Annotated in this window: 52 protein-coding genes (1 of these 52 only partly in view); 34 read left to right on the top strand and 18 right to left on the bottom strand. The window is 67.4% G+C overall.

What is annotated here, in order from left to right; genetic code table 11:
- The 8 genes from DBV35_RS28200 to DBV35_RS28165 form a co-directional block, all read left to right on the top strand.
- Window positions 1-750 carry the 3' portion of an alpha-ketoacid dehydrogenase subunit beta gene (locus DBV35_RS28200; protein WP_205648921.1) on the top strand. It extends 234 nt beyond the left edge of the window, so only the last 750 of its 984 coding nucleotides appear in the window; the start codon falls outside the window, past its left edge; it ends in the stop codon at window positions 748-750.
- 18 nt (window positions 751-768) lie between these two features.
- The gene (locus DBV35_RS28195) at window positions 769-2,493 is read left to right on the top strand and encodes a thiamine pyrophosphate-binding protein (protein WP_108663763.1); all 1,725 of its coding nucleotides are present in this window, start codon (window positions 769-771) and stop codon (window positions 2,491-2,493) included.
- A gap of 45 nt (window positions 2,494-2,538) precedes the next feature.
- Window positions 2,539-3,516 (top strand): TRAP transporter substrate-binding protein, encoded by a 978-nt coding sequence (locus DBV35_RS28190; protein ID WP_108663762.1) that lies wholly within the window; start codon window positions 2,539-2,541, stop codon window positions 3,514-3,516.
- Between the two features lie 152 nt (window positions 3,517-3,668).
- Window positions 3,669-4,148, top strand: coding sequence for a TRAP transporter small permease (locus DBV35_RS28185; RefSeq protein ID WP_108663761.1), 480 nt, complete (start codon window positions 3,669-3,671; stop codon window positions 4,146-4,148).
- Window positions 4,145-5,419 (top strand): TRAP transporter large permease, encoded by a 1,275-nt coding sequence (locus DBV35_RS28180; protein WP_108663760.1) that lies wholly within the window; start codon window positions 4,145-4,147, stop codon window positions 5,417-5,419. The genes DBV35_RS28185 and DBV35_RS28180 overlap by 4 nt, the downstream gene beginning before the upstream one ends.
- Window positions 5,420-5,438: 19 nt before the next feature.
- The gene (locus DBV35_RS28175; protein ID WP_108663759.1) at window positions 5,439-6,239 is read left to right on the top strand and encodes an SDR family NAD(P)-dependent oxidoreductase; all 801 of its coding nucleotides are present in this window, start codon (window positions 5,439-5,441) and stop codon (window positions 6,237-6,239) included.
- Between the two features lie 19 nt (window positions 6,240-6,258).
- A complete protein-coding gene (locus DBV35_RS28170; RefSeq protein WP_108663758.1) occupies window positions 6,259-7,080 on the top strand; it encodes a hypothetical protein in 822 nt (273 codons plus the stop codon).
- A gap of 66 nt (window positions 7,081-7,146) precedes the next feature.
- Complete coding sequence (locus DBV35_RS28165; protein ID WP_108663757.1) at window positions 7,147-7,947, top strand: IclR family transcriptional regulator; 801 nt, start codon at window positions 7,147-7,149, stop codon at window positions 7,945-7,947.
- 130 nt (window positions 7,948-8,077) lie between these two features.
- On the opposite strand, the gene DBV35_RS28160 is transcribed toward DBV35_RS28165, so the two are convergent.
- From DBV35_RS28160 to DBV35_RS28150, 3 genes are all read right to left on the bottom strand, one after another.
- Window positions 8,078-8,824 (bottom strand): SDR family NAD(P)-dependent oxidoreductase, encoded by a 747-nt coding sequence (locus DBV35_RS28160; RefSeq protein WP_245944135.1) that lies wholly within the window; start codon window positions 8,822-8,824, stop codon window positions 8,078-8,080.
- Window positions 8,821-9,303 carry a cupin domain-containing protein gene (locus DBV35_RS28155; protein ID WP_108663755.1) on the bottom strand — a complete coding sequence of 161 codons (483 nt, stop codon included), beginning with the start codon at window positions 9,301-9,303 and terminating at the stop codon, window positions 8,821-8,823. Before DBV35_RS28155 ends, DBV35_RS28160 begins: the two co-directional genes overlap by 4 nt.
- Before the next feature lie 269 nt (window positions 9,304-9,572).
- Window positions 9,573-10,211, bottom strand: coding sequence for a nucleoside/nucleotide kinase family protein (locus DBV35_RS28150; protein WP_108663754.1), 639 nt, complete (start codon window positions 10,209-10,211; stop codon window positions 9,573-9,575).
- Window positions 10,212-10,609: 398 nt separating this feature from the next.
- Here DBV35_RS28150 and glgX point away from each other — a divergent pair, with 398 nt between their 5' ends.
- A complete protein-coding gene (gene glgX / locus DBV35_RS28145) occupies window positions 10,610-12,898 on the top strand; it encodes a glycogen debranching protein GlgX (protein ID WP_108663753.1) in 2,289 nt (762 codons plus the stop codon).
- A gap of 450 nt (window positions 12,899-13,348) precedes the next feature.
- The gene (arfB, locus tag DBV35_RS28140) at window positions 13,349-13,771 is read left to right on the top strand and encodes an alternative ribosome rescue aminoacyl-tRNA hydrolase ArfB (RefSeq protein WP_108663752.1); all 423 of its coding nucleotides are present in this window, start codon (window positions 13,349-13,351) and stop codon (window positions 13,769-13,771) included.
- Between the two features lie 223 nt (window positions 13,772-13,994).
- On the opposite strand, the gene DBV35_RS28135 is transcribed toward arfB, so the two are convergent.
- The 6 genes from DBV35_RS28135 to DBV35_RS28110 form a co-directional block, all read right to left on the bottom strand.
- Entirely contained in the window at window positions 13,995-15,140 is a 1,146-nt protein-coding gene (locus DBV35_RS28135; RefSeq protein ID WP_108663751.1) for a DSD1 family PLP-dependent enzyme, read from the bottom strand.
- A 197-nt stretch (window positions 15,141-15,337) separates the two neighbouring features.
- On the bottom strand, window positions 15,338-16,450 hold the full coding sequence (locus tag DBV35_RS28130; RefSeq protein ID WP_157962038.1) for a C4-dicarboxylate TRAP transporter substrate-binding protein: 1,113 nt from the start codon (window positions 16,448-16,450) through the stop codon (window positions 15,338-15,340).
- A gap of 46 nt (window positions 16,451-16,496) precedes the next feature.
- Window positions 16,497-17,807 carry a TRAP transporter large permease gene (locus DBV35_RS28125; RefSeq protein WP_108663749.1) on the bottom strand — a complete coding sequence of 437 codons (1,311 nt, stop codon included), beginning with the start codon at window positions 17,805-17,807 and terminating at the stop codon, window positions 16,497-16,499.
- Window positions 17,804-18,313, bottom strand: a complete 510-nt coding sequence (locus tag DBV35_RS28120; RefSeq protein WP_108663748.1) for a TRAP transporter small permease — start codon at window positions 18,311-18,313, stop codon at window positions 17,804-17,806. The genes DBV35_RS28125 and DBV35_RS28120 overlap by 4 nt, the downstream gene beginning before the upstream one ends.
- A gap of 37 nt (window positions 18,314-18,350) precedes the next feature.
- Entirely contained in the window at window positions 18,351-19,823 is a 1,473-nt protein-coding gene (locus DBV35_RS28115; RefSeq protein WP_108663747.1) for an NAD-dependent succinate-semialdehyde dehydrogenase, read from the bottom strand.
- Window positions 19,816-21,576: a GMC family oxidoreductase gene (locus DBV35_RS28110; protein ID WP_108663746.1), complete on the bottom strand. Its 1,761-nt coding sequence runs from the start codon at window positions 21,574-21,576 to the stop codon at window positions 19,816-19,818. Before DBV35_RS28110 ends, DBV35_RS28115 begins: the two co-directional genes overlap by 8 nt.
- A gap of 211 nt (window positions 21,577-21,787) precedes the next feature.
- Between DBV35_RS28110 and DBV35_RS28105 the strand changes: the two genes are divergently transcribed.
- Window positions 21,788-22,600 carry an IclR family transcriptional regulator domain-containing protein gene (locus DBV35_RS28105; RefSeq protein ID WP_108663745.1) on the top strand — a complete coding sequence of 271 codons (813 nt, stop codon included), beginning with the start codon at window positions 21,788-21,790 and terminating at the stop codon, window positions 22,598-22,600.
- A 402-nt stretch (window positions 22,601-23,002) separates the two neighbouring features.
- Here DBV35_RS28105 and DBV35_RS28100 read toward each other — a convergent pair whose 3' ends face one another.
- The 4 genes from DBV35_RS28100 to DBV35_RS28085 are packed head-to-tail and all read right to left on the bottom strand — an operon-like array spanning window position 23,003 to window position 28,154.
- Window positions 23,003-24,076, bottom strand: coding sequence for a tartrate dehydrogenase (locus tag DBV35_RS28100; protein WP_108663865.1), 1,074 nt, complete (start codon window positions 24,074-24,076; stop codon window positions 23,003-23,005).
- 8 nt (window positions 24,077-24,084) lie between these two features.
- Complete coding sequence (locus DBV35_RS28095) at window positions 24,085-25,167, bottom strand: tartrate dehydrogenase (RefSeq protein WP_108663744.1); 1,083 nt, start codon at window positions 25,165-25,167, stop codon at window positions 24,085-24,087.
- Window positions 25,168-25,180: 13 nt separating this feature from the next.
- Window positions 25,181-27,187, bottom strand: a complete 2,007-nt coding sequence (locus DBV35_RS28090; RefSeq protein WP_108663743.1) for a tripartite tricarboxylate transporter permease — start codon at window positions 27,185-27,187, stop codon at window positions 25,181-25,183.
- Between the two features lie 13 nt (window positions 27,188-27,200).
- A complete protein-coding gene (locus DBV35_RS28085; protein WP_108663742.1) occupies window positions 27,201-28,154 on the bottom strand; it encodes a Bug family tripartite tricarboxylate transporter substrate binding protein in 954 nt (317 codons plus the stop codon).
- Between the two features lie 221 nt (window positions 28,155-28,375).
- Here DBV35_RS28085 and DBV35_RS28080 point away from each other — a divergent pair, with 221 nt between their 5' ends.
- On the top strand, window positions 28,376-29,308 hold the full coding sequence (locus DBV35_RS28080) for a LysR family transcriptional regulator (protein ID WP_108663741.1): 933 nt from the start codon (window positions 28,376-28,378) through the stop codon (window positions 29,306-29,308).
- A gap of 166 nt (window positions 29,309-29,474) precedes the next feature.
- Here DBV35_RS28080 and DBV35_RS28075 read toward each other — a convergent pair whose 3' ends face one another.
- Window positions 29,475-30,359 (bottom strand): LysR family transcriptional regulator, encoded by an 885-nt coding sequence (locus tag DBV35_RS28075; protein ID WP_245944139.1) that lies wholly within the window; start codon window positions 30,357-30,359, stop codon window positions 29,475-29,477.
- A gap of 149 nt (window positions 30,360-30,508) precedes the next feature.
- Here DBV35_RS28075 and DBV35_RS28070 point away from each other — a divergent pair, with 149 nt between their 5' ends.
- The 10 genes from DBV35_RS28070 to DBV35_RS28025 all read left to right on the top strand — a co-directional run bounded on the left by DBV35_RS28070 (window position 30,509) and on the right by DBV35_RS28025 (window position 37,668).
- Window positions 30,509-30,922, top strand: a complete 414-nt coding sequence (locus tag DBV35_RS28070; protein WP_205648920.1) for a cupin domain-containing protein — start codon at window positions 30,509-30,511, stop codon at window positions 30,920-30,922.
- Between the two features lie 399 nt (window positions 30,923-31,321).
- Entirely contained in the window at window positions 31,322-32,767 is a 1,446-nt protein-coding gene (gene atpD, locus DBV35_RS28065) for a F0F1 ATP synthase subunit beta (RefSeq protein ID WP_108663739.1), read from the top strand.
- A complete protein-coding gene (locus tag DBV35_RS28060) occupies window positions 32,764-33,180 on the top strand; it encodes a F0F1 ATP synthase subunit epsilon (protein ID WP_108663738.1) in 417 nt (138 codons plus the stop codon). The genes atpD and DBV35_RS28060 overlap by 4 nt, the downstream gene beginning before the upstream one ends.
- On the top strand, window positions 33,177-33,449 hold the full coding sequence (locus tag DBV35_RS28055; protein ID WP_108663737.1) for an AtpZ/AtpI family protein: 273 nt from the start codon (window positions 33,177-33,179) through the stop codon (window positions 33,447-33,449). Before DBV35_RS28060 ends, DBV35_RS28055 begins: the two co-directional genes overlap by 4 nt.
- Window positions 33,446-33,715 (top strand): N-ATPase subunit AtpR, encoded by a 270-nt coding sequence (locus tag DBV35_RS28050; protein ID WP_157962037.1) that lies wholly within the window; start codon window positions 33,446-33,448, stop codon window positions 33,713-33,715. The genes DBV35_RS28055 and DBV35_RS28050 overlap by 4 nt, the downstream gene beginning before the upstream one ends.
- Entirely contained in the window at window positions 33,708-34,397 is a 690-nt protein-coding gene (locus tag DBV35_RS28045; protein ID WP_108663735.1) for a F0F1 ATP synthase subunit A, read from the top strand. The genes DBV35_RS28050 and DBV35_RS28045 overlap by 8 nt, the downstream gene beginning before the upstream one ends.
- Entirely contained in the window at window positions 34,394-34,639 is a 246-nt protein-coding gene (locus DBV35_RS28040) for a F0F1 ATP synthase subunit C (protein ID WP_108663734.1), read from the top strand. The genes DBV35_RS28045 and DBV35_RS28040 overlap by 4 nt, the downstream gene beginning before the upstream one ends.
- Window positions 34,636-35,346 carry a F0F1 ATP synthase subunit B gene (atpF, locus tag DBV35_RS28035; RefSeq protein ID WP_157962036.1) on the top strand — a complete coding sequence of 237 codons (711 nt, stop codon included), beginning with the start codon at window positions 34,636-34,638 and terminating at the stop codon, window positions 35,344-35,346. Before DBV35_RS28040 ends, atpF begins: the two co-directional genes overlap by 4 nt.
- A complete protein-coding gene (locus DBV35_RS28030) occupies window positions 35,343-36,866 on the top strand; it encodes a F0F1 ATP synthase subunit alpha (RefSeq protein WP_108663733.1) in 1,524 nt (507 codons plus the stop codon). Before atpF ends, DBV35_RS28030 begins: the two co-directional genes overlap by 4 nt.
- Entirely contained in the window at window positions 36,859-37,668 is an 810-nt protein-coding gene (locus DBV35_RS28025) for a F0F1 ATP synthase subunit gamma (protein WP_108663732.1), read from the top strand. The genes DBV35_RS28030 and DBV35_RS28025 overlap by 8 nt, the downstream gene beginning before the upstream one ends.
- Window positions 37,669-37,689: 21 nt before the next feature.
- Here the strand turns inward: DBV35_RS28025 and DBV35_RS28020 are convergent, their stop codons facing one another.
- Complete coding sequence (locus tag DBV35_RS28020) at window positions 37,690-38,592, bottom strand: LysR family transcriptional regulator (protein ID WP_108663731.1); 903 nt, start codon at window positions 38,590-38,592, stop codon at window positions 37,690-37,692.
- 173 nt (window positions 38,593-38,765) lie between these two features.
- Here DBV35_RS28020 and DBV35_RS28015 point away from each other — a divergent pair, with 173 nt between their 5' ends.
- From DBV35_RS28015 to DBV35_RS27975, 9 genes are all read left to right on the top strand, one after another.
- Window positions 38,766-39,833 (top strand): TRAP transporter substrate-binding protein, encoded by a 1,068-nt coding sequence (locus tag DBV35_RS28015; protein ID WP_108663730.1) that lies wholly within the window; start codon window positions 38,766-38,768, stop codon window positions 39,831-39,833.
- A 33-nt stretch (window positions 39,834-39,866) separates the two neighbouring features.
- A complete protein-coding gene (locus DBV35_RS28010) occupies window positions 39,867-40,460 on the top strand; it encodes a TRAP transporter small permease subunit (RefSeq protein ID WP_108663729.1) in 594 nt (197 codons plus the stop codon).
- Window positions 40,457-41,743 (top strand): TRAP transporter large permease, encoded by a 1,287-nt coding sequence (locus DBV35_RS28005; protein ID WP_108663728.1) that lies wholly within the window; start codon window positions 40,457-40,459, stop codon window positions 41,741-41,743. Before DBV35_RS28010 ends, DBV35_RS28005 begins: the two co-directional genes overlap by 4 nt.
- A gap of 103 nt (window positions 41,744-41,846) precedes the next feature.
- The gene (locus DBV35_RS28000; RefSeq protein WP_108663727.1) at window positions 41,847-42,452 is read left to right on the top strand and encodes an HD domain-containing protein; all 606 of its coding nucleotides are present in this window, start codon (window positions 41,847-41,849) and stop codon (window positions 42,450-42,452) included.
- Between the two features lie 130 nt (window positions 42,453-42,582).
- Window positions 42,583-43,587 (top strand): TRAP transporter substrate-binding protein, encoded by a 1,005-nt coding sequence (locus DBV35_RS27995; protein WP_157962035.1) that lies wholly within the window; start codon window positions 42,583-42,585, stop codon window positions 43,585-43,587.
- 106 nt (window positions 43,588-43,693) lie between these two features.
- Window positions 43,694-44,161 carry a TRAP transporter small permease gene (locus DBV35_RS27990; RefSeq protein ID WP_170135067.1) on the top strand — a complete coding sequence of 156 codons (468 nt, stop codon included), beginning with the start codon at window positions 43,694-43,696 and terminating at the stop codon, window positions 44,159-44,161.
- The gene (locus tag DBV35_RS27985) at window positions 44,158-45,429 is read left to right on the top strand and encodes a TRAP transporter large permease (protein WP_108663724.1); all 1,272 of its coding nucleotides are present in this window, start codon (window positions 44,158-44,160) and stop codon (window positions 45,427-45,429) included. The genes DBV35_RS27990 and DBV35_RS27985 overlap by 4 nt, the downstream gene beginning before the upstream one ends.
- A gap of 8 nt (window positions 45,430-45,437) precedes the next feature.
- Window positions 45,438-46,577 (top strand): mandelate racemase/muconate lactonizing enzyme family protein, encoded by a 1,140-nt coding sequence (locus DBV35_RS27980; protein WP_108663723.1) that lies wholly within the window; start codon window positions 45,438-45,440, stop codon window positions 46,575-46,577.
- A 326-nt stretch (window positions 46,578-46,903) separates the two neighbouring features.
- A complete protein-coding gene (locus tag DBV35_RS27975; protein ID WP_170135066.1) occupies window positions 46,904-48,796 on the top strand; it encodes an adenylate/guanylate cyclase domain-containing protein in 1,893 nt (630 codons plus the stop codon).
- On the opposite strand, the gene DBV35_RS27970 is transcribed toward DBV35_RS27975, so the two are convergent.
- Window positions 48,780-49,631, bottom strand: a complete 852-nt coding sequence (locus DBV35_RS27970; RefSeq protein ID WP_108663721.1) for a metal-dependent hydrolase — start codon at window positions 49,629-49,631, stop codon at window positions 48,780-48,782. The two genes, DBV35_RS27975 and DBV35_RS27970, sit on opposite strands and share 17 nt — an antisense overlap.
- A 156-nt stretch (window positions 49,632-49,787) precedes the next feature.
- A complete protein-coding gene (locus DBV35_RS27965; protein WP_108663720.1) occupies window positions 49,788-51,302 on the bottom strand; it encodes a winged helix-turn-helix domain-containing protein in 1,515 nt (504 codons plus the stop codon).
- 154 nt (window positions 51,303-51,456) lie between these two features.
- Here DBV35_RS27965 and DBV35_RS27960 point away from each other — a divergent pair, with 154 nt between their 5' ends.
- Together DBV35_RS27960 and DBV35_RS27955 are read left to right on the top strand one after the other, a co-directional pair.
- Entirely contained in the window at window positions 51,457-51,855 is a 399-nt protein-coding gene (locus DBV35_RS27960) for a hypothetical protein (RefSeq protein ID WP_108663719.1), read from the top strand.
- A 118-nt stretch (window positions 51,856-51,973) separates the two neighbouring features.
- Entirely contained in the window at window positions 51,974-53,572 is a 1,599-nt protein-coding gene (locus DBV35_RS27955) for a serine hydrolase (RefSeq protein WP_108663718.1), read from the top strand.
- 15 nt (window positions 53,573-53,587) lie between these two features.
- On the opposite strand, the gene DBV35_RS27950 is transcribed toward DBV35_RS27955, so the two are convergent.
- A complete protein-coding gene (locus DBV35_RS27950; protein WP_170135065.1) occupies window positions 53,588-55,057 on the bottom strand; it encodes a HupE/UreJ family protein in 1,470 nt (489 codons plus the stop codon).
- 128 nt (window positions 55,058-55,185) lie between these two features.
- On the opposite strand from DBV35_RS27950, the gene DBV35_RS27945 reads away from it, so the two are divergent.
- On the top strand, window positions 55,186-56,448 hold the full coding sequence (locus DBV35_RS27945; protein WP_205648919.1) for an NHL repeat-containing protein: 1,263 nt from the start codon (window positions 55,186-55,188) through the stop codon (window positions 56,446-56,448).
- Window positions 56,449-56,649 lie beyond the last annotated feature (201 nt).

The raw sequence follows: 56,649 nt of genomic DNA, 5'->3' as shown, positions 1-56,649 counted from the left end.
ATGCGCTTCTCCGACTTCGCGCTTTGCGCGGTGGACGAGCTGGTGAACCAGGCGGCGAAGGCCCGCTACATGTTCGGCGGCCAGACCCGCGTGCCGCTCGTCGTGCGCGAGCCCATCGGCATGTGGCGGTCCTCCGCGGCCCAGCACTCCCAGTCGCTGGAGGCGTGGTACGCGCACATTCCCGGCCTCGTCGTGGCGACGCCGTCGACGCCCGGGGACGTGAAGTCGCTTCTGAAGGCGGCGATCCGGTGCGACGACCCGGTCGTGTTCATGGAGCACAAGGCGCTCTGGCAGCTCGAAGGCGAGGTCGGCGACGCGGACGATGTCGGCACCTTCGGCAAGGCGCGCACGGTGCGCGCGGGCGGGGACGTGACCATCGTCGCCTGGTCCGCCGCCGTGCACGACGCGACGGCCGCCGCCCAAACGCTGGCCGGGCAAGGGGTCGAGGCCGATGTGATCGACCTGCGCACCATCTGGCCCTGGGACCGCGAGGCGGTTCTTGCCAGCGTGGAGCGCACCGGCCGGCTCCTCGTGGTGCAGGAGGCGGTGAATGTCGCCGGCTTCGGCGCCGAGATCGCCGCGACCGTCGCCGAACATCTTCACCATAGGCTGAAGGCGCCGGTCCGCCGGCTCGGGGCGCCGCGTGTGCCCATCAGCTACGCGCCGCCGCTGGAGGCGAAGGTCCGCGTCACGCGCGACCAGATCGTCGCCGCCGCGGCCGACCTCGTCGCCGCCCGCCAGCCCGCCTGACAGTTCGAGAAAGATCCGATGACAGACACCAACGAAATGACCGGCGGCGAAGCCATCGCGCGGATGCTGAAGGCGCTCCAGACCGGGCCGATGTTCGGCATGGGCGGGTTCCAGCTCCTGCCGTTCTATGACGCGGCGCGGCGCGTGGGCCTCGACCACAACCTCATCAACGACGAGCGCTGCGCCGTCTTCATCGCCGACGCCTACGCCAAGGTCTCCGGCCGCGTCGGCGTGTGCGACGCCACGCTCGGTCCGGGCGCGACGAACCTCGTCACCGGCCTCGTCGAGGCGCTGAATGCGGGCTCGCCGATGGTCGTGATCGTGGGCGACAGCCACCGTCTCCACTCCTGGAAGAACATGACCCAGGAGAGCCGGCAGACCGAGATCCTGCGCCCGGCGTGCAAGGAGTTCATCCGCGTCGAGATGGTCGAGCGCATCCCCGAGCTCGTCGCGCGCGCCTTCCGGGTGGCGACTTCCGGCCGGCCCGGTCCCGTCGTCGTCGCCGTGCCGGAGGACATCTGCCACGCGACGTTCCCGTTCGATCCGGAGGAGTTCGACGTCGACCCCGCGCTCGCCACGTCGCCGCGCTGCCGTCCGGCCTCGGCCGACACCGCCCGCGCGGCGGCGATGCTGGCCGAGGCGAAGCGGCCGCTGATGCTGTGCGGCGGCGGCGTGCACATCTCCGGCGCCACCGGCGCGGTGGAGGCGCTCGCCCACGCGCTGAACCTGCCCGTCGCCCACACGATGACGGGCAAGGGCGCGATCGCCTGCACGGACCCGCTCTCGGCTGGCCTCTTCGGTCGCTATGACCGCATCGCCAACACGCTGATCGAGCAGTCGGACTGCCTTCTCGTCGTCGGCTGCAAGCTCGGCGAGATCGCCACCAAGCGCTACACCGTGCCGGCGGCGGACAAGGTCGTCATCCACCTCGACAATGTCGCCGAGGAGTTCGGCCGCACCTTCAAGCCCGCGCTGCGCCTGTGGGGCGATGCGCGTGACGGCCTCGCCGACCTCGCCGACGCGCTGGCGGACAATGCCGATGCCATCCGCGGCCGCCAGCAAGCCTACGCCGACGAGGTGAAGTCGCGCATGGACGCATGGCGCACCTCGGTCGACGCGCGTCTCACCTCGAGCGAGCAGCCGATCAACATGGCGCGCATGTTGAACGAGCTGAACAAGGTCATGCCGAAGGACGGCATATTGGTGGCCGATGGCGGGTTCGCTGCGCACTGGGGCGGCCTGCTCTACGACACCAAGACGGCAGGTCGCGGCTTCGTGCCGGACCGCGGCTTCGCCTCCATCGGCTACGGCCTGCCCGGCGCCATCGGCGCCGCGCTCGCAGCCCCTGGCCGCCCCGTGATCGGCCTCACCGGCGACGGCGGCTTCAACATGGTGATGGGTGAGCTGGAGACGGCCAAACGGCTCAAGCTGCCGCTCACCGTCATCATCGTGAACAACGCCGCGTCCGGCTACGTGAAGGCGCTGCAGCATCTCATGTACGGGGAGGGCGCCTACCAGTCGTCCGACCTCGTGGAGATGAACTACGCCAACGTCGCGCGTGCGCTCGGGGTCACCGGCATCCGCGTCGAGGACCCGGAACAGATCGCCGATGCGCTGAAGGCCGGCATCGAGGGCAACGGACCCACCGTCATCGACATGGTGGTGACGCGCAACCCGGCGCAGATGCTGCCGGCCGTCGACAACCGAACGCAGAAGGTCAGGAAGGGCGACCGCGTCGCCTGACGCCGAACGCCCTCACCACAGAAACGATCAACGGAGGAGACAACGATGAAAAAGACTTCGCTTCTCGCCGCGGCTCTCGGCACGGCAGCCGTCCTCGCGCTCTCGCCCGCACAGGCGGAGGTCGAGAAGGTCACCCTCGAGATGGCGCACATCTATAATCCCGGCAACATCTGGTACGACGTTGCCGAGCGCTACGCCGAAGGCGTGAAGGAGGCGACGGGCGGCAACGTCACGATCAACATCGCCGCCGGCGGCTCCACCGGCACCTGGCAGGAGGCGATCGAGGCGCTGCAGATCGGCACCAACGACATCGTGCTGCAGTCGATCGGCACACTCGACCGCTACGACCCGCTCCCCGGCATCGAGGCGTTCCCCTACCTCATCCGCGACCTCGACCACTTCAACAAGGTCTACTATGGCGAGGTCGGAGCCGAGCTCTTCGACGCCATCGAGGAGGCGACGCAATTCAAGATCGTCGGCGCCGGCTTCCGCGGCGCGCGCAAGCTGTCGTGCAACTGCGAAGTGACCGAGGTCAGCGACCTCGAAGGCGTGAAGCTGCGCGTGCCGCCTTTGAAGATGTACCGCCGCACGTGGGAGCTCCTCGGCGCGAGCCCGGTGCCAATGCCGGCGTTGGAGATCTACACCGCCCTCCAGCAGGGCGTGATCGACGGGCAGGAGAACCCGCTCGAGACCATCCTGACCTTCAAGTGGCACGAGCATCAGAGCCACATCATGAACACCGATCACGTGATCGGGGCGATGACGTTCATCTACGATTCTCCGCGCTTCCAGCAGTTCTCCGATGAGCTCAAGACGATCCTCATCGAGCAGGGCGAGGCTGCGATGAAGTGGGGCACCGAGCGCATGATGGAGCAGGAAGAGGGCTACGCCGACGAGCTGCGCGCGGCGGGCGTCACCATCCAGGACGTCAACCGCGAGGCGTTCGCGGAGACGGTCGCGCCGATCCGGGACGAGTTCCCCGAGCTCGCCGACTGGGTCGAGCGCATCAAGGCCGTCCAGTAAGGCGGCGGCCGGGCAGGGCGTTCGGCCCTGCCCGCAACGGCGCAACGGCCGTCCGACCGGTGGTCGGTCGCGCCGCTGCGTGTCGGCCCGGTTCGCAGGGCCCTGCGCCCGGCCACACCCACAAAGCCTGATCCGCCCGGGAGGGGGAACGCGTGTTCAACCGTATCGCATCGGCCGTCGAGCGGGTGATCGATCTGGCGCTGATCGTCCTCATCTCCGTGATGGTGGTCTCGATCTGCTACCAGGTCGTCGGCCGCTATCTGCTCAACCACGCACCCGGCTGGACCGAGGAGATCGCGCGGTTCCTGATGGCGTGGATCACCATGCTCGGCAGCGCCATGGTGATGCGCACCGACGGACACGTCGCCGTCACCATCGCCGCCGATATCCTGCCCGACCCCCTCCGCCACGCTGTCGGCTGGCTCCGAGACGCGCTGATCCTCACGATGGCGGGCGCGCTCGGATATTACGGCTACCTCTTCGCGCTGATCGGCGACCGGCGCGACTCGGCGGCCATGGAGATCTCCATGTACTGGCCGCACCTCTCCATCCCGGTCGGCGCGGCCCTGATCGCGCTGCTTCTCCTCCTGCGCCGGCTCGATCAGGTCGCAACCGGACGGAAAGAGCCATGACCATCGCAGCCCTTGCCGTCGGCATCGTCGCGCTGATCCTCATCGGGGTCCCGCTCGGCTTCGCCATCATCACCGCCTCGCTGGGCGTCATCTGGGCGGCCGGCACAAACCCGGTCATCGCGGCGCAGCGCCTGTTCTCGGGCCTCGATTCCTTCACGCTGCTCGCGATCCCGTTCTTCCTGCTGGCGGGGTCGCTGATGTCGCGCGGCGGCATCACCATCCGCCTGGTCGAGTTCGCCAACGCGCTCGTCGGCCGCTTCTCCGGCGGCCTTGCCATGAGCAACGTCCTCGCCTCGACCTTCTTCTCCGGCATCTCGGGATCGGCCGTCGCCGACACCTCGATGATGGGCCGCATCTTCATCCCGGCGATGGAGAAGGAGGGCTATACGCGCGGCTTCTCCGTCGCGGTCACGGCGGCGTCCTCGGTCGTGGCGCCGATCATCCCGCCGTCCATCGGCTTCATCGTCTACGGCGTCATCACCGGCGAATCGATTATCCGCCTGTTCCTCGCCGGGCTCATTCCCGGAATCGTCTTCTCGGCCGCGGCGCTCGCCTACGTTTACTACACCGCCCGCCGGCGCGACTTCCCGGTCCATGCGCCGGTGCCGCTGTCGGAGCTCGTCCGCACGTTCCGCCGGGCCTCGCTGGCGATCGTGATGCCGGTGCTGATCCTTGTCGGCATCGTCTCGGGCGTCTTCACGGTGACGGAATGCTCGGCGGTCGCGGTGGCCTACGCCTTCGTCATCGGCGCGTTCGTCTACCGCGAACTCTCATTCGGCGGCGTCATCTCCGCGCTGCGCGAGGCGGTGCAGACGACCGCGGTCATCATGATCATCGTCGGCGCGGCGCAGCTCTTCGCCTGGCAGCTCGCCTACGCGCAGGTGCCCCAGGCGGCCGTCGGATTGATCACCACGATCTCGGAGAACCCGGTCTTCTTCCTCCTCCTCGTCAACGTGCTGCTCCTCTTTGTCGGCACGTTCATGGAGGCGAACGCGGCGATGGTGATGCTGGTGCCGATCCTCCACCCGACGGCGCTGGCGCTCGGTGTCGACCCGATCCAGCTCGGCGTGATCGTCATCGTCAATCTGTGCCTCGGCCTCATCACGCCGCCGATCGGGCTGTGTCTCGCGGTCGCCTGCAAGATCGCGGACCTGCCGCTCGAACGCGGCATACGGGACGTGATGCCCTTCGTGCTGATCGGCATCGTGCTGCTTCTGGTCCTCTCCCTGGTGCCGGCAGTCTCTCTGTTCATCCCGGACCTTTTCTTCTGACGCACTCCTTAGGATCATCATGGCTGACAGGCTGAAAGACAGAATAGCCCTCGTGTTCGGAGCCGGCTCCGTCGGCGAGGGTTGGGGCAACGGCAAGGCGGCGGCGGCGGCCTACGCGCGCGAAGGCGCGAAGGTCGTGTGCGTCGACCTCAACGCGGACGCGGCCGAGGCGACGCGCGCCATCATCGAGGGCGAGGGGGGCGAGGCGATCGCGCTCAGCGCCGACGTCACCGACGCGGCCTCGATCAAGGCCGCCGTCGACAAGACGGTCGAGACCTACGGGCGGATCGATATCCTGCACAACAACGTGGGCATGAACATTGCCGGCTCCGTCGTCCAGGCGACCGAGGAGGACTGGCGCAAGGTGATGGACGTGAACCTCACCTCCATCTTCCTGACCTGCAAGGCCGTGATCCCGGTCATGGAGGCGCAGGGCAAGGGGGCGATCATCAACATCTCGTCGATGGCCGCGGTCCTTTATACGGGCTACCCCTACGCCTCGTACTACGCCTCGAAGGCGGCGGTGAACCACCTGACGCGCTCCATCGCGATGGACTATGCGACCAAGGGCATCCGCGCCAACACCATCATGCCGGGCCTGATGGACACGCCACACATCTACAAGCAGATGGCGGGCTACTACGAGGGCGATCTCGACCGGATGCGGGACGATCGCGCGTCGAAGGTGCCGATGCGGCGTCAGGGCAGCGGCTGGGACATCGGCTGGGCGGCGGTCTTCCTCGCTTCCGACGAGGCCGGCTTCATCACCGGGGTCGAGCTGCCGGTCGACGGCGGCCAGCACTGCATGGGCAAAGCATGATCGCCGCGGGGCAAATGCGATGACGACGCCCCGCCTCGCGGACGGCGTCATGACGTGTCCGACGGCGACGAAGTTCACGCCCGACATGCGCGGCATGGTCGTCGTCTGCGGCTCGCACGGCGGGCTTTATCCCGGAACGCTCGTGGTCAAGGCGGGGCTGCGCGGCGTCGTCCTGTGCGACGCCGGCGTCGGGCTCCAGGAGGCGGGCATCGCCTCGCTTCCGCTGCTCGACACGATGGGCATTCCGGCCGCGACCGTTTCGCACACGAGCTGCCGCATCGGCGATGCGCAGGACATGGTCGAGCGCGGCATCATCAGCTTCGCCAACGAGGCTGCGCGTGTCCTGGGCGTGCAGCCTGGCGATGCCGCCGCGGCGGCCGCCGCAGCGATGCGCGCCGCCGCCGAGCCCGCCCTGAAGACGGGCGCGGGCGAGGGGGAGGCCGAGGCCCGGATCGTCGAAGAGGGCGAGGGGCGGACCCTCGTGCTGATCGACTCGGCGGCCATGGTGACGCCGCAGGATGCGGGCGCCATCGTCGTCACCGGGTCCCACGGCGGGCTCGTCGGCGGGGCGCCGAAGATGGCGCTGCAGGTGGACGCCTTTCTCGCGCTCTTCAACGACGCCGGCATCGGCATCGAGGAGGCCGGCATCGGCCGGCTGCCGGCACTGCAGACACGCGGCATCGCTGCGGCGACGGTGTCCGCCGATACGGCCCGCATCGGAGAGGCGCGCTCCACCCTCGACGACGGCATCCTCTCCGCGGTCAACGAGGCGGCCGCGGCGATGGGCGGGCATATCGGCATGCCGGCGCGCGCGCTTGTGGCGGCGGCGCGGCGACTGTAGCCCTCACGCTGCACCGGGTGGAGCTTCGCGCGTGAAGCGTCCCGGCTTTGGAAGGGGAGTTCAACGATGGGCGCGCCGAAGAGCACAGAAACGGACGGGTCCGTCCGCTCCGTCGAGCGGGCCGCGCGTCTCATCAAGCTTCTCGCCGCGGCGACGGTGGAGGGGAGCCGCCTGTCCGACCTCGCCGTCGCGACCGGTCTCGGCAAGTCCACGGCGCACCGCATCCTGTCCGCGCTCGCCGATCAGGGGTTCGTCTACCGCAACCCGGCGGACCGGCGCTATTTCCTCGGCTACGAGCTCGTCCGCCTCGCGCGGGTCGACACGATGAACGAGATCACCCACCTCGCCGCCGCCTCGCTCGACCGCCTCGCCGACGAGACGGGCGACGTCGTCTTCCTGCAAGTGCGGGAGGGAGCCTTCGCGGTCTGCCTGGCGCGCCGGGTCGGCAACTTCCCCATCAAGACGTTGACGCTGAATGTGGGCGACCGACGTCCGCTCGGCGTCGGCGCGGGAAGTCTTGCGCTGCTGTCCTTCCTGCCGGATGCCGAAGTCGACGCGATCGTCGCCGACACGACGCGGACGGTGACCTACCCGCAATATCCGGCGACCACGATGCGCGCCCTCGTGGAGCGCACGCGGCAGGCGGGCTTCTCGCTGAACGAGGGTCGCATCGTCACCGGGATGGGGGCGGTGGGGGTGCCGGTCGTGGCGCCCGACGGGCGGCTTCTCGCCGCGCTCAGCATCGCCGCCATCGAGGAGCGTATCGTCGGCGAGCGGATGGCCTGGATCGTCGAGCTCCTCAAACGGGAAGCCGAGGCGATCGCCGCTCTCGCCGCCATCAGCCGCACGCCCGCCGCCACGGCCTGATGCGGCGTGTTGGGCGTGTCACCAAGCCCACGATGCGAGCACCCGCCAGCCATGCCACGCGCTGTCAGATCCTCAGGCGGTAAGATGCGGACCCAGAGCAGCCGTTGAGCTTGAGATTGCGCGAACTCGACTAGTACGTCGCGCGACCGCCGGAGAGGTCGTAGATCGCGCCGGTGCTGAAGCTGCACGAATCGGAGCAGAGCCAGACCGTGAGCTCGGCGACCTCCTCAGGTTCACCGAGCCGCTGCATCGGGGACTTGGCAATCATCGTCGCCACATGCTCGTCCGACATCTGCGAGAGGAGGGTCGTGCGCACCGCCGCTGGTGCGAGCGCATTGACGAGGACGCCTGTGCCGGCGAGTTCCTTCCCCAGGGACTTGGTCAGCGCCAGAACGCCGGCCTTCGCCGCGCTGTAGGCGGACGCGTTCGGTGTCCCTTCCTTGCCAGCCAGCGAGGCCACATTCACGATGCGCCCCCATCCGCTCGCCTTGAGGACGGGGACGAGGCTACGGCAGACGTGAAATGTCCCGATGAGGTTGACGTCGACGATCCGGCGCCACTCCGTCACATCGTACTGGTCGAGCGGCGCCGTCGAGCCGGCAAACCCGGCATTGTTCACCAGGATGTCGACCGGCCCGAACCGCGCGGCGGTGGCGTCGGCCGCGGCCTCGACAGACGCGAGGTCGGCAATGTCGACCTTGATGCCCTGCGGGTCGGAGTCGGCAATGTCGCGGTCCCACACAACGACATCGGCGCCGCACTGGCGCAAGCGCTCGGAGATCGCGAAGCCGATCCCGCGCGCGCCGCCGGTGACGACTGCTCGGTGGGCCGAGAGGTCGTACTCGGCCCGTCCAGCCGGCATGACAGGACTGGTCATTCGGTGGGCGCGCGGTGGATTGGGTCGACCCAATAGACCGTTTCGGGTGCCTCGACGGGGTCGACGTCGGTGATGTTCACGACCACCGCCTCGTTGTCGGAGCGCACGAGGACGCATTCGAGCGTCTCGTCGGGATTGGCGTTGATCTCCTGGTGGGGGCAGAAGGGCGGCACGAAGATGAAATCGCCCGGCCCCGCCTCGGCGACGTATTGGAGCCGCTCGCCCCAGCGCATCCGCGCCTTGCCCTTCACAACGTAGATGACGCTCTCGAGTTCGCCGTGATGGTGCACGCCCGTCTTGGCGTCGGGCACGATGGAGACGGTGCCGGCCCAGATCTTCTGCGCGCCGACGCGGGCGTGGTTGATGGCTGCCTGGCGATACATGCCGGGTGTCTGCGGCGTGTTGTCGTCGAGCTGGTCGCCGCGAATCACACGCACACCGTCGTGCTTCCATTTCGCTTCTTCGTCGCTGGCGTTCATGTCCCGCTCCTCGCCTCTTGCCGGACCTGGGCGGCCCCGTTTCTTAACTCGGACGGTCGGTGCCGCGAACTCACCGTGCATCCGCTGCAGGGAACCGTGCCTCAGCACCTGCACTTCTGCAAATGGCACAATATCGCGAAATTGACGTCCGCCATGGACGTTGCGCACGAGAACGGTCGATCTGGAAGAGCCTGAGACGGCGGCCCAGCGCTGCTCCGCCCTATGCAACACGCCGAACTCGCAGGATGCCGAGCCTCGCTCGGGCGGCCTCACCCCGCCTCGTCCAAGGGCGCGTACACGATGTCGTGGGGGCCGAGGTGGGCGGCGAACCAGTCGGCGTTGCGCAGGTCGTTCTCTTCGGCGCGGCGGAGCGCGTCGGCGGGGGAAAGGCCGTGGTCGCGCCAGCGTTGGACGAGGCGCTCCGACAGGACCGCGCGCGGCACGTCGATGACGATCCGCAGCGTCCAGAGCGGCGCAAGCGCCGACCAAGGCGGCACATCGGCCAGAAGGTAGTTGCCTTCGACCAGCGCCACCCGCGTCGCCCCCGTGATTTCGACGGCACCGGCGATCGCCTGGTCGCCCGCGCGATCGAAAGCCGGCAGGACGACCTCCGCCTCGCGCGTCAGGCGCGTGACGGCGTGGACGACGCCGAGCGCGTCGAACGTCTCGGGTGCGCCCTTGCGCGCCAGAAGACCGCGCGGTGCGATGAGACGGTTGTCGAGATGGAAGCCGTCCATCGGCACGACAGCCGCGTTCGGGCCGAGGGCCAGGGCAAGCTCTGCGGAGAGGACTGACTTGCCGGCCCCAGGCGGTCCGGCGATCGCAACGACGCTGCGCGTCTCCTCCGCCATCGCACAGTCGCGGACCCTCGCCGCCAGGGCGCGCAACGTGGTGATCCGGTCGCTCATCGAGGCCTCCGTTCCCCTGCCGCGTCGCGCCTCGAACCGCTGCGCCGAAGGGGCATCTCACCGTCCCGCTGGCTGCAACTTTGACACCGACGCGCCACGCTGCTCCGAGCCTCAGCGAGCGTCTATGAAACAGAAAAGCTTCGCGCCAAGAGTGAACAGGGTCCGACGTCCACCGACCTTATCGTGGTTGATCGATCGGCTGAAGCCGGTTGGGCATTTGACGCGCGGGCGGGCGCGCTCGAGCTGCACCAGGCGGGCCGGTGGTCGGACCTCAGCGCTGGGCCGGGCGTAAATTTTTGCACCAAAGGAACGGGGGGCTCGTCGAGTGGATTGGCAAGTCGCCGGGCAGCGTGCTGCCGTAAACCCGTCCCCATCGCTCTTGCGCAAAGATCTGCCTTATGGACATCGACATCGTGCAACATGGAAGCGACGACCCTGTGAAATCGGCTCCCGTCGCCATCCCGGAGGCGGCGCCGAAGTCGGCCTCGACGCTGCGCGAGGGACGGCCGGCGCCGCTCGGCGCCACCTGGGACGGGCTTGGCGTCAACTTCGCGATCTTCTCCGCACATGCCACCAAGGTGGAGCTCTGCCTGTTCGACGACAGCGGCGAGCAGGAGCTCGAGCGGATCACGCTGCCTGAGTACACGGACGAGGTCTGGCACGGCTATCTGCCCGAGGCCCGTCCCGGCACGGTCTACGGTTACCGGGTTCACGGACCGTACGACCCGGCGAACGGGCACCGCTTCAACCCCCACAAGCTTCTCCTCGATCCCTACGCCAAGCAGCTCGTCGGCACGCTGGAGTGGAACCCTGCGCTGTTCGGCTACGTGATGGAGTCCGGCGACGATACGACCTTCGACGAGCGCGACAGCGCCCCCTTCATGGTGAAAGGTCGCGTCATCGACCCGGCCTTCACCTGGGGCGGCGATCGGCGTCCGCAGACGCCATGGGACAGCACGATCTTCTATGAGATGCACGTGAAGGGGTTCACGAAGCGCCATCCGGGCGTGCGCGAGCCGTTGCGCGGCACCTATGCCGGGCTCGCCTCGCCCGAGCCGCTCGCCTATGCCCGCTCGCTCGGCGTGACGGCACTCGAGCTTTTGCCGATCCATAGCTTCGTCGACGACAGCTACCTCACCGAGAAGGGTCTGACGAACTACTGGGGCTACAACACGCTCGCCTTCTTCGCGCCGGAGCGGCGCTATGCGGCGAACCCGGACTTCGCCTTCGCCGAATTCAAGGAGATGGTCGCCCGCTGTCACGCCGAGGACCTCGAGGTCATCCTCGACGTCGTCTACAATCACACGCCCGAGGGCAACGAGATGGGGCCGACGCTCTCCTTCAAGGGGATCGACAACGCGTCCTACTACCGCCTCGCCGAAGACAAGCGCTACTACATCAACGACACCGGCACCGGAAACACGGTCAACCTCTCGGACGGCAGGGTGCTGCAGCTCGTGATGGACTCGCTGCGCTACTGGGCGCTGGAGATGCACGTCGACGGGTTTCGCTTCGACCTCGCCACCATCCTCGCGCGCGAGCCGCACGGGTTCCACGAGGACGGCCGTTTCCTTGACGCGATCCGCCAGGATCCGGTCCTCGCCGGCGTCAAGCTGATCGCGGAGCCGTGGGATTGCGGTCCTGGCGGCTATCAGGTGGGCCGCTTCGCCCCGGGTTGGGCGGAGTGGAACGACCGATTCCGCGACACCATGCGCGCCTTCTGGCAGGGCGAGACCGGCAAGATCCCCGACGTTGCCGCACGGATCACCGGTTCGGCGGATCTGTTCGACCGGCGCGGGCGCAAGCCGTGGGCCTCCGTGAACTTCCTCACCGCGCACGACGGCTTCACCCTTGCGGACGTGTTCTCCTACGACGAGAAGCACAACGAGGCGAACGGCGAGGACAATCGCGACGGCCACTCGCACAACCTGTCGCACAATTACGGCGTCGAGGGTCCCACTGACGACGAGGCGATCAAGACCGTGCGCCGGCGCCAGATGCGCAATATGCTGGCGACCCTCTTCCTCGCGCGCGGCACGCCGATGCTTCTGGCCGGCGACGAATTCGCGCGCACGCAGGGGGGGAACAACAATGCCTACTGCCAGGACAATGAGATCTCCTGGCTGGACTGGGATGGGATCGACGCGCAGGCACTCGACCTCGCCCGCTTCACGCAGCGCCTGATCGCCCTGCGCCAGGCCTTGCCGCTGCTCCACCGTGGCCGCTTCCTTTCAGGAACCGAGGACGAGGAGCGTGGCGTCAAGGACGTCGCCTGGCTGACCCCCACAGGCGAGGAGATGACCGAGGATCACTGGGCGGACGGGCATGCGCGGTGCTTCGGCGTGCTGCTCGATGGGCGCGCCCGCGAGACGGGCGTCAGGGTGGGCAGCGACGCGACGTTGCTCCTGGTGCTGAACGCGCACGATGACGTCGTGGAGGTGACACTGCCGCCGGCTGCGGGCGGCGGCGAGTGGGTGAGCCTCGTCGACACCAACCGCGAGGGGCCGGCCGACATGGCGCGCTTTCCCATCGGCCACGTCTACCAGGCGACAGGACGGTCGCTGCTGCTGTTCATGCTGCGACCCGCAGGAGGCGCCCGCTCCGGCGGCACCGCCGATCGCTCGTTCGAGCATGTCGCCGATGTGCTGCATCGCGTCGACGACCTCGCCGTGCGGGTCTCGGCATAAGACTTGAGCGAGGTGGCCCCGCATATACGCATAAGCTGGAACAAACTGTGCGGTTGGGGCCGCCAAGCCGACCGGGTCGACCATTTTTCGCGCGACCCGGGGCACGTACGCACCGCGCCAAGAGCGGCCGATGGAGAAGGCCGTTTCAGCGCCTTCTTCGTTGGCCCGCCCGAGGGGAAGCGCGATCCGCTCCGTGAGGCCGTCCAAACGGCGAATTGCGCGGGGGCGCGCGACGGCGAGCGCACTGTCCCAAGCACGCCATCGGCGATTTGGGGTTCTGCCTGAGACTCCAGCTTCATACCACGCCCCGACGATGATATTGGAATGGCCGGCGAAAGCAGCGGTGCCAAGTTCTGTGCGGCGGATCGACTTGATCACCCGATCGCGCAGAGCAAATAGCTGGCGTCCGCCTCGTCTCGTGATCCACGAGCGCCTTGTAAACGTGTGACGATGATCAGAATCACCCCCACAATCGCGATCGACGAGAGCGAGATCGACGAGAGTTTCATTCGCGCCTCCGGCCCCGGCGGCCAGCACGTGAACAAGACGTCGTCCGCGGTCCAGCTCCGTTTCGATGCCCGCCGGTCGCCATCGCTGCCAAACGACGTTGCCGTGCGCCTCATGCGGCTGGCGGGCAGCCGCCTGACGCGGGACGGCGTGATCGTCATCACCGCCCAATCCCACCGCAGTCAGCAGAGAAATCGTGAAGACGCCCTCGGGCGGCTGGTCGACCTCATCCGAGAAGCGGCGACACCAATAGCCGTCCGTCGCGCCACCAAGCCGTCGCTCGCGTCAAAGCAGCGCCGCCTGGAGGCGAAAGGGAAGCGATCGGCGGTCAAAAATCTGAGGCAGAACAAGCCTGGCCCGGAATAGACACGTTGCTGTCGAACCCGGCGACCGTGGTCCCCGGGTGCTGACCCGGATCGACCCCGACCATGAGTTCAGACCCTCGTTCCCCGCGCCGCTGGTGCCCGACGATGCCGGGCACCGCGCCGGGATGAATTGACAGCGAGACATCGCTGCCCGCCTGCCGGCCGGGGAAGGCCTCGCGGATATCTTCATCCCGGTGGCAACGCGCGTGCGGTGTCGGCGCCGCCTACCAGCTCTGGCCGCGGCCGTGGATCGGCCAGATGTCGACCAGCGTGTCACCGCGCACGCAGTGATAGAAATCGTAGAGGTTGACCGTCGGGTCGCAGTGCGGGGTCACGCAATTGACGATATCGCCGACGCGCACGCCGTTGGACAACTCCGCATAGACCAGGCATCCGTGCTCGTCGCCTAGAAACTCGTACTTGGTCCCGGCCGGTGCGCCGTCGTGAATGAGGGGCCGCGGTCCGTCCATTGCGAATGCCTTGAAGCCGCCGTCGGTTGTCGCGCGCTCTGCCACGTTGGCGCTGATCACCGTTGTCTGCACGAACAGCGAGGTCTTGAAGGGACCGGATGTCCCGTCCTTGCGGTTCACCGCATTGTATTCGACGTCCATGAAGACATAGGAACCGACCTGCATGTCGGTGAACACGCGGGCCTCGGGGTCGATATCGAACGTGCCCGTGCCGCCGCCTGTCACGATCTGCAACGGGCCAGCAACCTCCGTCATGGCATCCCGCGCCTTCGCGATCCGGTCCATGACCTTCATCGCCTCGGCGTGGCGTGTCTCGAAATCCTCGATGTGCTGGATGGCGCCGGCATAACACTGCAGACCCATCAGCTCGAGTTCCGGCTTGGTCTTGATGATCCGCGCGAGCGCAGCCGCCGCCTCGATCGTTGGTGCGCCGGTCCTGTTCTTGCCGACGCCAAGATCGACAACGACACGCATCGGCTTGCCGCCGGTGCCAACAGCGGCGCACAGGAGATCGACCGTCAGCTCGCAGTCGACGGCGAGGATCAGCTCTTCCATTTGCCCGTTGAGCTCGATGACGCGCTCGATCTTGCTGGGCACAACGATCGGCGAGGTCAGCAGAATGTTCTGCACGCCTTCGGTGGCCATCGCGACGGCTTCACCGAGCTTGGCGCAACAGATGCCGACGGCGCCGGCCTCGATCTGCCTTTTTGCGATGTCTGCGGATTTGTGAGTCTTGGCGTGCGGTCGGAATCCTTCCGGCAACTTGGCGAAGTGGTCCGCCATCGCCGCGATATTGTGCTCCAGCGCGTCGAGATCGAGCACCAGCGATGGGGTGAGCATGCGATTGCGCGAACCCGTCTGACCGATCAGGTGTTCATTGGGTCCAAGGTTGCCGTTCATTGCCGATCTCCAGAAGGGGTAATGCTGAATAGTTGAGGTTTTCACCGCGCGTGCTGCGGCGAACGACGATTGCGCTCGTGCAGGGTGAGCCGCCCACGCAGCGGATGGCGCGGGTCTCCAGAATTGCATGAGTAGGGGAGGGGGAGGGATGCCGCTCGTCGGTGCGAACGGCATCGCTGTTCAATATTCTTGCCCGGTCAGTTCACACCATAGGTCGAAGGGTCGAGCTTGCCGTAGATTTCGGTCCGGGCAAGTTCCGACATCGCCTCGATGTCGGAGCGGTCGACGCCTTCGAGAAGGCCGGCCCACTTGTCGACGAGCGCCTTGTAGTCGGCGAGAATCTGCTCTGCGTTGTCCACGCCGCGGCCCTTGGCCTCGGCGATGACGGCGGCTTCGTCGGCTGCGGCGAAATCCGCCAGTGCACTCTTCAGCGCATCATCGGGCTCGACCGTGGTGAGCTTGCCGGCCTGCACTGCATCCGCGATCGCGCCATCGGCGTCGGACACGTTGTCCATCGATCCTTTGACCACGTAGTAAGCCATCTGGTCGAAGAGGGCGGAACGCTCGTCGGCGGTCAGTCCCGCCCAGAATGCGGGATTGTAGCCCCACAGGAAGCCGGCATAGTAGTTGCCGACCGACAGCGTGTTGAGCGACTTGGTCACGTCGGCAAGGCTGAACGTGACGAGCGAATCTCCAGGCGTGACCGCGCAGTCGAGAGAACCCGTGTCCAGGCCGATATACATTTCGCTCGAAGGGACCGAGACCGGCACGGCGCCAACATGCTCGGCGAAACGGGTCCAGGCGCCGCCGGCCATCCGCATGCGCTTGCCCTTCACGTCAGCCAGAGTTTCGACCTTGGACGAGCAGATCAGATTGTACGCCGCAGTCGAGTAGCCGCCGCCGAACACGATCCCGTTCTTCTTCCACTCTGCGAGCGCGGCCGCGTTGGTGAGGCCGAATTCGGTCGAGGCAAGCGCGATCACCGCAGCGTCGGACTTGTAGAACGGGATGTTGCCGATGAGATTGTTCACCGGCAGCTCCGCGGGCGTATAGGTGCCGGCATGATAGGAAACCTGGGCCACACCGTCGGCGACGCCCTGCATCGACGCGTTGGGCGGCAACAGTGAGCCGCCAGTGAATACTTTCAAGGTGACCGAGCCGTCCGTCGCCTCAGCCACCTTCTTGGCGAATTCGTTGTATGGTCCGCGCGCCAGCGAGTGGCTATCGGCAAAGAAGATGTTGGCGTTGTAGTTCGCTGCGAGCGCCGGCACCGAAATCGACGCCGCCAGCAGCGCTACCGCACCTGTCAAAGTCCTCACTCTCTGCATAGCTAAGCCCTTGTTTTGTGGGTTTCCATTAGCCAGCCATCAAAGATGGCAGGTAGAGACTGATCACGGGGAACGCGATCAGAAGAGCGAGCGTCACCAGGTCCATGGCGACGAACCAGGTTGCACCCGAGATGATTTCGCCGAGCCGGACCCTTCCCGACAGCGCGCTGTGCAGGACGTAGAGATTGAGTCCGACGGGCGGTGTGACGAGGCCGATCTCGAGAAGCTTGATCGTGATGATGCCGAACCAGATCATGTTCACGTCGGCGGCATCCAGAACCGGCAGGAGTGCCGGCAGCGTCAGAAGCATGAGCCCGATCGAGTCGATGAACATGCCGAGCACCACATAGAGAGCGGCGATCATGATGATGATGACGATCTGATTGTCGGAGACCGCAAGCATCGCGTCCGACATCGCCTGCGGCACGCCGGACAGACCCATGAAACGGGTGAACATGACCGCGCCGATGGTCAGGAAGAAGATGGAGGAGGTCGCGACGACCGTCTGGCGTATCGCCAGCCACAGCGCCTCACGTGTCGCCTCACGGCGGATGATCGCCACCAGCAAGGCGAGTGAGGCGCCGACCGCACCGGCCTCCGTCGGTGTGAACAGGCCTCCGAATATTCCACCCAGAACGCCCAGCACCAGCACCGGGAACGGCCAGACCGACAGCACCAGACGGAACAGTTTGCTTCGGTCGACCATCACATTGGCGGATGGAGCAAGCTCCGGGTTCCTGGCGCACCGGATGGTGATCATCGCCATGTAGATGAGCGCCGACACGACGCCCGGAATGATGCCGGCGATGAACAGCTTGCCGATCGATTGCTCGGTGAAGATGCCGTACAGCACCATGAGTATGGACGGCGGGATCAGCGATCCCAGCGTTCCTGAGGCCGCGACCACACCGGTCGCAAGCGAGGGACGATATCCCGCCTTGAGCATCTCCGGCACGGCGATGCGCGACATCGCGGCGGTGGTTGCGATGCTGGAGCCGGACGCGGCGGCAAACATCGCGCAGGCGCCGACTGCCGACGACGCCAAGCCTCCGGGCACGCGCCGAAGCAGCAAGCGCAGAAGGTCGAACGCGCCGGACGTCATGCCCGTGTTGGCGGCGATAAAACCCATGAAGAGGAACATGGGAATGGCCGTCAGCGACCAGTCGCCGATCAGGTTGAAGGGAAGCGCGCTGACGATGCCGAATGCGGCCGTCAGGTTGAGCATGAACCAGATGCCGACGAACGACACGATCATCAGCGCGACGCCGATGGACATGCGCAGTGCCAGCAGCCCGAACAGGCAGCCGATCCCGATCCAGCCAATGTCGAGCTGGCTCATGCCGTGGCCTCATGAATGGCGCGGGTCATGGGCTTGCCGAGCGCCGCCATCACCGTGCGAAGGCCGGCCGCCACCATCGAAAGGCCGAAGCCAAGCGGCAGCATCACCCGCGCCGGCCACACGATCACCTCGCGGCTGCCCATCACCACTTCACCCACGCGCCACGCGCGGATCGCATCCTGGCCGGTGCGCCAGGTCATGACGCCGAGGATTGCCGTCGTCGCGGCACAGGCGACGACGAGGCAGATGCGCTGGAGCCAGCCCGGGAGCCGATTGTAAACGAGGTCGACGACCACGTGCTCGTCGTCGAGTTCCACCAGCGCCATCGGCAGCATGACGATGGCGATCATGTAGTAGTAGGACGAAATCTCGATCGTCCCTTGTATCGGCGTGTTCCAGACCGCTTTGAGAACGACGTCGATGGTGACGTTCAACATCATCAGAACGACGCCGGCGCCGCCCAGCAGCATCAGAAAATGACAAATGCGGCGTAGTGCCTTTTCCATGGCCCCTCTCAGCTTCCGATGATGCGATCGCCTCGCGTCACGCCTTCACGGTCCGCTTCACCATCTTCGTCTGAAGAAATTCCTCGAGTGCGCCCGGTCCACCTTCACGACCGAGACCACTCGACTTCACCCCGCCAAACGGCGTGTCGGCGCCGGCCAGTGCCAGGTTGTTGATGCCCACCATGCCGACATCGAGCCCCCGCGCCGTGCGCGCCGCCAGCGCCTCGTCGTTGCACAGCACGTAGCCACCGAGCCCGTACTCGACGCCGTTGGCCATGCCGATCACATCATCGTCGTCACCGAAGGACACGATCGGCGCGATCGGAGCGAACGGTTCCTCGATCATGATCCGGCTATCGAGGGGGACGTTGGAAAGGACTGTCGGCTCGAAGAAGAAGCCCTTGTTGCGGTCGGCAGGCTGGCTGCCGCCGCATTGCAGCGTCGCCCCGCGATCGAGCGCGTCTTTGACAAGCGCCGCCGCTGCGTCGACCCGCGAGCGGTTGACGAGCGGCCCCATCGTCGTTGACGCGTCCGTCCCCGCGCCGAGTTTCAGGCCTTTCGCGAAGGCCACCATCTCCCCGGCAAAATCGTCAGCGATCGATTCGTGGACGAAGAAGCGGCTTGGCGAGACGCACGCCTGACCCGCGTTGCGGAACTTGACCGCCCCCGCAAGGGCCGCCGCTTCCTTTGGCGAGAAGTCCCGCTGGATGATCACCGGTGCATGGCCGCCCAGTTCAAGCGTCATCCGCTTGAGCGATGCAGCCGCCATCGGCGCGAGCAGCCTTCCGACTCTGGTCGAGCCGGTGAACGACAGCGCGCTGACCAGCGGCGACGCCAGCCAGCGCTCGGAGACCTCGGCCGGCTCGCCGAAAACGAGATTGACCGCGCCTGCCGGCAAACCGGAATCCTTGAGCGCCTGGAGGATCAGCATCGCGATGCCCGGCGCCTCCTCGGATGCCTTCAGCACGACCGTGCATCCGGCGGCCAGCGCGTAGGCGACTTTGGCCGCGATCTGAAGTGCGGGAAAATTCCACGGCGTGAACGCGGCGACCACGCCGACCGGCTGATGTTCGATCACGGTCACGGTGCCGGCGGGACGCGCGGGCACGATCTGACCGACGAGCCGCGTCGCCTCCTCGGCCGCCCACTCGAAGTGGTCGGCGGCCATGCCGAGCTCGCGTTCGGCTTCCACGGTCGGCTTGCCCTGCTCCATGCTGAACAGACGGGCATGATGGGGCGCCCGGTCGCGCAACGACCGCGCCGTCGCCTTCAGGATCGCAGCGCGTTCCCAGGCATGGCTGTGTCGCCACGTATCGAATGCGGATGAAGCCGACCGGACGGCGGCGTCGAGGTCCTCGGGACGCGCCAACGGTATCTCGCCAATCGCGTCCTCGGTCGCGGGATCAATCACCGGCAGTCGACGTGCAGCGCCCGGAAAGTCCCACTGTCCGTCAATGAAGAAACCGCAGGCCTCATAGAGCTCGGCGTTTGTTCTGGCCGCGTTATTCATCGGTGGCTTTCCTCATCCGCGCTCTGTCGGCGATCTTCTCGGCGATCATCATGGTGGTCAGGTTGGTGTTTGCACTGACGATGGTTGGCATCACCGAGGCATCGACGACCCTCAGGCCATCGACGCCGATGACGCGGCAGTCGCTGTCGACGACGGCTTCAGGATCGTTCGGTGCGCCGATGCGGCACGTGCCGCAGGCATGCCAGCCGTGCGTCACGCTCTTCATCGTCCATTCGGTCAGGCGGTCGCGGTTCTCGAGCAGCGAAGACAGATCGCCGTCGGGCGCAATCACGCTTCGGGTTATCAGGCGACGCGCCGACCTGCTGCCGTCCATCAGGATGGCGCCGGCCGCCGCAAGGACCCGGTTGGCGAGATTGATCTGCCCCAGGCGCCGCTCCCGGTCGGAGTAGGAGGCGGCGAACGGCTCGGGAGCGATCGCCCGCAGCTGCGCGGAATTGTAGAGTCTGACAATGAAGTGAAGGGCGTCGGTCAGTCGGATCAGATCTCGCTGATCGCTCAGCAGATTGAGATCGATCTCGGGCGCGCCATCCGGCTTGTTGAGATTGAGAAGAACGCGGCCGCGCGAGTAAGACTTGTTGACCCAGGCGATCAGCGCCCCGAATTGCTTACCGATGCTGTGCCACGCGACCCGGTTCGCGCACAGAAGGTACATGTCACCGTGGGTGCATCCCTCTGCACCTGAACTGTAGCGGGCGCCCAGAAGGAGGTGCCGGCGCATCTGGCGCGGCAGCCGCGCCTCTCGCGACATGAAGGCGGCGATCCCGATCGTCGGGTGGTCCTGGAGGTTCCGTCCCACCCCCGGCAGTGGAACGGCCGTCTGCAGGCCGGCGGCCGCGAGATGACGCGGATCGCCGATGCCTGAGCGCATGAGCATCACCGGCGAGTGCATCGCGCCGCAGCAGATGAAGACCTCGTCGGCCGAATAGACGGCCGGCTTGCCGTCGGTCAGCGCGACCACGCCCTTCGCCTTGCGGTCTTCGATTTCAATCCGCTCGACCTGCGTGTCGGACAGTATGGTGAGGTTCCGCCTCGCGCGGACCTTGGCCGTCAGGTTTGCCGCTGCCGAAGACACCCGCCGGTCGTCGCGATTGTTGATGGGCATCGGATAGACGCCCTCGCACGATCCGTCATTGTGGTCCTCGCGATAGGGAAGCCCCGCGGCTTCGAGCGCCTGGCAGGCGGCTTCCGAGAAGCCCGGCCATTGCGAGCGCGGAATCCGGCGCACGGGCAGATTGCCCTGCGCACCGTGGAGCGGGCCGTCCATGTCGAGATCGGTTTCGAGCTTCCGGAAATAGGGCGCGACATCGTCCCAGCCCCAGCCACTCGCGCCTTCGTCACGCCAGTCGTCGAAGTCCGACGGAAGGCCGCGGATGGCCATCATGCCGTTGATGCTGGAACTGCCGCCCATGATGCGGCCCTGTTCATAGGCCTTGAAGCCGGAGTCCTGATTGGACGGCCACCCCGCCCCGTTGCGAACCCTGAGGCCGGGCCAGTGATGCTCCCGGTTGTAGTAGGCCCGGTGCGGGTAGCTATCGAGAACATCATCGGGAACAGCGCCGGGCGGCGTATCGCGTCCCGCCTCGATGAGAAGCACCCGCCTGCTCGAATCTTCCGACAACCGGCTGGCGAGCACACAACCGGCTGAGCCGGCCCCGACAACGATCGCATCAAATCTCCCCGCCACGTCCAGCGGATCGGAGGTTGTGCGGGGGGCGACGGGGCGGCTGGACATGCCTGCTCGGATCCAATACCTGTTCACCTAGTGAACATATGTTCATTGAATGAACACTAGGGTTGGCCGCGGATGATTGTCAACAGGCAAGGTTTCATGCCCGATTCAGGTTTGTGGGAGCGTATTGCGGCTCGTTCCTACGGACGCCGGCCTCATGCGTTGCTGATTGCACCGGCCAGCGCTAGTTTCCGCCGCGCGCACGGGAGGAGAGATGAATCGGGGCATTGACGAGCCGAAGGGATGGGTCCGGGCATTCGAGCGCGGACTTCAAGTTCTCGAGGCTTTCGACGGCGGCCAGAGCGGTCTGACGCTTTCGGAGGCCGCGAAGCGGACCGGGCTGTCGCGCGCCACGGTTCGGCGATTGCTCTCGACCTTGACCGGAATGGGCTACGTCAAGACTGACGGCCACTGGTATGAGCTTCAGCCCCGAATTCTGACGCTGAGCCACGCGTTCCTGTCATCGGTCGCGATGACGGATCTTCTGATGCCGTTCATGGAACAGGTCATCGAGGACACCGTCCACATTTCGTCCTCGGCGTCGGTGCTGGACGATACCAACGTGATTTTCGTGTGCGGCGTCCCCGCCAAGGGTTTCGTTCGCACATCCATGACGGTCGGCCTCACTTTCCCGGCCCCGCTCGCCGCGACGGGCCGGGCGATGCTGTCGCAACTGCCGATCGCCGAGATGGATGACGTTCTCGAACGCACCACGCTAAGGGCGCTTACGCCGCGGACGGTCATGGACAAGACGCAGCTTCGAGAGATCATCCTCGAAGCCCGCGAGAAGGGTTATGCGACCAACGATGGCGGTCTGGATCTGACGATCAAGTCGGTCGCCGTCCCCGTTTTCAACCGGGAGAAGCGCTGCGTCGCATCGATCAGCATCAGCTGCCACAACATGGACCGTGATCTGGACGACTTGGTCGCCGAATTTCTACCGAGGCTGAAATCAGCGACCGAACAGCTCTCCATGAGCTATCCGAAGGCCCCGCTCCGCGGGTCGAGGTCCGCACCAGTGGCCTAGTCATACGGTCTTCCCGTCGAGGTCCGGCTTGGGCCAAATGCGCAACGACGGGCCGCATTTCGCATGACCGAAGACGAAGACTGCGCGGAGACGTTCAGGCATCAGTTCCGAGCCCTTCGTCACACCCATGCGAGAGGATCCTGGGGCCAACTCTTCTCCGCCGCATTCGAGCGTTTTGTCGACCGAGCGAACGATGAGACGTGGCGCGCCAGCTGAGCCGAGAAGCCTCCGAAGCGAAAGACGACTTTCGATCGAATCCTCGCCTGTGCGCAGTGAGCGCATTCGCCAGGCAGGCGACGAGCCCGCCGGCTCCGTCGAGACAACCCTCAATGCCCCGAGTGCCGCTACGGGGCAGGCCACCCACGCTCGCGAAACCCTTGAGCCCGCGCGCCGCGTGCGGCCTTACCCGAGGGCGTCGGCCACTGCCTTGCCGCAGGAGACGGTGTCCGCCTGGCCGCCAAGGTCGCGGGTGCGCAGTGACGGCTCGGCGAGGACCCGTTCGATCGCTGCGACCACGTCGGCGGCGGCTGCTGGGTGGCCGAGGTGGTCGAGCATCATTGCCCCCGCCCAGATCTGGCCGATCGGGTTGGCGACGCCTCGCCCGGCGATGTCGGGGGCCGAGCCGTGCACCGGCTCGAAGAGCGAGGGGAACACGCGCTCCGGGTTGATGTTCGCCGACGGCGCGATGCCGATGGTGCCGGTGCAGGCCGGCCCGAGGTCGGACAGGATGTCACCGAAGAGGTTCGACGCCACCACCACGTCGAAGCGGTCGGGGTTGAGGACGAAATGCGCGGCGAGGATGTCGATGTGGTACTTGTCGACGCTGACCCCCGGATAGTCCTGCGCCATCGCCGCGACGCGCTCGTCCCAGTAGGGCATCGTGATGGAGATGCCGTTGGACTTTGTCGCCGAGGTCAGCCGTGCGCGCGGACGCTTCGCCGCCAGCTCGAAGGCGTATTTCAGGACGCGGTCCACGCCGGTCCGGCTCATCACCGTCTCCTGCATGACGATCTCGCGCGGGGTTCCCTCGAACATCTTTCCGCCGATCGAGGAATATTCGCCCTCGGTGTTCTCACGCACGATCCACATGTCGATGTCGCCGGGCCCGCGACCGGCGAGCGGGCTGGGCACGCCCGGCATCAGCCGCGCGGGGCGCAGGCTGACATACTGGTCAAACTGGCGGCGGAACTGGATCAGCGAGCCCCAGAGCGACACGTGGTCGGGCACGGTCGCCGGCCAGCCGACGGCCCCGAAGAACAGGGCGTCGTGCCCGCCGACCTGGTCCTTCCAGTCGTCGGGCATCATCTGGCCGTGCTTCTCGTAGTAGTCGCAGGCGGCGAAGTCGAACTCGTCGAAGCGCACGTCGATGGCGTGGCGCTTCGCGACGGCCTCCAGCACCCGCAGCCCTTCCGGGACGACTTCCTTGCCGATCCCGTCGCCCGGAATGACCGCGATATTGAGGTGATTGCTCGACATCATGGCGCTCAGGCGTTGCGGCCGCGGATGGCGTCGATCACGGCGTCGGTGACCATGCGCGTCGTTGCCTTGCCACCGAGATCGGGCGTGTGCAGGGCGGGATCGGCGGTGACCGTCTCGACCGCCACCATCAGCCGGTCGGAGGCGGGTTTCTCGCCGAGATGTTCCAGCATCATCGCCGCGGTCCAGAACGTCGCCACGGGGTTGGCGACGCCCTTGCCGGTGATGTCGAAGGCGGAGCCGTGGATCGGCTCGAACATGGAGGGCGTCTCGCGCTCCGGGTTGAGGTTCGCCGTGGGCGCGACGCCGATGGAGCCGGACAGCGCGGCGGCGAGGTCCGAAAGGATGTCGGCGTGGAGGTTGGTGGCGACGATGGTGTCGAGCGAGGCCGGGTTCATCGTCATGCGCACGGTCATCGCGTCGACGAGCATCTTGTCCCAGCCGACGTCTGGAAACTCCTTGGCGACCTCGGCGGCGATCTGGTCCCACAGCACCATCCCGTGGCGCTGGGCGTTCGACTTGGTGACGACGGTCAGGAACTTGCGCGGCCGCGATTGGGCGAGGCGGAAGGCGAAGCGCATGATGCGCTCGATCCCGGCGCGCGTGAAGATCGAGACGTCGGTCGCGATCTCGAGGGGCAGGCCCGGATGCGAGCGTCCGCCCTGGCCGGCATACTCGCCCTCGGAATTCTCGCGCACGATCACCCAGTCGAGTTCGCCGCCATTCACATGGCGCAGCGGCGACTGGATGCCCGGCAGGACGCGGGTGGGCCGGACGTTGGCGTACTGGTCGAGCGGCTGGCAGATCGCGAGCCGCAGGCCCCACAGGGTCAGGTGGTCCGGCACGTCCGGCGCGCCGACGGCGCCGAAGAGGATCGCGTCGAAGGCGCGGAGCTGGTCGGCGCCGTCCTCCGGCATGAACGACCCGGTGCGCTTGTAGCGGGCGGTGGACCAGTCGAAATTCTCGACCGCGAAGTCGAAGCCGCCATCCTTTTCCGCCAGCGCGTGGAGGACTTCGAGGCAGGCGTCGACGACCTCCACACCGATTCCGTCACCGCCGATGGCCGCGATCTTGTGCGTACGTTTGCTCATTGACTGGTCCGTTTCAGAAGAGGAGCCCGGCGGGCATGCGGAGCAACAGGACGTTCGCCATCAGCCACCAGAAGCCCGTGCAGATGATTGCGCCGGCGGCGATCCACATGAGCCATGTGCGCAGCGGCGGTCGGTCGTAGTCGGCGATCGCGGTGATCACGATGAAGGCGGCGAAGCTGGTCACGAGGAAGCCGATCTCGGGCAGCACGAACACCCAGACGAGCAGGACCGCGCCCAGGAGGAGGCGACGACGGGCGCCGCCATCCAGCACGAGAGGCGCGCGGCCTGCGGGACCGGCCGGGCGGCGCAGGTTCTGGATGATCAGCAGCACCGAGAAGAGGACGAGCACCAGCGCGATCGTGCGCGGGAAGACCATCCCGAGGTTCGACAGGCCCGACGCGCCCATCCAGATCGCCACGCCCAGCACCACGAACGCCGCCGCGAAGCCTATTCCGGCGACGTCGCGGGTCTTGATCTCGGGGGCGATCGCCGCGCCGGCATCGTCCTGGTCGGCGGCCGCGGCCTCGAGCTGCTTGCGCCGCCGCGCCTTCCAGTCGGCCCAGATCGGGAAGGCCAGCGTGATCAGCGCGGCGAGGATGATCCCGATGCTGATCGGCCGCCCGAAGAACATCTCGGGGATCCGGCCCGATGCGTTGCCGATGAGCCAGGTCTGGACGAAACCCTGCTCCGCGATGGACCCAAGCACGAGGCCGAGGACGATGGGCGAGGGCTGGAAGCCGTAGCGGTTCAGGATCCAGGCGAGGATGCCGAGACCGACCATCAGCTGCGCGTCATCGACGTTCGAGTGGATCGCGAAGGAGCCGATGATGGTCAGCAGCGCGACGGTCGGCGCGAGCACCGCCTTCGGCACGCTCGCAATCGATGCAAACGCGTAGCGTCCGATCAGGAGGCCGACCGGCAGCATCAGCAGCGTGGCGATCAGGAGGCCCCAGATGAAGGTGTAGACGACCGGCGCGTCCGTGGTGAACAGCGTCGGGCCGATCTTGATGCCCTGCACGAGCAGGGCGCCGAGGATGATCGCGTCGGGCGGCGTGCCGGGAATGCCCAGCACCAGCGTGGGGATGAAGCCGCCGCCCACGGTCGCGTTGTTGGCGGCTTCGGTGGCGATCACGCCGTCCGGGTTGCCCTTGCCGAACGTCTCGGGCTCGCGCGAGGACCGGCGCGCCTCCGAATACGACACGAGGCCCGCGATGGAGCCGCCGGCACCCGGCAGAATGCCGACCACCGTGCCGATGACCGACGAGCGCAACAGGTTGAACTTGCTCCGCATCGACAGCGCGAGGCCCTCCGCCGTCCGGAGCCCGCCCTGCGCCGAGGGTTTCAGGTGCGGATCGGCGGTGGCGACGAGATCGAGGATAACGGGGATGCAGTAGAGCCCGATGATCGCCGAGGTGAGGTCGATGCCGCCCAGGAAGCGCTGCATGCCGAGCGTGTAGCGGACGTCGCCACCCACGACCGCGACGCCGATCATCGACAGGAAGAGGCCGATGCAGGCGCCGATCAGCCCCTTGACGGTGTTTCCGACCGACAGCGCCGCGATCAGCGTGAGCCCGAACATCGCGAGCCAGAAATACTCGGTCGGGCCGAAGGCGAGGGCGACTCGCGCGAGCGGCGGCGCCAGCAGGAGCAGCGCGACCGCGCCGACCACGCCCCCGACGACAGACGCGATCGTGGCGATCGACACGGCGAGCCCACCGTCGCCGCGCTTGGCCATCGGGAAGCCGTCGAAGGTGGTGGCGATCGACGACGGCGTGCCGGGCGTGTTGACGAGGATCGCCGCGAAGGCGCCGCCATAGATCGCGCCCGTGTAGATCGCGCCGAGGGCGATGAGGCCGGCGGCGGGATCCATGGTGAAGGTGAAGGGGACAAGCACGGCCACCGCCATGGTCGCCGAGAGGCCGGGCAGCGCACCGATCACCGTCCCCAGCACCACGCCACCGAGGGCGAGTGCCAGGTTGAGCGGTGTCAGCGCATCCAGGAGATAGCCGAGGATGTCCATGACGGGTGCGTCGTTACTGGATGATACCCAGTGCCTTGGCGCCGGCGGTGTACTCTTCGACGCGCTCGGCGACGAAGGCGTCCATGTCCTTGTAGCCGATGTCGGTCAGCACGAAGCCGCCGCTCTCCATCTTCTCGACGAAGCCCGGCTGCGCGTTGATCTGCGAGACGATGTCCGAGATCCGCTGGCGCAGCTCTTCGGGAGTCGAGGACGGGACCGCGACCCCGCGATAGGCGCCGCCGACGATGTCGTAGCCGAGCTCGCGGAAAGTCGGCACGTCGGGGAAGACCGGCAGGCGCTCCTCGGAGGCGACGGCGAGCATGCGCAGCGCGTCACCCTGGCTGACGCCGGAGGTCGCGTAGTTGAAGCCGGCCATCGTCGAGCCGCCGAGCACGGCGGTGATCGACGGCCCTGTGCCCGAGAAGGGGACGTAGGTGGTCGTCACCCCGGCCTCTTCGTTGAAGCGGATGGCCGCGAGATTGTTCGACGAGTTGGAGCCCGACCCGGCAAAGGTGACGAGGCCCGGATTCGCCTTGGCGTGCTCCACCAGCTGCTCAAGGGTGGTGAACGGGCTGTCGGCCCGCACGAAGATCGCGTCGGGCGTGTAGTGGAAATAGTGGACCGGCGTCAGGTCCTCGGTGGTGTAGCCGACCGATCCGGCCAGCGGCTGGAGGACGGTGTGGGGCAGGTTGATGCCCATGATGGTGTAGCCGTCGCCGGGCAGCGAGTTCAGCTGCGACCAGGCCTGTGCGCCGCCGGCGCCCGGCTGGTACTGGATGACGACCTGCTGGCCGGTGACGGCCTCCCATTCGGACTGCTGGAAGCGGGCGGAGATATCCGACTCGCCGCCCGCGTTGAACGGGATGATGTAGGTCATCGGCTTGGTCGGGAAGTCGGCGGCAGATTGAGCCGCGAGCGGGGTTGCGGCGAGCAGCCCGGCAAAGAGCGTGGCGAATGCAGTCTTCATTGGTTTCCTCCTCATGACGTGACGCGGTGGGCCGCGATTTCTTGGTTGAGGGAAGTCTCGGGCGATCCGTGGCCCTTGTCGTTGCTCCCTCGCTCGTCGGACGAAATCCGTCCGGTGGCACAATGGCCGATCCCTGACGGACACAGACTGCAGAGCCTAGACAAATTCATCGATGTCCGTAATTTCATAATCGGAATGTGATTATTGCATTGAGATCAGCAATGAGCGAAAGCGACCTCGGTTTCTTCGTGCTGCTGGCGAGCCGGGGGAGCTTCGCCGAAGCGGCCCGCGACATCGGGGTCACCGCATCCGCCGTCAGCCGGCGCCTCGCGCGGCTGGAGGAGCGGTTGGGGGTCCGGCTGATGAACCGGACGACGCGGCGGGTCAGCCTCACCGGCGAGGGCAGGGCCTATTTCAGCAAGGCCACGAGGCTGTTGGGAGAGATCGAGGAGCTCGAGAACAGCCTGCGATCCGGGCAGGAGATGCCGAGCGGCCTGCTTCGCATCAACGCGACCTTCGGCTTCAGCCGGGAACACATCGCCCCGGCCGTGTCCGCGTTCTGCCGAACCTACCCGGATGTCGAGGTGCAGCTGATCGTATCCGATGCCCCGCTGAACCTCATCGAACAGGGTCTCGACCTGAATATCCGTTTCGGCAACCCGCCGCCCAGCAATCTCATGCAGCGCCTCTTGCAGAGAAACCGCCGGTTCATGTGCGCCTCACCGGACTATATCGAACGGCACGGCGCGCCTCGGCGCCTCGACGACCTGCGCGACCACAACTGCATCGTGCTTCGGCAGGAACACGATATCTACGGCATCTGGCGGTTCGATGAGCGCGACGGTGAGACCCCTTCGGCGCGGATCAAAGGCGGGCTCAGCACGAACGACGGCGAGATGGCGCGGGAGTGGGTGCTGGCCGGCCATGGGATCATGCTGCGATCCGAATGGGACATCGCCCGTCATGTGCGCGAGGGGCGTTTGCGGGTGGTGCTGCCGGACTATTTCCAGACCGCGAACATCGCGGCCATCTATCCCGAGCGTCACCAACTGACCGCAAAGGTCCGCGTCTTTGTCGATCTGCTGGCTAGGCGGATCCGCGAAGCCGATTCCATCGCACCCTTCCAGATCAGTGAGGGTGGCATCGGGGGCTGACGGCACTTGCGGTGCAGACCCATGCCGAATGTGCACCGAGGAGGCGGGGAGGGACGGCCATCAGATCGGCCTTCCCGATGATGTTTCGGAGCTTGCGCGCGAGCTGTGAACCTCACGACACGCTCGGAACCGCCTGAATGGCGCTCTCGTTCGCCCGCAAATGCCGCTATCCGGTGAGGACTGGCTTCAGCTCTTCAATCTGGGTCCCGACGAAGTCGAAGAAGGAACGAACGCGATAGAGCCGTCTGCTGTCCGGATGGCAAAGCAGCCGCCATGCCCGGCTGAGTTCCGGGACGGGAGGCAGAACGCGCGTGAGGTCGGGATCGCCATCGCCGAGTGGTGTCGGGAGGGCGGCGATCCCGACGCCCGACTTCACCGCGGAGACGAGGCCGAGGACGCTGTTGCTGCGGGCGGCGACATTCGCATTGGGCGCCACGTCGCGAAGCCATACCGAGAGTCGGTGCCCCGAAAGGCTGCTGTCGAAGGCGACCACCGCGTGCTGGCCAATTTCAGCGACGGAAGCCGGCGCCCCGCGGCGCTGCACATAATCGCGGCTCGCGTAGACGGCCCACAGCGAGTCCGCGACCTTGCGCCCGACGAGGACGTCCTCGGTATCCCCTGAACGCAACGCCACGTCGGCTTCGCCCTTGGCGAGATCGATATAGCGATCCGCAAGGATGAACTCGACGCTCAGATCGGGATACTTGCCCTGGAACCGGTCGAGAAAGCCCGAACGGACGAGGCGGTCGGCGATGGGTTCGGGGCAGGTCAGCCTCAGAATGTGCGCGTGGGCGACCTCGTTGCTGACGCGCTCGAACGCTTCGACTGCGCTCTGAACCCCTTCGGCCGCGGCAAGAACGGCCTCCCCGGCCGGGGTCAGCCGATAACCGCTCGGCGAACGCTCCACGAGACGAAGCTTCAGCTGTTCTTCCAGGTCGACGAGCCGTCGCTGCACGGTCGACTGGTTCACCTTGAGCGTTCGGGCGGCGGCGAGCGTGCTGCCGTGTCGCGCAACCGCAAGGAAATACTTGAGGTCGTTCCAATTGAACATGAGCAGCACAAGCTGAGCAACGTCTAACACCTCGCTTATGCAGCTTCGCGGCCGGCTTATGCAAGACTGCTCACTGCAAGCGCCGCGGGATTTAGGCGAGCTTCGTCCATGCAGTTGGACCCGGCGGTCGGGGCCATCGGGGCCCCCGCATGGCGCCGCCGTCGGTCGCCAATATCTCGAAAGGTTTTAGATCGATGCGGATTCTTCGTAATTCGGTGATGGCACGCGCCGCGATCCCCCTCATTGCGCTGACGGTGACGGCCGCCTCCGCGCAAGATGCGGCCGTCACCGATCCGAACCTCTACAAGGTCGTCTTCGAAAACGATCGGGTGCGCGTGCTGGAGTATCGCGATCAGCCCGGCGCGAAGACGAGCATGCACGCGCATCCCGCATTCCTGGTCTATGCGCTCAGTTCCTTTGAACGGCGTCTGACACTGCCGGACGGGAAAGTGCTGAACCGCACCTTCTCACCCGGCCAGATCTTGTTCTCCGAGGCGCAGACCCACATGGGCGAGAACGTCGGAACGACGGAGACCCACATCATCATGGTCGAGTTGAAGTAGCGCCGCAGGCGGTCCCGCGGCGTTGCGCGGTGGGGTTCGGGACGCACGGAGGGTCGGGAAGGCTGAAGTCCGGCCCATCTCCCTCCGGCGCGGCGTTGCGCGAGAGCTTTTGAGTGCGGTGGTGCCGGCGAGGCCGGACCGAGGAGTGCGGTCGGCTTCAGGACGTCGCGCCGCGGCAACGGGCTTTCCGATCCGGCAGAGCCGGGCGACACTGAAGCCCACCGTCGCCTCACCTTCAGGCCAACACATGCGCCGCGGACGACGGAGCGGCGTCGAAGCCTCCATCGCGCGCTCCGCGCAGAGAGCGGCGCTGCCATGCAGCCTTGATGCTGCCCGTTTGATCTCGCGCAAAAGGCGCGGCCTGCGATCGGCCCACTATGGGCCGAATGGAGGTCGGCCATGTCGCCTGTCGACAGCATCGATGCGCCAACGGACACCACCGAGCGGACGGAACGCGGCACCCGCGCCGAGGGGCATGTCGCGGCGGTGCGCGGCGCGGTGGTCGACGTCGCGTTCAGCGGGGTGCTGCCTGAGATCGAGGAGGCGCTCTCGGTCGAATGGGACCGCGGGGCGCCGCTGCTCCTCGAAGTCGCGGCCCATGTCGACACGCGCACCGTGCGATGCGTCGCGCTCGCCCCAACCGGTGGCCTCGCCCGCGGCGTTCCGGTGCGGGCGACGGGCGGGCCGATCAGCATCCCTGTCGGCGACGGCCTCCAGGGGCGCCTTCTCGACGTCACCGGCGCGGTGCGCGACGACGGGCCCCCGCTCCCCGAGATGCCGCGCGCGAAGATCCATCGCGCCGCGCCACCGCTCATCAAGCGCAACGCCGCCACCGCCATCTTCGAGACCGGGATCAAGGTGATCGACCTCCTCGCCCCGCTGCCGGAGGGCGGGAAGGCGGCGATGTTCGGCGGCGCGGGCGTCGGCAAGACGGTCGTCGTCATGGAGCTCATCCACTCCATGGTCGCGACCTATAACGGCATCTCGGTCTTCGCCGGGATCGGCGAGCGCTCGCGCGAAGGGCACGAGCTCCTGCACGAGATGAAGGATTCGGGCGTCCTCGACCGGACCGTCCTCGTCTTCGGGCAGATGAACGAGCCGCCGGGCGCGCGCTGGCGGGTGGGCCTCACCGCCCTCACCATCGCCGAGCATTTCCGGGACACCAAGCGCCAGAACGTCCTCCTCCTGATGGACAATGTGTTCCGCTTCGTCCAGGCAGGGAGCGAGGTCTCGGGCCTCCTCGGACGGCTTCCCTCGCGCGTCGGCTACCAGCCGACGCTCGCCACCGAGGTCGCGGCGCTGGAGGAGCGGATCGCCTCCGTCGACGGCGTCTCCATCACCGCGATCGAGGCGGTCTACGTGCCCGCCGACGACTTCACCGACCCCGCCGTGACCGCGATCTCGGCCCATCTCGATTCCATGATCATCCTGTCGCGCGGCATGGCGGCGGAGGGCATGTACCCGGCGGTGGACCCGCTCGCCTCCTCCTCCGTTCTCCTCGACCCCTCGGTGGTCGGGGCCGAGCATTTCGCGGTCGCCGACCGCGTGCGCTCCACCATCGCCCACTATCGCGAATTGCAGGACATCATCTCGCTGATCGGCATCGAGGAGCTGTCCGCCGCCGACCGCCTCGCCGTGAACCGCGCCCGCCGCCTCCAGCGCTTCCTGACCCAGCCTTTCGCCGTCACCGAGGCGTTCACCGGCATCAAGGGGTGCTCGGTCAGCCGGGCCGACACCGTCGCCGGCTGCAAGGCGATCCTCGACGGGGAATGCGACGACTGGGACGAGAGCGACCTCTACATGACCGGCAGCCTCGCGGACGCACGGGGGCGGCGCAAGACATGAAGCTCACCATCGCCACCCCCACCAAGATCGTCGCCGAGGCGGACGTGCGGTCCGTGCGCGCGGAGGACGAGACCGGCAGCTTCGGCATCCTCGACCGTCACGCCGATTTCGTGACGGCGCTCACCGACGGCGTGGTGAGCTGGGAGGCGGCTGACGGGACGACCCACCATTGCGCCGTGCGCCGCGGCGTCCTCGTGACGGACGGCAAGACCGTCCATATCGCGACGCGCGAGGCGGTCCTCGGCGACGATCTCGACAAGCTCGCCTCCGACGTCGTCGCCGCCTTCACCCACCGCGACGAGGTGGAGCGCGCCGCCCGCACCGAGGGGCTGAAGCTCGAGACGCGGGCGATCCGGCAGATCGTGCAGAGCCTGTCGTCCCGGCCGGGCGGGCACGCGGGGGGCGGGCGATGAGCGAACCCGACCCGATGGCCCGCGCCGCCCGCAAACGCGCCGAACGCGAGCGCCGCGCGCAGGAGGAAGGTCCGCCGCCGATCATGCGCCAGATCGGCCAGATCGGGATGCTCGGCTGGATGATCGTCGCACCCACGCTGATCGGCCTCTTCCTCGGCCGCTTCATCGACCGCGAGTTCGGGACCGGTGTCTTCTTCAGCGCGCCGCTGATGATGGTGGGCGTCGCGGCGGGCGGATGGACCGCCTGGCGCTGGATGCACCGCCAATGATGACGGCCGCGACGATGCTCGCCGCCTTCGCCGTGGGCGCCCTCGCGGGGGCGGCCCACTTCCTCCTCCTGCGCAAGTCCGTGGCGCTGCTTGCGGCCGGCCGCGTCGCCCTTCCCGCGGCGCTGATGCCGCTGCGCTTCGTCGTGCTCGGCGCGCTCCTCTACGCCGTCGCGCGCCATGGCGGGGCGGCACCCCTCCTTGCCGCGGGTGCCGGCATCCTCCTCGGCCGCCAGGCCGTCCTTCTGTGGACGCGCGGCGATGAGTGAGACCCCGCTCGTCGCGCACGTCCTCTTCTCCATCGGCCCGGTCCCGATCACGACGCCGGTCGTCGTCACCTGGGGGATCATGGCCGTCCTCGTCCTCGGCGCGATCCTCGCCACGCGGCGCCTCGCGCGCGTGCCGGGGCGGCTCCAGACGGTGCTGGAGCTGATCGTCGGCACCATCGACTGGCAGATCAGCGCCACCGTGCGCGCCGATCCCGCCCCCTATCGCGCCCTCGTCGGCACGCTGTTCCTGTTCATCCTGACGGCGAACTGGTCCTCGCTGATCCCCGGCGTCGAGCCGCCCACCGCCCATATCGAGACCGACGCGGCGCTCGGCCTCGTCGTCTTCGCCGCGACGCTCGGCTTCGGCATCCGCGAGCTCGGCGTGCGCGGCTATCTCGCGACCTTCGCGCAGCCCAATATCCTGATGCTGCCCCTCAACCTCGTCGAGATCTTCACGCGCACCTTCTCGCTGATCGTGCGCCTCTTCGGGAACGTGATGAGCGGGGTGTTCGTCGTCGGCATCGTCCTGTCGCTGACCGCCCTCCTCGTGCCCATCCCGCTGATGGCGCTCGACCTCCTCACGGGTGCGGTCCAGGCGTATATTTTCGCCATCCTCACCCTGGTCTTCATCGCGAGCGCCGTCGAGGAAGGGCGCCCGCACAAGGGGAGCCTCACCTCATGAACTGGATCGAAATCGCCAGCATCGCCGGGGCCGCCTTCGCGGTCTCCTTTGGCGCGATCGGGCCGGCGCTCGCGGAGGGCCGCTCGGTCGCCGCGGCGATGGACGCGATCGCGCGCCAGCCGGAGGCGGCGGGGACGATCTCGCGCACCCTCTTCGTCGGCCTCGCCATGATCGAGACGATGGCGATCTACTGCCTCGTGATCGCCCTCCTCCTCCTGTTCGCGAACCCGTTCGTCCAGTGACCATCGACTGGTGGACGCTGGCGATCCAGACCGTCAACGTCATCATCCTGGTGGCGCTGCTCGGGCGCTTCTTCTTCCGCCCCGTCGCCACGATGGTCGCCGACCGGCAGGCCGAGATCGCATCCGGCCTCGCCGCCGCGAAGACCGCGCGGGAGGCGGCCGAGACGACGCGCGCCGAGCGTGAGAAGGCGCTCGCGGGCGTCGCGGCCGAGCGCAGCCGCCTCCTCGCCGAGGCGACGCGCGAGGCGGACACGCAGAAGGCCGCCCTCGTCGCCGCCGCGAACGCCGAGACCGCAAAGCTCCGCGCCGAGGCCGAGGCCGGCATCGCCCGCGAGCGGGCCGCCGCCGAGCGCGCCGTCGCCGAGCACGCCGCGACCCTCGCGGTGTCGATGGCCGAGCGCCTCGTCGCGCGCCTGCCGGCCGAGCAGATAACCCCCGCCTTCCTCGCCGACCTCGTGAACGCCCTCGACGCGCTGCCGGCCGACCGGCGCGCCGTCGCCTCGGCCGAGCTCGTGAGCGCCGCGCCCCTCGCCGGCGCCGACGCGGCGGCAGCGCAGGCGGCGGTGGCGAAGTCCATCGGCGTCACCCCGACCCTGCGGACGGATCCCGCCCTCATCGCGGGCTTCGAGCTTCATGCGCCCGGCCTGATGGTGACGAATTCCTGGCGCGCCGACCTCGCGCAGCTTGCCGCCAAGGCGCACGGATGAGCGCGGAGAGCGAACTCGACGGTTGGCTCGAACGGGCGAAGGCCCGCGTCGAGGCGACGGACCTCGCGCCCGCGGCGGCGGAGGTCGGCCGCGTCGAATCCGCCGCGGACGGGATCGCCCTCGTCTCCGGCCTGCCGGGCGTGCGCCTCGACGAGCTCGTCCATTTCGCCGGGGGCGAGGTCGGCTTCGCGACGAGCCTCGACACCGACACGGTCGGCTGCGTCCTGCTCGACGATGCGGTCGGCGTGGTCGCCGGCGCCAGCGTCACCCGAACGGGCGAAGTGGTGCGCGTGCCGGTCGGGCCGGACCTTCTCGGCCGGGTCGTCGACCCGCTCGGCCGGCCGCTCGATGGGGGCGGCGAGATCGCGGCGCACGAATTCCTGCCGATCGAGCGCCCGGCCCCGACCATCGCCGAGCGCGACTTCGTCACCGAGCCGGTGGAGACCGGGCTCCTCATCGTCGACGCGATGTTCGCGCTCGGGCGCGGCCAGCGCGAGCTGATCGTCGGCGACCGCGCCATCGGCAAGACCGCGCTCGCGATCGACACGATCATCAACCAGCGCGGCAGCGACATGATCTCGGTCTATGTCGCCGTCGGGCAGAAATCCTCGACCATCGCGCGCGCCATCGAGGCGGTGCGCCGCCACGGCAAGCCCGAGCGGACGATCTTCGTCGTCGCCGAAGCCTCGTCGGCGCCGGGCCTCCAGTGGATCGCCCCCTTCGCCGGCTTCACGATGGCGGAATATTTCCGCGACCAGGGCGGCCACGCGCTCGTGGTGGTCGACGACCTCACCAAGCACGCGGCGACCCACCGCGAGATCGCGCTCCTCACCCGCCAGCCGCCGGGGCGCGAGGCCTATCCCGGCGACATCTTCTACGTCCACGCCCGCCTGCTGGAGCGCGCGGCGAAGCTGTCGGCGGAAAAGGGCGGCGGGTCGCTGACGGCCCTCCCCATCGCCGAGCTCGATGCCGGCAACCTCTCCGCCTACATCCCGACCAACCTCATCTCGATCACCGACGGGCAGATCGTGCTCGACGCGGCCCTCTTCCGGGCCGGGCAGAAGCCGGCCGTCGATGTCGGGCGGAGCGTGAGCCGCGTCGGCGGGAAGACGCAGGCGCCGGCCCTGCGCGAGGCGGCCCACGCGCTGCGCCTCGACTACGCCCAGTTCCTGGAGGTGGAGATGTTCACCCGCTTCGGCGCGGTGACCGACCCGCGCGTGAAGGAGCGGATCGAGCGCGGCCGCCGCATCCGCGCCGTCCTCGCGCAGGCCCAGTACGCACCGCTGCGCCTCGTCGACGAGGTCGCCCTCGTGCGCGCGGTCCAGCACGGGCTCCTCGACAAGGTGCCGCTCGACCGGATCGCCGCCTACCGCGCGGCCCTTCCCGCCTTCCTCGACGCCAACGCGCGCCCCGTCGTCGACGCAGTCTCGGCCGGCGGCAAGCTCGAGGCGGAGGTCGCCGCCAAGCTCGACGACGCCTTCACCCGTCTCGCCGCCCAGCTCGGCCCCGACCATGGCTGAGCGCCACGCCGAGATCCTCGCGCGGATCGCGAGCGTCGAGCAGCTCCAGGCGATCGTCACCGCGATGCGCGGGATCGCCGCCTCGCGCGTCCAGCGCGCCCGCTCGCTGCTGCCGGGGATCGACGCCTATGCCGGGGTGGTGGCGGAGGCGATCGCGGCCATCGCGATGCCGGACGGCGAGAGCGCCGCGACGACGGGGCTCACCGTCGCCTTCTGCGCCGAGCAGGGGTTCGCCGGGGCCTTCAGCGAGCGCGTTCTCGAGGCGGCCGGCACGGGTCCGGTCGCGATCGTCGGCACGCGCGGCGAGGCGGCCGCGCACGAGCACGGCATCACGCCGGTGCTGACGATGGCGATGGCGAACCATATCGACACGATCCCAGCGCTCGCGACCGCCCTCCTCGACGCGATCCTGCGGCAGATGCCCGAGGCGGGCCCCTGGCGGCTCGACCTCGTCTATGCCTGCGCGGTCGGCGACGGGATCGAGGTGGAGCGCCGCCGCGTCCTGCCGCTCGACCCGTCCCGCTTCCCCGCGACCCGCACGGCCCCGCCGCTGACGACGCTTCCGCCGGCCGCGCTCCTCGACCGCCTCGCCGAGGAATATTTCTTCGCCGAGCTCTGCGGCGCGGCGATGCACGCCTTCGCCGCCGAGAACGCCGCCCGCCTCTTCTCGATGGCCGCCGCCCGCGGCAACATCGAGCGCCGCCTCGACACTCTCTCAGCGGCCGAACGCAGCGCCCGCCAGTCCGAGATCACGGCCGAGATCACCGAACTCGTCGCGGGCGCGGAGGCGACGCGGGGCTAGCGCGTCGCGCGGCAGGCAGGCTCAGACCGCTTCGAGGAGGTCCACCTGCGCGACGCAGCGGCGGACCGCGCCGACGACGGCCGCGACCGTCGCGGATGCCTCGTGCGCCCGGTGGACGACGAAGAGGTACGCATTTTCGATCGGCGGGCGGCACTGCAGGGCGACGAGCGTGCCGGCCTGCAACTGCGCCTCGATCAGTTTCGTCGGCAGGATGGAGATGCCGATGCCCGCGGCGACGAGATGGGCGAGGACGCTCGGCACCGTGTTGCAGAAGGAGACGTGCAGCGGCTCCAGGCCCGCCGCCGCGAACCAGCTCATCGTCTGCCGGTGGTTCGGCGACGGCGACGGGTTCATCAGGATGGTGAGCTGGTGCACGTCGCGCGGCGTGATCACCCGCGGCAACGCGGTGCCGGGTGCCGCGGCCCAGGTCGATTGCTGCATCCCGAGCGGGTACATCTTCAGGCGCGGGTCTTCCGCCGGATTGACCACCACCGCGAGGTCCAGCCTGCGCTCGTGCAGGGCCTCGATCAGCTCCCGGCTGGGTCCGACGCTCAGCTCCGTCCGCAACGCCTTGTACTCTTCCGTGAGGAGCTGGAGGAGGCTCGGCAGCCCGGCCGTCGCGAAGGTCTCGGAGACGCCGAGCCGCACCGTGCCGCTGATCTCGTCGGGCGTCTCCGGGCCCTGGATCTTGCCGACCTCGTTGAGGATGATCTCGGCATGCTGGAACAGCGCGGCGCCGTCCGTGGTGAGCTGAAGCCGGCGGCCCTCGCGCTCGAACAACCGCGCCCCGACCGACCGCTCGAGATCGCGCAGGCGCAGCGACACCGTCGGCTGGGCGATGTTGAGCTGGCCCGCCGTCTCCCCGACCTTGCCGAGCCGCGCCACCCAGTAAAACGCCTCGAGCTGCGCCAGCGTGACCCGCATCGATCAGAAATCCAAATGATAATCAGCCCTATATCCAAATTGGCATAGGCCCATCAAATGATCTAGCCTCGGTCGTGGTTTTCGCCCAGGCCGGCCGTGGCCGGGTCCCGGCGAGCCACAAAAAACACGCCCGGCGTCATCGGCGACCGTGGCAACAAGGGTGGGAGGGTCCAATGCAGCGTCGATTTCCGTGCCTGATCGGTCTTTCGGTGGCCGCCGCGATGGCATTCGCCGGCTATGCCGCGGCGCAGGATTTGCCGAGCGTCAATCTCAAGGTTTCCGGCGGCAACCGCACGCAGAACATGTTCCGCTATATCCAGGAGCCGTTCTTCACCAAGGAGCTCGCGGAGGCATCCAACGGCGCGATCACGACGACGTTCGGGTCGCTCGACGATCTCGGCCTGCAGGGGCCGGAGGTGCTGCGCCTGCTGCGGCTCGGAATGTTCGACATTTCGGAGGGCACGCTCAGCTACATGGCGGGCGAGGACCCGCACTTCGACGCGCTCGACCTGCCGGGCCTCACCTCGGATATCGGGGAGCAGCGCAAGAGCGTCGACGCCTACCGGCCCACCCTCGAGAAGATCATGGCCGAGCGGTTCAACGTGAAGCTCCTGTCCATGTCGCCGATCGCGCTGCAGGTGGTCTACTGCTCCGGCGACGTTGACGGGCTGGCCGCGCTCTCGGGCAAGAAGGTGCGCGCGTACAACCGGGCCATGTCCGATCTCGTCGAGGCGGTGGGCGCGGCGAGCGTCAACATCCCGTTCGCCGAGGTCGTCCCGTCCATGGAGCGCGGCGTCGCCGACTGCGCCATCACGGCCACCTCCGCCGGCAACACCGCCCGCTGGTGGGAGGTGACCGACAATCTCGTCATGCTGCCGATGGGCTGGGCGATGACCTTCTTCGCCGCCAACCTCGACACCTGGAACCGGCTGGACGAGGCGACGCGGGCTTTCCTTGCCGAGGAGTTCAAAGGCATGGAAGACCGCCAGTGGGCGCAGGCTGCCGCCGACATCCAGGACGGCATCAACTGCAACACGGGGCAGGGCGAGTGCAAGGGCGGCATCAAGGCCGAGCCGGCCATGACGCTCGTCGAGCTCTCGGACGAGGAGAAGGCGAAGGTCGCCGCGCTGGTCACGGAGCGCGTCCTCGCCGGCTGGGCCGAGCGGTGCGGCGCCGAGTGCGCGGCCGGCTGGAACGAGAGCGTCGGGGCGATTCTCGGCGTGACGGCGCCGGTCGAGTAACACCGGCGGCGTCCCGGCAGGAGAGCGGTTGCCGTGCTGGACAAGGTCCTGTGGCGCGTGTCGCTCGCCATGGCGAGGATGGGGGGCGCGCTGTTCGTCGCGACCGCCCTCCTCGTCTCGGCCGAGGTGATCCTGCGCAAGACCGGCATCGTCACCTTCAGCGTCGGGACGGAGCTTTCCTCCTACGCCCTCGCGATCGCGGCAACGTGGTCCTTTCCGCTCGTGCTCATGGTGCGCGGACACGTGCGGATCGACATCGTGAGCGAGCAGCTTCCCGGCCGGCCGCGTGCGCTCCTCAACGTGCTCGCGGTCGCGAGTCTCGCTGCGGTGGGGCTGGTGCTGTCGTGGAGCGCGCTTCTCACGCTGCGCACCTCGCTGGAGCTGAACGCGGTGTCGAACACGACGCTCGCCGCGCCGCTGTGGATCCCGCAGGGGCTGTGGCTGACCGGCCTCCTCTGGTTCACCGTCGTCGCCATCGTGCGGACGGTCGTTCTCGTCGTCGCCTTCCTGCGCAACGACCTCGCGCTGATCGATCAGCTGGCAGCGCCGCCGAGCGCTGATGCCGAGGCGGATGCGGCGGCGCAGGAAGCGCGCAGCCGCCTCGCCCTCGACGAGGCGGGCCGATGATCCCCGTCGCCACCGGCCTCATCTTCCTTTTGCTCGCGATCGGCCTCCCGGTCGGGGCCGCGCTCCTCATCCTGGCGATGGGGCTCGACCAGATCTTCACCCCGATCCCGCTCTACAAGGCGCTCGGCGAATTGAGCTGGGTGTCCTCGTCCAACTCGCTCCTCGTCAGCGTGCCGCTGTTCATCCTGCTCGGCGAGATCCTCCTGCGCTCCGGCATCGCCGACCGGCTCTACAGCTCGATGAGCCAGTGGCTCTCGTGGCTGCCGGGCGGGCTGATGCACGCCAATATCGGCGCGAGCATGGGGTTCGCCGCGACCTCCGGTTCGAGCGTCGCGACGGCGGCCACCATCAGTGTCGTCGCCGCGCCGCTGGTCGATCGCTACAAGTACAATGAGCGGCTCTTCTTCGGCTCGGTGGCGGCAGGCGGCACGCTCGGGATTCTGATCCCGCCATCGATCAACCTCATCATCTATGGCTGGCTGACCGAAACGTCGGTCCCGCGGCTGTACCTCGCGGGCTTCCTGCCGGGCCTCGTCCTCGGCGGGCTGTTCTCCGGCATGATCCTCCTCATCTGCCTCGCACGGCCACGCATGGGCGGCACCCGCGTCAGTGCCACCTGGCGCGACCGCTTCGGCGCCCTCTCGGGGCTTCTGCCGCCGCTCGCGATCTTCCTCGTGGTGGTCGGCAGCATCTACGCGGGCGTCGCGACGCCCACCGAATCGGCCTCGCTCGGCGTCGTGATCGCGCTCGGCCTCGCGGCCGCCCATCGCAGGCTGACGCTGCCGATGATGATCGAGGTGCTCGACGGCACCATGCGCGCGACGGGGATGATCATGTTCATCGTGATCGCCGCCTGGTTCCTCAATTTCGTCCTGTCGGCGCTCGGCTTCGTCTCGGTGCTCGACAACACCGTCTCCGGCATGGGGCTCAGCCCGCTGGGGCTCCTCCTCGCGCTGATCGTCTTCTACGTCGTCCTCGGCTGCTTCATGGACCCGCTGGCGATGATGATCGTCACCGTGCCCGTCACCGCGCCGATGGTCGTGAGCGCCGGGTTCGATCCGGTCTGGTTCGGCATCCTCATCGTCCTCCTGTGCGAGACCGCGCTGGTGACGCCGCCGATCGGGATGAACCTCTTCGTCGTGCAGGGCGTGCGCCGGCGCGGCACGATCGCGGACGTGATGATCGGTGTGCTGCCGTTCGTGCTGTGCCTGTTCGTTGCGATCGCGCTCATCATCGCGTTTCCCGGCATCGCCCTGTTCCTGCCCACGCTGGTCGGGTCGTAGCGCTTCGGCGCGACACGGCACCCGACGAAATTTGGAGAAGAATCCAGTGAAAGAGCCTCGCGTTATTCGGCTTCGGGATCGCGCGATCACCATTAATGAGGAGATGCGCCGCAAGATCCTCGACGAGATGCCCGAGATCGAATGGATCGAGGACGAGACGCTCCGGCACAACGTCACCGACGCTTGGGCCGCGGCCGTCGCCTCGGCCGGCTTCGGCGCGATCGGGGACATGCGCCCATCCGGCAATTATGACAGCCTGCCCCTGCGCACCGGCACGCAGGCCGACCATATCCGCTCGGTCGCGCGCCTGTCGCTCAAGATCGCGGAGGAGATGGCCGGGCTGTTCCCCCATTTCCGCTACGACCGCGACCTGATGATCGCCGGCGCGCTGTGCCACGATATCGGCAAGGTGTGGGAGTTCGATCCCGAGAATGTCGCCCGCTGGAAGGCCGACCCGCGCCGCGTCGGCCTGCCGTCGATGCGCCACCCCGGCTACGGGATTCACATCTGCCTGTCGGCCGGCCTTCCGGAAGCCGTCGCGCACATGGCGGCCGCGCACTCCGGGGAGGGCGAACTCCTCCTGCGCAGCCTCGAGAACACGATCCTGCGGTGGGCCGACCACACCTTCTGGCTGGTCGCCGAGGCGGGGGATCTCCTGGACAGCGACAGCCAATGGCAGCCACCCGCGAAGGTCAGCACCCCGATTTAGCGGCCATCCGCTGAATAAAGCATGATGATCTAGCAGGAACGTGTCAGTATCGACCGAGTCACCAAAACAAAAACAACGATCAATGGGGAGAGACGTCACAATGGTTGGAATTTCAAAGAGGCTCGCCGTCGTGGCATTCACTGTCGCCGCGGTGGCGGTGTCAGCCTATTCCGCGCAGGCGCAGACGACGATCCGCTTCGCGACGTCGGTGCCCGAGGCCGAGACGGCCGAGGTGCGCGGCATGAAGGCGATGGCCGACTATATCGAGTTCAAGAGCGACGGCCAGCTTCAGGTCGACCTCCTGTTCGGTACGCTCGGCGCCGGCGAGCGCGAGCTGACCGAGATGGCCCAGCAGGGCGCGGTGGAAATGGCGCTCGCCGCCGACGGGGCCGTGTCGGGCTTCTACGACAAGCTCCAGGTCTTCGCGATCCCGTACCTCTTCAAGTCCTCGCCCGTCGCCTGGGAGTTCGTGCGCCTGCCGATCGCCAAGGAGATGCAGCAGGAGATGCTGGACCGGACCGGGCTGCGCACCGTGGTGTGGGCCGAGAACGGCTTCCGCAACCTCACCAACTCGAAGCATCCCGTGAAGGGCCCGCAGGACATGCAGGGCCTGAAGATGCGGGTGATGGAGAGCCCGGTCTACATGCGCTTCATGGAGTCGCTGGGCGCTGCGGCGACGCCGATCAGCTTCTCCGAACTCGTCATGTCGCTCCAGCAGCGCGTTGTCGACGGGCAGGAAAACGCCTCGGTGAACGTGTTCGAGAACGGCATGGCCGACGTGCAGAACTACTTCTCGACGACCGAGCACATCTATTCGATGACGGTCATCACCATCAACGACGCATTCTATCAGAGCCTGACGCCGGCCCAGCAGCAGATCATCATGGAAGCCGGCCAGCTCTATGCCTCGGTCGCGAACGCCATCAAGGTTTCGGCCGACCGGGCTTATGTCGAACGGATCCGCGACGAGAAGGGGCTCGAAGTCCACATCACGACGCCCGAGGAAAAAGAGGCCTTCCGCGAGGTCTCGCAGGGCGCGGTGGTGGAGTACGTGAACGAGCAGCTCGGCAAGGAGTTCGTCGACCGCATCCTCGCCGCGGTGAAGGACGCCGAGACCGCGGTTTACGGCCAATAGCAGTCCGACTGACCCTGCGTCCGGTGGGGGCGGTCTCCCCGCCGGACGGCTTCACCCGAAAAAGGGGGCCGGCTTGCGCGCGCGCATTCTGAAATTCGCGGACGCGATGACGCGAGTCACCGAGTCCATCGGGGCGGCCCTGATGGCCTTCATCCTCGTCGCCAACTTCCTCCAGGTGTTCTTCCGCTACGCCGTCGGGGACCCGCTCGGCTGGACCGAGGAGGTGATGCGCTATTCCGTGGCGTGGATGACCTTCCTCGTCGCCGGGGCTGCGCTCTTTCGCGGCGAGCAGATGTCGATCGATCTTCTCTCCGGTGTCCTGCCGCCGCGCCTGCGGCGGGTGCAGAACATCGTGATCCTGTCGCTCATCTGCGCCTTCTGCCTGATCCTCGTGATCTATGGCTGGCCGCAGGCGCTGCGCAACATGAGCCAGTATTCGCCGGTCGCGCGGATCCCGATGATCGTCCCCTATCTCAGCGTCGTCGTCGGCGGCCTCCTGATGCTGGTCAAGGCGATCTGCCTCATCATCGCCGAGCCCGAGCGGCTCAATTCCAAGGTGGGCGGCGTCGAATGATCATCCTCTTCATCGCCTTCGCCATCCTCCTCGGGATCGGCGTGCCGATCGCCTTTGCGCTGGGGCTCGCGGGCGCCGTCGGCATCATCGAGCGCGGCTTCACGCTCGTCTCCGTCCCCTCACGCATGTTCACCGGGATCGACAGCTTCATCCTGCTGTCGGCCCCGTTCTACATCCTGGCGGGGGAGGTCATGAACCGGGGCGGGGTGACGGATCGGCTGATCCGCTTCGCCCAGCTTCTGACCCACGGCCTGCGCGGCGGCACGGCCTACGCGAACACGGTCGCCTCCATCGTGTTCGCCGGCATCTCGGGCACCGCGATCGCCGACACGGCGGCGCTCGGCCAGATCTTCATCAAGGGCATGCCCAAGGAGGGCTACACCAAGGAGTTCGCCGCCGCCGTCACCGCCGCCGGCTCGATGATCGGCCCGATCATTCCCCCGTCGGTCATCATGATCATCTACGCGGCCGCATCCCGCGTGTCGGTCATCGACCTCTTCCTCAGCGGCGTCGTTCCGGGCCTCCTGCTCGCTGCGTCCGTCGCCCTGGTGATCTTCATCAAGGGGCGCAATGGCGGTCTTCCGGTGTCGCGGACCGACGTCACGCGGCGCGAGGTGCCGCGCATGGCGATCGACACGCTCCTCGTCGTGTCGCTGCCGCTCTTCATCGTCGTCGGCACGCTGTCCGGCACGTTCACCGCCACCGAGGCCGGCGGCGTCGCCGCGGTCTACGCCATCCTCCTCGGCTTCGTGGTCTTCCGCCACCTCGACCTCAACGGGCTATGGGCGGCACTCGTCGTCAGCGCGCGGACGACCTCCAGCCTGTTCCTCATCATCGCCGCGGCGACGGTCGTCTCCTACGTTCTCGCGCTCTCCGGCATCAATCAGTTCGTCGGCGGCCTCGTCGACATCTTCGGCGGCAACACGATCCTCTTCATGCTCGCCGTGATGGGGGCGCTGCTCCTCGTCGGCTGCTTCCTCGAGCCGGGGGCGGCGATCGTCCTCTTCGTGCCGCTGCTCTTCCCTGTGGCGCGCTCGATGGGCATCGACCCGCTGCAATTCTCGATGGTCGTCATCCTGACGCTCACGATGGGACTGATCACGCCGCCCGTCGGCGTCTGCCTCTTCGTCGCGTGCCGGATCGGCGACATCCCGACCATGCGGCTCGTGAAGGCGCTCATGCCGTTCTTCATCGCCGAACTGTGCGTCATCCTCCTGATCATCCTCGTCCCGGGCCTCTCCTCCTGGCTTCCGGGCCTCTTCCACTGAGGCGGCCAATGCCACGCATCGCAGAGATCAACGCCATTCCGCTCGTGGTATCGGTCGGGGCCGACCGCGCGTTCGGCAACGCGCGCGGCCGGTTCGACAAGCGCGGCAGCATCGTCATCGAGGTCGTCTGCGATGACGGCACGCGGGGCTGGGGGGAGGCCTGGGGCGCGGCCCCCGCCGCGACGCTCGGCTATTTCGAGACAATCAAGCCGCTCTATATCGGCCGCGACGTGTTCGACCGGAACGGCGCCTGGCATCGCATCCTGCAGCAGATGTACAGCGTGCGCGTCCAGAACCAGCTCACCGCGGTGGTCAGCGGCATCAACATCGCCCTCTACGACATTGCCGGCAAAGTGCTCGGCCTGCCGGTCTACAAGCTGCTCGGCGCGGCGGATTGCGATTCCGTGCCGTGCTACGCTTCGGGCGGCTATTTCGCGAACGACCCGAAGAACCAGCTCGAGCACCAGCTTGCGCGGGTGGCCGGCGAAGGGTTCACGGCGCACAAGATCAAGATCGGCGCCGGCGTTCGAGACGACGCGGCGCGGACGAGGCTCGCGCGCGAGATCATCGGCAGCGACCCGCTGCTGCTCGTCGACGTGAACGGCGCCTACAATGAGGAGACTGCCTACGCCTCGATGCGGCGTATCGAGGAGTACGACATTCACTGGATGGAAGAGCCGGTGATGTCGGAGGATTTCGCCGGTCTGGAGCGCCTCGGCCGGCGTCGCACCATCCCCATCGCCTCCGGCGAATCCCACATGACCTGCCACGAGTTCAAGCGGCTCCTCGAAACCGACGCCGTCGACATCCTGATGCCGGACCTGACGCTCTGCGGCGGTCTCGACGAGGCGCAGGGCGCGACGCTCCTCACCCGCCTCCACGGCGCACGCGTCTCGCCGCACGTATGGGGCACGGCCATCGGTCTCGCCGCGGCCATCCACTATGTGGCGGCCATCCCGTCCGACCCGTTCGCGCTCCAGTCGCCATACCCGTCACTGGTCGAGTACGACTATTCCGAGAACCCGCTGCGCGACGACCTCGCCGTCGACCCGATCCTGCCGGCCGCGGGCCTGCTCCCCGTCCCGACCGGCCCCGGCCTCGGCATCGAACTGGACGAGAGCGTTCTGCGGAAATACGCGGTGGCGTGAACGCTGGGGGCGACGCGGCCTGTCGCCGAAGCCGAGGGCGGCGGCTGCGTCACCGATCCGCCGTGGGTGCGACTTGGCGGCATGGCTTGATCTGGCGCCACGACAGCACTCGATGGGCGGCGGGCGGCAGCTTCGCCGAACACACAAGCACTTCGATCCACCTCGCCGGCGCAACGCTCCAGTCGCCGTGCTCGACCACCGAGATTGGACTGCTCAAGACTGACCCTCGTCTGTTATGAATTCTTGTCGGGCCGTTGCGACCGGTCGACGTCTACGTTCTGGGACAGACGATGGTGCGTGGCGGGCCGGAGAAGGTTGAGCGACGATTGGCGGCGATCCTCGCGGCCGATGTCGCCGGCTATTCCCGGCTGATGGGCCAGGACGAAGTCGGCACCCTGCGCCGCCTGACCGCATGTCGGGCCGTGCTCGATGGGCTGATCGACGACCATGGTGGCCGGATCGCCAACACCGCCGGGGACAGCGTGCTGGCGGAATTCGCGAGCGCCGTCGAAGCCATGCAATGCGCGGTCGAAGCACAGGCGCGCATGGCCGACCTTGCGCAGAGCGAAGGGGGCGACCCGATGCGGATCCGCATCGGGATCCACGTCGGCGACGTGATCGTGCGGGGCGAGGACCTGCTCGGCGACGGCGTCAATGTCGCGGCGCGGCTCGAAGGGATCGCGGAGCCGGGCGGCATCTGCATCTCCGGCGTCGTGTACGACCAGATTCGCCAGGCGATCCCGGTGCCGGTCCGCAGACGCCGGCGCACGAAGCTCAAGAACATCGATCGCGACGTCGCCGTCTATGACGTTTCGCTCCCGCCCTCGGGCCGACCGGCCGATGAAGCCGCGGCCACGTTCAGAGCGGTCAACGGGCCGAAGCGGCGCAGAACGCGGCTGCTCCTCCCCCTCGCCGTCGCATTCCTCGTGCTCGCGGGCGCTGGCGTCTGGCTCGGCCTCGGCGAACGACGCCTCATCGTCTTCGGTCCGCAAGACCGGGTGGATCAATCTTCGGCCAAGCCGTCCCTCGCCGTGCTGCCGTTCGCGAACTTCAGCGACGAGACGGCTCAGGACTATTTCGCCGACGGGATCACGGATGACCTGATCAATGATCTGTCGAAGGTTGCCGGCCTCTTCGTCGTCGCCCGCAACTCCACGTTCACCTACAAGAATGTCGCCGTCGATGTGCGCGAGGTCGCGGAGAATCTGGGCGTCCGGTACGTCGTTGAAGGGAGCGTCCGGCGGTCGGAGGGCCGCGTCCGCATCAATATCCGGCTCATCGATGCCTTGAGCGGCGGTCAGCTCTGGGCGGATCGCTATGAAGGGTCAACGCGCGACCTCTTCGGCCTGCAGGATGACATCGCTGGCAAGATCACCTCCGAGCTGGCGGTCCAGCTCAGTCTCGAGGAGCACGGTCAGATCGCCACGAGGCAGACAGAAGATCCCGCCGCGTACGATGAGTTCCTGCAGGGGTGGAGCCGCTACCTTCAACAAAATCCAGCAGCCGCGCGTGAGGCGATCGGCCATTTCGAGCGCGCGATCGCGCTGGATCCCGACTACTCGCGCGCGTACGCGGCGCTCGCGGCGACATATTGGCAGATCGCGCGAAGGCAGTGGCAGGAAGAACGGTTCGGCCTGAGGTCGGTCCATGATGCGCGACTGAAGGCCGAAGACTATCTGCGGAAGGCACAGCTTTCGCCGACGTCACTGTCGCATCAGGTGGCCGCGGCGATCCTGTCCCAGCAGGGCAGGCACGACGCGGCGGTCGAGCAGGCCGAAGCCGCGATCAGCATGGATCCCAACGATGCGGACGCCTATGTGGCGCTCGCGAGCGCCTTGAACCTGCGCGGGCAGGCGGAGAAGGCACGGGACTTGGTGCTCCACGCGATGCGGCTCAATCCAATCTCCCCGGAGACGTACTATTACGAACTGGGGTTGGCCCAATTCGGGCTCGAAGAGTTCGAGGCCGCGGCCGAGAGCTTCGAGCGGGCGTTGGCGACGAGCGCGGATGACCGCTGGTCCTCCCGTGCGCTGCTCGCGACATACGGGCAACTGGGGCGGACTGCGGACGCCGAACGGATCTTCGCGCTCGCCAGCGCCAACCGCCAGGGCCTCGACCCGCTGACGATCCGGGGGACGGCATTCTGGTACCCCTTCGAGCATGCCGCCGATTGGGAGCGGATGGCGACCGGCCTCCGGTTGGCTAACGTACCGGACTAGACCCTTCGAACAGGATGGCCTGGCCGGGCACGACGTCCAGCATCTCGATATCGGTATCGCCCAGCGCGTCCTTCATTTCCGCCGGCGTGCGGTTGAGGACCGGGAACGTCCCGTAATGGATCGGAATGACGGCCTTCGGCTTGATGAGTTCCCGGACCGCGTAGGCCGCCTCCGTCGGGCCCATCGTGAAAAAGCCTCCGATGCACACGAGCGCGAGGTCCGGTGCGTAGAGCTCGCGGATGAGCGCCATGTCTCCGAACACCGCGGTGTCGCCCGTGTGGTAGATCGTGAAGCCGTTCTCCATCTCGATGACGAAGCCGACCGGGACGCCGGCCCCGCCGCCCTGCCGGACGGAGGCGTTCGCGTCGGGGCTTCTGATGCCGAGAATGTTGTAGTCCAGCGACGAGCTGTGGTCGGCGTGGACCATGTGAATCTTGACGCCGCGGCCCAGCGGCTCGACCGCGCCGCCCTTGTTCATGCTGATGACGCTGTTCTCGTCGACCAGCCCGAGAGCCACGAGATTTCGCGCGAATTCGTAGTTCGCGAGAATCTTCGCCCCGGTCAATCGGCTGAGCTCCAGGAGGTCCGACACATGATCCTGGTGGCCGTGGGTCACGAGGATGAGATCCACGTCGCCGACCGCGTTCAGATCGCGATACTCGGGCGGCGTGACAGGATTTCTCGTCAGGAACGGGTCGATGAGGATGACCTTGCCGGAAACGCTGGTCAGCCGCGTTGTCGAATGGCCGAGCCAGAGCACTTCAACCGGTTGTGCGGCGGCACGAAGCGGTGCGATCACGAGCAGCAAGGTCAGAACAAGCCACCGAATGATCATCGTGACCTCGGATGTTTCGCCGCTCTATTCGCGAAGAATTGCTTAGCCGCTTAAAGACGTAACAGATCTACCATTCAGGTCGACACCGGTCCAGCGGACCGCAAGAAGCCGTCGGCAGTCCGTCCCTCTTTCGGTCCTGGCGACGCCGTCAGGACGTCACCTTGCCCCCTCCACCCGCGTCAGCGCCGCCACGAGCCGGTCCAGCTGCGCCGGTGGGTAGCGGACCGTCCGCGCGAACCCTTCCACGGTGAACGCCGGCTCCGCGTCGAGGAGGTGGCGCATCGCCGCCGCGGCGGCGTCGGCCTCGCCGAGGTTGATGTGCGCCGCGGCGAGGTAGGCATAGGGCACGCTGAAGGCGGGGTTGGCCTGGATCGTCAGCCGCGCATAGGCCGCCGCCTCCTCGAAGCGGCCGGCGAAGAGGCCGGCCACCGCCAGCGCGCAGAAGGGATGGTAGCTGAGCGGATCGTCGAGCGGGCTGAGGCGCAGCGCCTTGCGCGCATGGGCGACGGCCCGCTCGTCGCGCCCGCTGTGCGCCGCCGCGAGGGCGCTGAAGCCGTAGACGAGCGCCGAGTTGGCGTTGATCGCGAGCGCCCGGTCGAACACCACCAGCGCCGCGTCCTGGTCTCCGGTGAGATTGCCGCGAACGAAGGCGCCGATGCTCATCGCCTGCGGATCGCCGGCGTTGACCCCCAGCACCACCTCGGCATGCGCCAGCGCCGCGGCGCGGTCCGCCGGGTCGAGCCCGCCACGAAAATAGCGCTGCTCATGCAGCCAGGCGGCGTAGCCGTGCGCCGGCAGCAGTCCGGGATCGAGTTCGAGCGCCGCCCGCAGCAGCCGCAACGCCTCCTCGGTCCCGCCGACCTTGTTGGTCAGGACCTGCGGCACCGCCCGCAGGTAGAGGTCGTAGGCGTCGAGCCGGCTGTGTGCCTTGCGCTCCGCTCGTGCGATCTCCGCCCGGCGGAGCGACGGCTCGAGCACCCCGACGATCTGCTCGGTGAGCTCGTCCTCCAGCTCGAACACGTCCTCGGCCGTTCCCTCGAACCGGCCGGCCCAGACCTCGGCTGCGGTCGCGCCGTCGATCAGATGGGCGTTGATGCGCAGCCGCGCGCCCGCCCGCCGCACGCTGCCGTCGAGCAGGTAGCGCACCCCGAGTTCCGCCGCGATGCGCCGCACGTCGACCGCCTGGTCGCGATAGGCGAAGGACGAGTTGCGGGCGATGACGAAGAGCCCCGGCAGCCGCGAAAGCCCGGTGATCACCTCCTCGGCGAGCCCGTCGACGAAGTGGCTTTCCACCTCGCCACCGGTCGCGAACGGCAGCACAGCGATGGAGGAACCGTCCGGCGCCGTCGCGCGATCCTCCGGCAGGTTCAGCCGGTAGCCGCGCCGGGAAACGGTCTGGAGGAGGGTGCGGTCGTCGTCGCCGAGCGCGCGGCGGATGGCGTGGATGCATTGCACCAGGCTGTCGTCGGTGACCGCCACCCCGAACCACACCGCCTGGTGAAGCTCGGCCTTGCTCACCAGCCGGTTGGCGTTGGCGACGAGATAGCGCAGCGTGGCGAAGGACTGTGGCCGCAGCAGCGCCGTGCTGCCATCGGGCCGGCGAAGCGTATCGCCCTCGAGATCCACCTCGATGCCGTTGATGACGACATTGCCCGGCAGCGACGTGTCCATACCGGAGCGACTCGATTGAACCGATCCCCGCCCTAGAGACTAGCACAACCGGGGCGCGACCGCCGAAATTTCGTGGAACGATCGGAAAATGTTCGCCACTCGCGGCCGGGCGCGGCGCCATCCTCCATCCGCCATGATTGCACGAGGTGCGAAGATGATCCGCCGATATCTCTCCGTTGCCACCGTCGCCGCGACGCTCGCCGCCGGGGGGGCCGCGCTCGCCGACGAGGCCCAGCGCCTCCAGGGCCTCTTCTGCAACACCGAGGCCCAGATCGACCGGGTGCGCGCCGACATCGCCGCGGGCGTGCCGCCGCATCACGCCGCCGACCTCGCGAACCGCGACGTCGTCGTCTGCACCTATGTGGACCGCATCGAGTATCTGATCGCCCGCCCCGTCGCCCTCGGCGACGCCGCGCTGCCGCTCGTCAAATATCGCGGCGCGCTGGTGGGGGTGCTGGTCGGCGACGCCGTGAGGCCCGTTATCCCGGAGGCGGAGCTGTATTTCCTCACGCCGCGACAGGTCGTCGGCGCTGCGGTCGAGCGGCAGATCTGAACGCGCGGCCGCAGAGAGTGGCTGTCGTTGTTGTCAGGGTGCGGACCGGGGCAGCGAAAGTCGTGTACCGTCTTCCAGTTTCAGGGCATGGTTCGCGCTGAAATTGGCAGAAATCATCATGCCTCGCACGCAGCTATACTCGAAAATGCGTCCGCTTCATTTGGTTGCCGTGTCGTTGTTTTTATCAGCCGGGATGCCGGCGGCGGCGCAGGTTACGGCCGAGGTGGCGAGCATCGAGGCCAGGGCCGGCCTGGTTTCGGACAGGGTCCGTGCCGCCATCCCGAAGCTCGAGACATATATCGAGACCCTGATCGCGACGGACGCCGTGCCGGGTCTGGCCGTCGCGATCGTGAGTGGCGATGAGGTCTACCTGAAGGGCTTCGGCATCCGGAAGGCCGGGGCGCCGGAACGCGTCGATGCCGACACGGTGTTTCAGATCGCTTCGCTGTCGAAGCCGGTCTCGTCGACAATCGTCGCCGCGCTGATGTCGGACGGCGCCTTCGGCTGGGACACGCGCATCTCGCAGATCGATCCTTCGTTCCAGCTTTTCGAGGCCTATTCGACCGCAAACGTCACGGTGGCGGATCTGCTGTCGCATCGCAGCGGCCTGCCCGAGGCGGTCGGCGACGAGCTTCTGACGTACGGCTTCGACCGTGAGACGATCCTTCATCGGCTTCGCCTCGTCGAGCCGGCCTCCTCGTTCCGCGGCCGGTATGAATATAGCAATTCCGGCTTCACGGCCGGCGCCGTCGCGGCCGCGCATGCCGTGGGGCTCGAGTGGGAAGATGCGGCCGAGACCATGCTCTTCGGCCCGCTCGGAATGAATTCGAGCAGCATGCGCTATGGCGATTTCCTGGCGAAGGAGAACCACGCCGAGCTGCACGTTCGCCACGACGGACGCTGGCAGGCGCGCGTGAAGCGCAACAACGATGCGCAGGCGCCGGCCGGTGGCGTCAGCACCAATGTGCGCGACCTTGCCCGGTGGATGAATTTCGTCCTCTCCAACGGCGTCTACGACGGTCGGCGGATCGCGGCGGAGGACGCCCTCGCGGCGAGCCATATTCCGCTCTCGTTCGCGGGGACGCATCCGATCGACGGGACGCCGGTCTTCTACGGAATAGGGTGGGGGCTCACCCACGGCGCCGACGGCTGGGTCTGGACCCATGCCGGTGCGTTTACCGCAGGAGCGCGCTCCGTCGTGACGTTCTATCCGGACAGGCAGTTCGCGGTCGCCGTCCTGTCGAATGCCCATCCGACCGGCGCGCCGGAGGCGGTGACCGACAAGCTTGTCGACCTCGTCCTCTCCTCGGGGGATGGACCGGACACGATCGAACCGTGGAACGCGATCTATGCGTCCATGGTGCCTGGATATTCTTCGACAAAATCCGACAGCGCGTCGCCGCCATCGCCATCGCCGGTCCTGGCGCCGGAGGCCTATGTCGGCCGCTACCGGAACCCCTATCTGGGGACCGCCGTCGTCACCGCGTCCGATGACGGAACCCTGACCCTCGCGCTCGGTCCGGATGGCAATCTCAAGCGGCCGCTGCGCCATGTCGGTCGCGACCGGTTCACCTTCGCCCTCCTCGATGAAGTGCCCGAGACGCCCTTCGGCATCGGCTTCAATATCGGCGCTGAGGGCGTGGCCACGACGATGTCCATCGACGATTTTACCGACAGCGGCTTCGGAACGCTCGAACGGATGGACGACCTGCCCTGACCGGGGGCCGTGGGATCACGACGCGACATCGCCGGCCGGGTCATCCGGGATGGGCGGTGACGGTCGCAACAGGCGGCGTCGGGCGAGCCAACGGTCGACGAGGGCGAGGGCGACGCCGATCACGAGGATCGCGAGGAGCGCGCGCAGCACGCCGGCGAGAAAGAGCGGGTCGAGCGTCGGGAAGGGGAACTGCATGAGGTCGTCCCCGCGCGCGATCATCCAGTGCCAGGCGGTGTGCACCACGAGCGCGGAGATGATCGTCACGCCGAGGCGCTCCGAGACGAGCGTCGCGAACACCACGCGCAGGAGGGGCACGAGGATCAGGAGCACCAGGATCTGCCCCGCCTCCACCCCCAGATTGAACATCGCCAGCGAGGTGACGAGGTGGTCGCCCGCGAACTGGAACTGCTCGCGCAGCAGGAACGAGAAGCCGAAGCCGTGGATCAGGCCGAAGCAGAACGTCACGATCCAGCGCCGCCGCAATTCGCCTTCGCCGGCGCCGCGCTGGAACGCGACGACGATGTTCTCGAGCCCCATCCAGACGATGGTGGCGGCGATCAGCGTCTCGATCAGGGGCGGAAACCAGAGCGCCTGCGGCACGAAGCCGAAGGCCGCCGCCGTCAGCGAGACGGAGTGGGCGAGGGTGAAGGAGGTGACGAGGATGAGGAGCGGCCTCAGCCTCAGGAACGGCACCACCAGGCAGAGCAGGAAGAGGAGATGGTCGGCCCCGCCGAGAATGTGGTGAAAGCCGTCCACGAAGAAGCGCCACGCCGCCTGCGCCCAGCTCGGGTCGAGGTGGATGAGGCCGGGATTGCCGACGAACTCGAAGGCGCGCACGCCGCCGCCCGGCGGCAGGAAGCGCAACAGCGTCTCCACCCGCAGCGCGAACTGTTCGACCCCCAGCGCGATGGTAAACCGCGATGTCTCCGACGTGATCGGATAGGCGAGGAGGACGTCCAGCATCTGCTGGTTCCAGTAGAGATCGAGATCATCCGCCAGCGGCGGGTCGGAGAGGTGGGCGAGCGCGGTGTCGAACGAGGTGAAGTCGCGGTTCGACGGCAACGAGACGCGCGGACGGACGACCTCGGGCTTGGGCAGGAGGCGGCCGTCCTCGTAGACGTCGATATTGTCGGTCAGCCAGAGCTTGACGGCGTTCCGCAAGGGCTGCTCGGCCTCTGAGATCGTCAGATAGCCGCGCCCATGCTTGGGGAAGTCGACCTCCAGGAGCGCGCGCATCGGCACGCGCAGGAGAAGCTGGAGCTGGTCTCCGGCGGGACGCACGAAGCCGTTGATGCGGATGTCGGCCGGGACATCATGGGCTTGCGCGCGCCCGCTTGCGGCGAGCGCGGCGCAGACGAGGATCAGCCACAAGAGGAGGGTCCTGAGGACCAGCGAGCCATGCCGCCGGGGGCGGGGGATCGGAAGCGCTGACCCATGCAATCCGTCGGTCGCAGCGGCGCGCCGGGCGCCGATCGCCACCATCATCGCCATGCCTCCCCGTGAAGTCCGCCATTTTTCCGGCTGATTTTCAGCGTAAACAATACTCAGTATATGTTAGTGCATACGATTGTGCATGACAAACAATGCTGGGCTGGTAAATTGCCCGTAAGTTGATGGGCGCCTTTCGAAGGACTCGGCGCCAAAAGAATAAGAACAAAATCAACCGAATACAGGGAGAGATTGCCATGTATTTCAGTTCGCTACACCGATATGTTTATTGCGCGGGCGTTGTTGCCCTCGGGGCTGGGCTGTGGTTCGGCCAGGCCGCTCTGCAAAATCAGGCCGAGGCGCAAGGCGCCACCGTCGAGGGACCCGTCTTCGAGGTCGATCCGTTCTGGCCCAAGCCCTTGCCGAACAACTGGCTTTTGGGGATGTCGATCGGCGTCTGGGTCGATGACGAGGATCATATCTGGATGATCCATCGCGGCTCCTCGACGCTGGACGACAACGAAAAGAGCGCGGAGCTCGAGCCGAAGGTCACGCAGGGTTGCTGCGTCGGCGCGCCGCCGGTCCTCGTGTTCGACCAGGAGGGCAATCTCATCAATTCGTGGGGCGGCCCGGGCGAGGGCTATGACTGGCCCGCCTCCAACCACGGCATTCACGTGGACTACAAGGGTAACGTCTGGATCGGCGGAAATGGCGGCACCGACGCGATGGTCCTGAAGTTCACCAAGGACGGCAAGTTCTTGATGCAGGTCGGTGGCTCGGGCACCACCGGCGGCAGCAACGACGAAGAGAATTTCGGCCGCGTCGCCAAGATCTGGGTCGATCCGGAGACGAACGAGGCCTATCTCGCCGACGGTTACGGCAACAAGCGCATCGCCGTGATCGATGCGGACACCGGCAAGATGAAGCGTTTCTGGGGCGCCTACGGCAACACGCCCGACGACGCCGATCTCGGCCCCTACGACCCCAACGCCGAACCGGCGCAGCAATTCCGCAATCCGGTCCACTGCGTCGAGCGGGCGGTCGACGGGCTCGTCTATGTCTGCGACCGCGCCAACGACCGCGTCCAGATCTTCCAGCCGGACGGCACGTTCGTGAAGGAGGCCTTCTACGCGAAGGAGACGCTGGGCGCAGGCTCCACCTGGGATCTCGCCTTCTCGCCCGATCCGGAGCAGCGCTTCATCTACATGAGCGACGGCATGAACCGCGTCGTGCGTATCATCGACCGCAAGACGCTGGAAGAGATCAGCACGTTTGGCGGCGGCGGGCGTCAGCCGGGGCAGTTCTACGGGGTGCACAGCATCGCGGTGGACTCCGACGGCAACATCTACACGACCGAGACCTGGGAAGGGAAACGCATCCAGAAGTTCTTGAACAAGGGGATCGGCAAGATCGCGCGCGAACAGGGTGTGGCCTGGCCGCGATCCTAAGAGGCCCGCGCCGTCACGGATGACGCCCGTCGTCTCGACGGCAACACGCGGCAGCCGCCAGCGCGCGTTCCAATGAGGCCGGTCGGCGCACCAGTGCCGGCCGGCCTTCGAGACGCCTGCAGCGGCAGCGGCTCATCTGCCATGGCCGCCCCCCCCCCCCCCCCCCCCCCCCCCCCCCCCCCCCCCCCCCCCCCCCCCCCC

This window comes from Acuticoccus kandeliae (assembly GCF_003073115.1).
Note: the sequence above shows the minus strand (reverse complement) of the source record. Positions and strands in the feature narration are given on the sequence as shown.

Coding starts and splice junctions, on each gene's coding strand:
- DBV35_RS28090 (WP_108663743.1), bottom strand. CDS start 27,187: ATGGACATCCTCGGCTATCTCCTGGATGCGCTGACACCGCTCAACCTG.
- DBV35_RS27955 (WP_108663718.1), top strand. CDS start 51,974: ATGCCTCGCACGCAGCTATACTCGAAAATGCGTCCGCTTCATTTGGTT.
- DBV35_RS28020 (WP_108663731.1), bottom strand. CDS start 38,592: ATGCGGGTCACGCTGGCGCAGCTCGAGGCGTTTTACTGGGTGGCGCGG.
- DBV35_RS28025 (WP_108663732.1), top strand. CDS start 36,859: ATGGCTGAGCGCCACGCCGAGATCCTCGCGCGGATCGCGAGCGTCGAG.
- DBV35_RS28165 (WP_108663757.1), top strand. CDS start 7,147: ATGGGCGCGCCGAAGAGCACAGAAACGGACGGGTCCGTCCGCTCCGTC.
- DBV35_RS28050 (WP_157962037.1), top strand. CDS start 33,446: ATGATGACGGCCGCGACGATGCTCGCCGCCTTCGCCGTGGGCGCCCTC.
- DBV35_RS27970 (WP_108663721.1), bottom strand. CDS start 49,631: ATGATCATTCGGTGGCTTGTTCTGACCTTGCTGCTCGTGATCGCACCG.
- DBV35_RS28120 (WP_108663748.1), bottom strand. CDS start 18,313: ATGGAAAAGGCACTACGCCGCATTTGTCATTTTCTGATGCTGCTGGGC.
- DBV35_RS28085 (WP_108663742.1), bottom strand. CDS start 28,154: ATGAAGACTGCATTCGCCACGCTCTTTGCCGGGCTGCTCGCCGCAACC.
- DBV35_RS28030 (WP_108663733.1), top strand. CDS start 35,343: ATGAGCGCGGAGAGCGAACTCGACGGTTGGCTCGAACGGGCGAAGGCC.
- DBV35_RS28100 (WP_108663865.1), bottom strand. CDS start 24,076: ATGTCGAGCAATCACCTCAATATCGCGGTCATTCCGGGCGACGGGATC.
- DBV35_RS28015 (WP_108663730.1), top strand. CDS start 38,766: ATGCAGCGTCGATTTCCGTGCCTGATCGGTCTTTCGGTGGCCGCCGCG.
- DBV35_RS28105 (WP_108663745.1), top strand. CDS start 21,788: ATGAATCGGGGCATTGACGAGCCGAAGGGATGGGTCCGGGCATTCGAG.
- arfB (WP_108663752.1), top strand. CDS start 13,349: ATGATCAGAATCACCCCCACAATCGCGATCGACGAGAGCGAGATCGAC.
- DBV35_RS28095 (WP_108663744.1), bottom strand. CDS start 25,167: ATGAGCAAACGTACGCACAAGATCGCGGCCATCGGCGGTGACGGAATC.
- DBV35_RS27985 (WP_108663724.1), top strand. CDS start 44,158: ATGATCATCCTCTTCATCGCCTTCGCCATCCTCCTCGGGATCGGCGTG.
- DBV35_RS28110 (WP_108663746.1), bottom strand. CDS start 21,576: ATGTCCAGCCGCCCCGTCGCCCCCCGCACAACCTCCGATCCGCTGGAC.
- DBV35_RS28195 (WP_108663763.1), top strand. CDS start 769: ATGACAGACACCAACGAAATGACCGGCGGCGAAGCCATCGCGCGGATG.
- DBV35_RS28005 (WP_108663728.1), top strand. CDS start 40,457: ATGATCCCCGTCGCCACCGGCCTCATCTTCCTTTTGCTCGCGATCGGC.
- glgX (WP_108663753.1), top strand. CDS start 10,610: ATGGACATCGACATCGTGCAACATGGAAGCGACGACCCTGTGAAATCG.
- DBV35_RS27990 (WP_170135067.1), top strand. CDS start 43,694: ATGACGCGAGTCACCGAGTCCATCGGGGCGGCCCTGATGGCCTTCATC.
- DBV35_RS28075 (WP_245944139.1), bottom strand. CDS start 30,359: ATGTTCAATTGGAACGACCTCAAGTATTTCCTTGCGGTTGCGCGACAC.
- DBV35_RS28055 (WP_108663737.1), top strand. CDS start 33,177: ATGAGCGAACCCGACCCGATGGCCCGCGCCGCCCGCAAACGCGCCGAA.
- DBV35_RS28170 (WP_108663758.1), top strand. CDS start 6,259: ATGACGACGCCCCGCCTCGCGGACGGCGTCATGACGTGTCCGACGGCG.
- DBV35_RS27980 (WP_108663723.1), top strand. CDS start 45,438: ATGCCACGCATCGCAGAGATCAACGCCATTCCGCTCGTGGTATCGGTC.
- DBV35_RS28150 (WP_108663754.1), bottom strand. CDS start 10,211: ATGAGCGACCGGATCACCACGTTGCGCGCCCTGGCGGCGAGGGTCCGC.
- DBV35_RS28045 (WP_108663735.1), top strand. CDS start 33,708: ATGAGTGAGACCCCGCTCGTCGCGCACGTCCTCTTCTCCATCGGCCCG.
- DBV35_RS27950 (WP_170135065.1), bottom strand. CDS start 55,057: ATGATGGTGGCGATCGGCGCCCGGCGCGCCGCTGCGACCGACGGATTG.
- DBV35_RS28190 (WP_108663762.1), top strand. CDS start 2,539: ATGAAAAAGACTTCGCTTCTCGCCGCGGCTCTCGGCACGGCAGCCGTC.
- DBV35_RS28125 (WP_108663749.1), bottom strand. CDS start 17,807: ATGAGCCAGCTCGACATTGGCTGGATCGGGATCGGCTGCCTGTTCGGG.
- DBV35_RS27945 (WP_205648919.1), top strand. CDS start 55,186: ATGGGCGCCTTTCGAAGGACTCGGCGCCAAAAGAATAAGAACAAAATC.
- DBV35_RS28135 (WP_108663751.1), bottom strand. CDS start 15,140: ATGAACGGCAACCTTGGACCCAATGAACACCTGATCGGTCAGACGGGT.
- DBV35_RS28155 (WP_108663755.1), bottom strand. CDS start 9,303: ATGAACGCCAGCGACGAAGAAGCGAAATGGAAGCACGACGGTGTGCGT.
- DBV35_RS28000 (WP_108663727.1), top strand. CDS start 41,847: ATGCGCCGCAAGATCCTCGACGAGATGCCCGAGATCGAATGGATCGAG.
- DBV35_RS27965 (WP_108663720.1), bottom strand. CDS start 51,302: ATGGACACGTCGCTGCCGGGCAATGTCGTCATCAACGGCATCGAGGTG.
- atpD (WP_108663739.1), top strand. CDS start 31,322: ATGTCGCCTGTCGACAGCATCGATGCGCCAACGGACACCACCGAGCGG.
- DBV35_RS28115 (WP_108663747.1), bottom strand. CDS start 19,823: ATGAATAACGCGGCCAGAACAAACGCCGAGCTCTATGAGGCCTGCGGT.
- DBV35_RS28070 (WP_205648920.1), top strand. CDS start 30,509: ATGGCGCCGCCGTCGGTCGCCAATATCTCGAAAGGTTTTAGATCGATG.
- DBV35_RS28060 (WP_108663738.1), top strand. CDS start 32,764: ATGAAGCTCACCATCGCCACCCCCACCAAGATCGTCGCCGAGGCGGAC.
- DBV35_RS28160 (WP_245944135.1), bottom strand. CDS start 8,824: ATGACCAGTCCTGTCATGCCGGCTGGACGGGCCGAGTACGACCTCTCG.
- DBV35_RS28080 (WP_108663741.1), top strand. CDS start 28,376: ATGAGCGAAAGCGACCTCGGTTTCTTCGTGCTGCTGGCGAGCCGGGGG.
- DBV35_RS27960 (WP_108663719.1), top strand. CDS start 51,457: ATGATCCGCCGATATCTCTCCGTTGCCACCGTCGCCGCGACGCTCGCC.
- DBV35_RS28040 (WP_108663734.1), top strand. CDS start 34,394: ATGAACTGGATCGAAATCGCCAGCATCGCCGGGGCCGCCTTCGCGGTC.
- DBV35_RS28180 (WP_108663760.1), top strand. CDS start 4,145: ATGACCATCGCAGCCCTTGCCGTCGGCATCGTCGCGCTGATCCTCATC.
- DBV35_RS28175 (WP_108663759.1), top strand. CDS start 5,439: ATGGCTGACAGGCTGAAAGACAGAATAGCCCTCGTGTTCGGAGCCGGC.